Source organism: Actinomadura sp. NPDC048021, assembly GCF_040653135.1.
Classification (GTDB): Bacteria; Actinomycetota; Actinomycetes; order Streptosporangiales; family Streptosporangiaceae; genus Spirillospora; species Spirillospora verrucosospora.
In genome coordinates this window covers 238,618-295,834 of the sequence record NZ_JBEZJQ010000006.1, presented here as the reverse complement: position 1 = coordinate 295,834, position 57,217 = coordinate 238,618, and the positions used below count along the sequence as shown (strand labels likewise).

Below are 57,217 nucleotides of genomic sequence, written 5' to 3'. Positions count from 1 at the left end.
AACAGCGGGGAGTTCACCTGGTCCTATCCCATGCGGGTGCCTCCTGTGCCCGGCGCCGTGACCCCCGAGTTGGGCATCAGCTATTCCTCGGGCAGCATCGACGGCCTGACGTCGAACACTAACGCCCAGTCCTCCTGGGTAGGGGACGGATTCGACCTGTGGCCAGGGTTCATCGAGCGTCGCTACAAAGCCTGCGAAGACGACGATGCGCCGAAGGACGAGTGGGGGAACTCCCCGGGCGACCAGTGCTGGGGTTACGACAACGCCACGATGCAACTGAACGGGCACGGCGGTGAGCTGGTTCCCGACGGTGCAGGGAAATGGCGGCTGAAGAACGACGACGGTACCCGTGTTGAGCAGCTGAACGGTAACGACAGCACGACCGGCAACGGCGACAACGACAACGAGTACTGGAAGGTCACTGCCACCGACGGCACCGCCTACTACTTCGGCAAGCACCGGCTGGACAACTGGGCAAGCGGCAATCCAGAGACCAATTCCACCTGGACCGTCCCGGTGTTCGGTGACGATGCGACCGAGCCCTGCCACAAGGACGCGTTCAAAGATTCGTGGTGCCAGCAGGCGTGGCGATGGAACCTTGACTACGCGGTCGATTCCGACGGCAACGCGGTCACCTACTACTACGACAAGGAGATCAATCACTACGGCCGCAACCTCAAGCCCGAGGACGAGACGCCGTATGTCCGCGGTGGTGTGCTGAACCGGATCGAGTACGGGCTGCGGTCGGACAACCTGTGGGCCAAGGCGCCGGCCCGTGTGGTGTTCAACAGCAAGGAACGGTGCCTGGACACCGACACCAACTGCGACCCCTCCAAGATCGAGACCAATCCGAACCTGTGGCCGGACGTCCCCTACGACCTCAACTGCAAGTCCGGCACCGAGTGCAAGGACTTCAGGGGCACGGTCTCGCCGACCTTCTGGACGCGCAAGCGGCTGGAGTCGGTCAAGACCCAGGTGATCAAGGCGGACGGCACCTGGCGGGACGTCGACTCCTGGACGCTGTCCCACAAGTGGGGCACCGCCGACTACGCGCGGGCACTCCTGGCCACCTCCATCCAGCACACCGGGCACGCCGCCACCACCGCGATCACGTTGCCCAAGGTGACGCTCGACTACGAGGAGCGCTACAACCGCGTCCGGGCCGGTGATACCGGCGGGCTCATGCGCTATCGCCTGGACTACGTCGCCGACGAATCCGGCGGTGAGCTGTCCGTCGCCTACAGCACCGCCCAATGCGCGTCCGACGACCTGCCGACCCCGCAGACCAACACCAAGCGCTGCTTCCCGGTCTACTGGGCCCACGACGGAGACCTCAATCCCAGCCTGGACTGGTTCCACAAGTACGTCGCCACCCATGTGATCGCGCGTGACCGAACCGGCCACAGCGCCGACATGGTCACCAAGTACGTCTACGACGACTCCAAGGGCGGCGCCTGGCATTACGACGATGACGACGGCCTGACACGGGAGAAGTACAAGACCTGGAGTCAATGGCGCGGTTACGACAAGGTCAGCGTGCTGACCGGTTCCGACCTTGTCGACGGCATGGTCGCCCAGACCGACCATTACTTCCTGCGCGGCATGCACGGCGACCGCACCTCCCCGACCGATCCTGACCAGAAGCGCACGGTCACCGTCGACAACGGCGACGGCGGTACTGTCACCGACCACGACGCCTTCGCTGGCCAGGAACTGCGCACGGTGCAGTTGGACAAGCCCGGCGGCCAGGTCCTGCAGTGGGACCAGAATCTTCCCGTGCGGTTCCAGACCGCGTCCAAAACGCGGCCCTGGGGCACGGTGACCGCCAACATCGTGGCCACCGAATACGCCCGGACGTTCACTCCGGCAGGGCCGGGAACCTGGCGCAAGGCCGAGGTGCGCACCAGTTACGACGCCGACACCGGACGGGTCAACTGGGTGTCCGACAACGGAGATCTGGCGGTCGGCGACGATGACCGTTGCACCCGTTACACCTATGCGGACAACATCACCGCCTGGGTACGCGACCAGGTCGCCCAAGAAGAGGTCACCCGCGGCAGTTGCCTATGGAGCGGGCTCGACCGTCGCATCCACGTGTTGGCGGGTACCCGCACTTATTACGACGGCACTACGTCGGCGCCCAAGAGCGCTTTCAAGTCGATCAGCAAGGGCCGGGTCACCTACACCGAGCGGCTGGTGTCGCACGCTGCCGCCGACGGCTCCGACCCGACGTACCAGAAGGTGTCGGCCGTCACCGGTTTCGACGGGTACGGCCGCCCCACCGTGGTGTCGGACGCCCAGGACCACGTCACCACCACCGCCTACACCCAGACTCCCGGCGGAACGGCGCCCGGTCTGACCACCAAGATCACGGTCACCAAGCCGGCCGTGACCAAGGAGGACGGCACCAGCCTGCAGCTCTCCACCAGTGCCACGTTGGACCCTGCCTGGGGCTCGCCGATCGTCAAGCTCGACGAGGCCGGCGGCAAGACCGACGTCTACTACGACGCCCTCGGCCGCACCATCAAGGTATGGCTGCCGAATCGCAGCCGTACCGGTGGAGAGACCGCCAGCGCGGAGTACACCTATCAGATCGCGGAGAATGCACCCGCCGTCGTCGGTACCCGCACCGTCACGAACACCGGTGCCCTGAGCAGCCCGTCCTACGCGATCTTTGACGGGTTCCTCCGGGCCCGCCAGACACAGGAGCCGGGGCAGAACGGCGGCCGGCTCATCACCGACACCCTGTACGACGGTCGGGGCCTGGTCGCCTTCACCTACAACGGCTACTACAACGATCAGGCTGGTCCCACCCCGAGCCTGTTCGGCCCGGAGATGCAGGGCATGGTCCACAGCCAGACCCGGTACAGCTACGACGGTGCAGGCCGCAAGACCCGCGAGGCGCTGCTGGGCGGCGCCGGTGACGGTGCCGAGGTGTACGCGACTGCCTATGCGTACGGCAGCGACACGTTCGGCACCTGGGTGAAGACGACCCCACCCAGCGGAGGGACACCCACCACCACCTACGCCGACTCTCGCGGCCGCACCATCGAGCTACGGCAGCACAACAGCGCCACACCGGACGGCACCGATTACATCTACACCAAGTACGAATACGACCCGGCAGACCGGAAGACCAAAATGGTCGGGCCGGGCGGCAAGACCTGGGAGTACCGCTACGACGTCCGCGGCCGTCAGACCACCACCATCGACCCCGACCGCGGCACCACCACGACGGCCTTCAACGACCTCGACCAGGTCGTGTCCACCACTGATTCGCGTGGTAACGCGGGCAAGGTCTTCCACGAATACGACGCGCTCGGCCGCAAGCTGCGTACTTATGCCGCCAACGGCGACGGCGACAAGGGCGATCTGATCGCCCTGTGGGGATACGACACCGTACGCCCTGGCCAGCTCACCTTCGCCTCCCGCAAGGCGACCGGGGCCGACGGCAACACCTACGAGTACAAGATCCGCACGGATGACTACGACAACCTCAACCGGCCCAAGCGCACCACCCTCACCATCCCCGATGGTGCCGAGGGCACTGGCCTGGATGGCAGCTACCAGTTCAACACCACCTACAACCCGGACGGGACCGTCCAGTCGACGAGCCTGCCCGCGGCAGGTGACCTGCCGGCCGAAGTCCTCACCTACACCTATGACAACGAGAATCTCAAACGGCCGCTAACGCTGACCGGGAACTCGCAGTATGTAACCGGCACGAGCTATAGCAACATCAACCAGGTCCGCGGCTACGTACTGGCGGCCGGGGGCAAAGCAGTAAACGTCGGATACGACTACGACCCCGCAACCCGTCGGCTGATCCACGCCACCGTCAGCCGTGAAGGCATCGACGGGTACGCCCGCGACGCCGGCTACACCTACGACGACGTCGGCAACGTCCGCCAGATCACCGATATCACCGGGCATGCCTCCACCGGAGGCGTCACCACCGATACCCAGTGCTTCCGCTACGACCTCCAGCGACGCCTGACCGACGCGTGGACGCAGAGCACCGCCACCTGCGCGCCGTCCGCCGCCACGGCCGAGATCGGCGGGCCCGCTCCGTACAGGAACGCCTACACCTACAGTCCGGACGGCAACCGCACCACAGAGCAAAGCTGGGGAGCCGGGTCAGACGGCGGCGTCCCGCGCGCAACCCGGACCTACCGCTACGCCGGCGACGCTGGCGTCGACCCCGTCTACAAGGGACACCAGCTCGCCGGCTACTCCCAGGAAGCCGGCGGCACCGGCGGCGTGGAGCAGAAGAACTTCACCTACGCCTATGATGTCGGCGGCAACACCACCCAGCGCACGGACGGCAGCAATACTCTCCAGTTCTCCTGGGACCAGCAGAACGAAATCTCCAAGATCACCGAGACCGGTCAAGGCGACACGACCTTCGTCTACGATGCCAACGGCGATCGTCTCGTCCGTCGCGACAAGACCGGCACCGTTCTGTACCTGCCAGGCATGGAACTCCGGCTCAGTAGTGGTGCCGTCACAGCCACCCGCTATTACACATACGGTGGACAAACCGTCGCCATGCGCACCGGCACCGGCGTTACTCTCCTGGCCGGCGACCACCAGAACACCGCCCAGTTGGCCATTTCCGCCGGTGACCTGGCCAAGCTCAGCCAGCGCCGTTCCACGCCTTTCGGGGAAGTCCGTGGCGCCCCTGTCGGTATCTGGCCCGCCGCCATGGACAAGGGCTTCGTGGGCGGTACCAATGACAACACCGGCCTCATCCATCTGGGGGCTCGCGAGTACGATGCCGCGACCGGGCGGTTCATCTCCGTCGATCCGGTCCTGGACCCGGCCGACCCCCAGCAGTTGAACGGCTACAACTACGCCGACAACAACCCCGTCACGAGCGCCGACCCCTCCGGTCTCTGCCCGCCCGTCCGCTGCGGCAGTGGGGTCATGAACCCCGGCCACAAGACTCCCGCCAAGGGAGGCGGCTGCGGCCTGGACTGCTCTGATAAGCACCCCGCTCCAGGCAAGGGCATCAATAGACCCTGGTATGGCGGTGGCAGCACCCCTGGTAAGACGGACCGCACAGTCGGCCCGTCGGACACCGTATTCGTTCCGCCCGGCATAAACATCAAACGCTTTGAACAACTCTTTCGGCGGCAGTACGAAAAACAGTACGGCAACGCGCTCTTCGCCCCCCAAATGCAGCCGGGGCATGACCTGTGGATCGCCCACTATGCCTGCGCCGAGATGAAAGAATGTCGGGAACAGGGTGATTATCTCGCGCAATTGAATCTGGAGTCGTTCCTTGCCATGGGCGGCATTGAGATGACCGCAGGCGAACTGGCGGGTTTGGCGCCCTCAGCCCAGCAGTTGATCACCAGGCGAAATCTGGCCAAGGCCGCCTGTCAAGGCAATAGCTTCACTCCTGACACCAAAGTGCTGATGGCAGATGGAAGCTGGAAACCCATCGAAGAGGTGAAGATCGGCGAAAAGGTGGTCGCCACCGATCCAGAGACCGGCAGGACACGTGCCGAGCCCGTCGTGGACACGATCGTCGGCAAGGGTGAGAAGAACCTCGTACAGATCACCGTCGATGCCACTGGGCTCCGTCCCTTCTGGCCGGCAGACGAGGGCCTCAAGAAACCCGCCAGCCCGCTGCGCCCCAAGAGCGGCGTCGTCATCGCCACCGACGCCCACCCCTTCTGGGTAGCCGGCAACCTCAACAAGTGGGTTGACGCCACTGACCTCAAGCCGGGCATGTGGCTCCGCATCAGCGCCGGCACCTACGTCCAGGTAACCGCCACCAAGCACTGGACCGCCCAGCGCCAGCGCGTCCACAACCTCACTGTCGCCGACTTCCACACGTACTATGTGCTGGCGGGCAAGACACCCGTCCTCGTGCACAATTCCAACTGCGGGCCAGCGGAGTATTACCGCGGCGCCAAGGGCGGCGGGCCGAGCTTTGCGCCGAGACCGAACGAATACAAGGTGGACCCCGCAACAGGATTCGTTAAGGAAACGCACGGCGTTTCCTTGTTCGATAATCCTGGAAGTATCACGAGTCGTGGTTTCGAGTCACATGGAATTGATCCGGCATCCATGTCTGACACGCTTCGAGTCATTCAACGAGGCAAGGATTTGAGGCATTATGAAATCGTACCTGCGCCAGGAGCAAATCTAACCCCGGCGAGGTACGCTGAGGAGCTATCGAAAATTCGGTGCATGTGCGGTGGAGGCGGATGAACTTGGTGGCGTACGACGTAAGATTTCCCGATTATCTCGATGGCTATGAGGCTGAGACCGAGGCCAAAGGATATCTGGTGGGAGTGGTCGTGAGTGCAGAGAATCGATCCTTCGAACTTGCGGTCTACGACCGGACTCGCCTTGTTCAAGAACTCGATGATGAGCTGGATTCGGATCGCGCGTATTTCGCCGTTCCTAACTTGCTGGTCGTCCGATCGGTAACAAAGGCCGAGATCCGCAAGACCGTCGAAGCCCTGGCGAGAGGAAATTTTCAGGAATTGGTGCCGAATCCGGTAGAATAGCGAACCAGGCGCCAGGTTGCGGAGCGAGCGGACAGTGCACAGGCCCCGGCGTGGTGCAAGCGCATAATGTCGCAATGTCAGCGTGGCATTGTGCCGCGTTGCGTCAATCCGCAAAATAGTTATATCGCCGGAAGTTCCACTAGAGTTTGTTCTGGTGGGGCTTCTGAGCCGTTGACGGCAACGGTGACGGCAACGTCAGCGGACGACGGCTGCGGCTGGGGGGTCGTCGGGGTCGCATGGCCCCGAACTCGCCAGCATCGGCGAAATCACCGAGAGTGCCTAACTGAACAGCGGATCCGGTGATCAAGGAGAGGGCAGGTGACTGACACTGCTGTCGAGGACGAGCCCAGGGGAGCAGCCAGGGCTCGGAGAGGATCCGGTTGCGATCTTCGATGCGCTCCCGCGGTCGCATTGAGACCAGTTCCGGGCCGAGTATGACAAGACCCTTGAACGCCGCCCGCGACCTTGCGCGCTTCAAGCAGGTTCAGATGCTGCTACTCCGCTGGCGCCTGCGAGCCATCGTCTACGCCCGTCCCGGCTACGAAAGGGGCCGTGTATGACGCGCTGCAGGGACGGGAAGACACTTTCGTCCGCTACACCCCGCCGGGCGGGAAGGCCAGGTGTGACGTACCGCTTCGACGGTTTCCACGGCCGTGCGCTGTAGCAGATGAAGGGGTGGCGGTGGTCGCGTGCATGGACGCTCGCCTTAACCCCTACGGGCTGCTCGGCCTGTCGGAGGGGGACGTCCACGTCATCCGGAACGCCGGTGGAGTGGTCACCGCGGACGTGCGCCGCAGCCTGGCCATCAGCCAGCGGCTGCTCGGCACCCGGGAGATCGTGCTGATCCATCACACCGACTGCGGCATGCTCACCTTCACCGACGACGGCTTCAAGGCCACCATCCAGGACGAGGTGGGCCTGAAGCCGGACTGGTCGGCCGAGGCTTTCACTGACCTGGACCAGGACGTCCAGCAGTCCATCGGCAGGATCAAGGCCGACCCGTTCATCCCGCGCACCGGCGAGGTGCGCGGATTCGTGTACGAGGTCGAGACGGGCCGCCTGCGCGAGGTCAAGCCCCGCTGACCCGCGGCGGCCCGCGGGTCAGCGGGGCCGCGCGTCGCTCAGGCCGCTCCGAGCCCGGCCGGGCGGGGCGCCAGCCGGGGGATGAGGTACTCGCCGACGCGGTACGCCTCCTCCAGGTGGGGCCAGCCGGAGAGGATGAACTCCTCGATCCCGAGGTCGGCATACTCCCGGATCCGCTCCGCCACCTCGTCGTACGATCCGACGAGGGCCGTCCCGGCGCCCTCGCGCACCAGTCCGACGCCGGCCCACAGGCCCGGCGCGACCTCAAGGCTCCGCGCGTCCGCTCCCTTCGCCGAACCGCCGTGCAGTGCGGCCATGCGCTGCTGGCCCGTCGAGTCGAAACGGGCGAAGCGCCGCTGCGCGGCCTCGATGCGGGCGGGATCCATGCCGGCGAGCAGGCGTCCGGCCTCCGCCCATGCCTCCGAGGCGGTGTCGCGGGCGATGACGTGCAGGCGGATGCCGAGACGCAGACGCCGGCCCTCGGCGGCGGCGAGCGCTCGCAGGCGGGCGGCGCGGGCGGCGACGGCCGCGGGCGGTTCGCCCCACATCAGGGCGACGTCCGCGTGGCCGGCCGCGACCTGTTCGGCCGCCGGGGACGCGCCGCCGAAGTAGACGTCCGGGACCGGGTCGAGCGGTGCGGTCAGGCCGTCCTCGATCTCGTAGTGCTCGCCGTGGAAGTCGTACCGGCGGCCCGCCCAGGTGCGGCGGAGCACGTCGAGGAACTCGGCGGTACGGGCGTAGCGGGCGTCGTGGTCGAGGAAGTCCCCGTACGACCGCTGCTCGACCGGGTCGCCGCCGGTGACGACGTTCAGCAGCAGGCGGCCGCCGGAGATCTCCTGGAAGGCCCGCGCCTGCTGGGCCAGGAGGGTCGGCAGGGTGAAGCCCGGGCGGAACGCCACGAGCATCTTCAGCCGTTCGGTGTGCTGGGCGACCGCCGCGCAGATGATCCACGGGTCCGGGCAGCCCGCGCCGACCGGGGTGAGGGCCGCCTCGAACCCGGCGTCCTCGGCCGCCCGCGCCACCTGCGTCAGGTAGCGCACGCTGCCCGGCCGCCCCGGCGGGCGGTGCGCGTCGGTGCTCATGATGGCGGTCCGGACCTCGTGGCCGTCGCCGGTCGTGGGCAGGAACCAGTGCAGACGCATGGCGATCCTTCCTGCGGAGAGGGTGGTGGGTTTCAGGCCGCGGCCTCGCGGACGGCGGCGGCGATCTCTTCGCGCAGCGTGAGGAAGTCCTGGTGCGCGTGCGGGTCGTCCTCGCCGGGCAGCGTGGAGGCCTTGTCGAGGACGATCCGTCCGGGGCGCTTGCTGAGGACGATGACGCGGGTGCCGAGGAAAACGGCCTCGTCCACGCTGTGCGTGACGAACAGGACGGTCTTGCCGGTCTGCTGCCAGATGCGGCGCAGTTCCTCCTGCAGCCGTTCCCTGGTGAGGGCGTCCAGCGCGGCGAAGGGCTCGTCCATCAGGAGGATGTCGGGGTCGGGCGCCAGCGCCCGTGCGATGGCCGCGCGTTGCTGCATCCCGCCGGACAGCTCGTACGGCCGCCGCGAGGCCGCGTCGGCGAGGCCGACGAGCCGCAGGAGTTCGTCGGCCCGCTCGTCGCGCCGCGTTCGGGGCGTGCGGGTGGTGCGCAGGCCGAACTCGACGTTGCGGCGCACGCTGAGCCAGGGGAACAGGCGCGGCTGCTGGAAGACGATGCCGCGATCCGGGCCGGGCCCGGTGACCGGCGTGCCGGCCGCGGAGACCTCTCCGGCGGTGGGCTCGGCGAACCCCGCGACCAGCCGCAGGAGGGTGCTCTTTCCGCAGCCGGACGGGCCGACGATGGTCACGAACTCTCCGGCGGGGATGTCGGCGTCGACGTCCCGCAACGCCTGCACCGTGGCGCGGTCGCGCAGGAGCCCGCGCCCGCCGCCGAACACCAGCGAGACGTTCCGGAGGGAGACCGCGGGATCAGCTGGGGAAGGCATCGCCGAGTTCCTTGGTGGCCAGGCCCTTCTGGAAGACGCTCAAGGCCGGGATCGAGGGGAGCTGGTTCTGCGCCTTGAGGAACTGGGCGGCGCTGTGGAGGTTCTGCGCGAACGCGCCGGGCTTGGCAGCCGTGCCCAGGTACTCCGGCCCGGCCTGCTGCGCGCCGTCCAGCAGGATGAGCTGGTCGATCTGGCGCGCGGCCTCGGCGGGGGGCAGGTTGAGCTGGCGTCCGACGGAGGCGGCCGCGCCTGCCTTGTCGCCGCGGATCAGCTTGACCGCCCGGTCCTGCTGCCGCAGCCAGGTGGTCAGGGCCTTCGGGTACCTGTCGGCGAACTCGGTGCGCACCACGGCGAGGTCGGCGGTCACCTGGCCCTTGGCGGCCAGCTCCTTGCTGGTGACGAGGACCTTGCCGGTCTTCTCCAGCGTGCCGAGCACCGGCGTCCACACGTACGCGGCGTCGATGTCGCCGCGCTGCCAGGCGGCCTGGACGTCCTGCGGCTCCAGGTCAATGATCTTGACGTCGGACTCGGCGAGCCCGGCGTCGCGCAGCGCGGCCAGCAGGCTGTAGTGGGAGGTCGAGGAGAACGGCGTGGCGATCTTCTTGCCCCGGAGCGCCGCGACCGACGCGGCCTCGCGCGCCACCAGCGCCTCGTTCTCGCCGATCACGTCGAAGATCCACGGCACCTTGTAGCGGATGTTCAGCGGGGCCGACAGGCCCTTGGTCACCGGGCTGGACCCGGCCAGCCCGATGTCGAGCGAACCGGCGATCATCGCGGTGTTCACGTCCCCGCCGGAGTCGAACCTGGACCAGGTGATCTTGGTGTCGGGCAGCGCCTCCTCCAGCCATCTCCGGTCCTTGACGACCAGGTCCCCGTTCGGGATGAGCTGGTAGCCGATCCGCAGCGTCTTCGGGGTGCCGTCGCCGTTGACGCCGCCGGCGGCCGCCTTGCTCGCGCCGGTGCCGGAGGAGCAGGCGGCAAGCCCGAGGCAGAGCGCGGCGAGGACGAGTCCGTAGGTCTTCTTCAAGGTCGTACCTCTTGCTTCTTCAGGTCTCGCAGGGGGTCAGGACTTGCCGCGCCAGGGGACGAGGCGGCGTTCGGCCAGTTGCAGCAGGGCGTCGATGAGCAGGCCGGAGGCGCCGATGGCCAGCAGCCCGAGCACGACGACGTCGGTCTGGTTGTAGCGCTGGGCGTCGCGGATCATGCCGCCGATGCCGGGCACCCCGTTGACCGTCTCGGCGGCGACGACGGTGGTGTAGGCGACGCCGACGGCGACCCGGACGCCGGTGATGATCTCGGGCAGGGCGGAGGGCAGCACGATGTTCAGCGGGATCTGCCACCGGCGCGCCCCGAGGGACCGGGCGGCGAAGACATAGTCCTCGTGCACCCCCCGCACGGCCTCGGCGGTCGCCACGGCGACCGGTGGCAGGGCGGCGACGAACAGCAGCGTCACCTTGGGCGCCTCGTCGATCCCGAACCAGATGATCAGCAGGCTGAAGTAGGCCAGCGGAGGCAGCGTGCGCACGAACGTCACGAGCGGCCCGAGCAGCGCCCGCACGGTCGGCACCAGGCCGATGACCAGGCCGAGCACGATCCCGCCCGCCACGCCGTACAGGCTTCCCAGCAGGATGCGGCGCAGGCTTACCCCCAGGTGCTCGTACAGCATGTGGCCGCTGTAACCGCGCACCCCGTCGTGCGTGGTGGACGTCTGGACCAGCTGGTGCCAGACCGCGCCGGGCGGCGGGACGAACACCTCCGACCAGAGGTGCGCGGCCGCGACGGCCCACCAGACGGCCAGGAGGGCCAGCACCCCGCCGGCCCTCAGCACCAGGGCTCGCGCCACCTTCCCTGCACCCCACTTTCCAGATCAAATCAGTCGGAAAAGGATGGTATTGGTCGCGTGGTGCCCTGCAAAGAGCCAGTTCCGAGTGATCCTCAGGTACCAGATGCCATGCGGTCCGCCTCCTCGGCGAGCAGCGCGATCCCGGAGTCGATCCGCGCGGGGTCGATCGCGCCGAACCCCAGCTTGATCCAGTGCCTGGGCACCGGCGGGGCGTAGAAGAACGTGTCGCCGGGCTCGATGAGCACGCCGCGCGCCGCGACGCGGGCGGCGAGCTCGCGCGTGTCCAGCCCGTACGGCCCGCCGATCCAGACGCTGACCCCGCCCGCACGCGGACGCATCGCCCAGTCGGGCAGGTGCCGCCGCACGGCGCCGACCGCCTCCTCCCAGCGCAGCCGCAGCGCGTCGCGCAGATGCCGCACACCGCGCCGGTACTCGCCGGAGGCGATCAGCAGGCCCAGGGCGCGCTGCTGGTGCCCGGACGGGTGCCGGACGGTGTAACGGCGCAGGTCCCGCAGGTGCTCGATCAGAGCGGGCGGGCCGTGCACGAACCCCAGCCTCAGGCCCGGAGCCAGGAACTTCGAGAAGCTGCCGAGGTAGACGACCGCGTCGGGGTCGAGCGAGGCGAGCGCCGGGGACGCCCTGCCGACGAAGCGCAGCTCGCTGTCGTAGTCGTCCTCGACCACCACGATGTTCCGCTCGCGGGCGAGCGCGACGAGCCGCTGCCTGCGCCGGCCGCTCATCGTGACGTTCGAGGGGTAGTGATGGGTCGGCGTGGTGACGACCATCCCGACGTCCAGGAGCTGCTCGTCGACGATGAGGCCGCTGTCGTCCACGTCCCCGGCGACCAGCCGCGCCCCGGCGCGGGCGAGGATGTGCCGGGCGTCCGGATAGCCCGGGTTCTCGACCAGGACCCGTGTCCCCGTCTGCACCAGGGCGGTGGCGACCAGGTGCAGCGCCTGCTGGGAACCGATGGTGACCAGGACCCGGTCGGGGGTCGCGGCGACGCCCCGGCCCGCGAGGATCTGCTTGCAGATCATCTCGACCAGCAGCGGATCGTCGGCGTCGATGCCGTCCTGAAGGCTGTGGCGCCGGTGCTCGGGCCGCAGCGCCTCCTTGAGGCAGCGCAGCCACGCGCGCTCGGGGAACGTCTCGGGCGGCAGGTGCCCGGTGACGAACGGATACCGGTAAGCGTCCCAATCCGCCGGCTTGCGGATGTGCGGCAGTTCGGCGCAACCCGGCGGCGGAGCCAGCCGGTCCAGCCAGCGAGGCGCCGCCGGCACCGCCGGACGCGCCGCCGGGCGCACGGCCATCTCGTCGTTGACGACGTGGCCCGACCGCGACCGCGCGATCACGAAGCCGTCGGTGACCAGCTCCTGGTACGCCTGGTTGACGGTATTGCGCGACACGCCCAGCTCGACGGCCAGTTCGCGGGAGGACGGCAGCCGCCCGTCCTCGAACCGCCCGGCGACGATGGCCTCCTCAAGCCCCCGCCGCACCCGCCGATAGAGCGGCTCGTCCACTCCGCCGTCCGCAACCGGAAACAACCCCACACCGCGCCACCCTAAAGCCCCACCCCACGACCCCCGCCGGGGTCCCCGGCGCCCTCCGGCCGTCGCAGGAGCAGCAGGGCATCGCCGCGTCGTGGCCGGTGGGGGACCTGAGGGCCTCGCGGGGAGGCGAGGCCCTCAGGGGTTCGGGTCAGGGACGAAGATCCAGGGCTCCCTTCCTGATGCGGTCGCGAAGTTCAGTGAACTGTCCGGCGGTGACGGCCAGCAGGCCGTGGTCCGGGGCCTTGCTGTCGCGGATGGCGATGGCGCCACCGGGGATCGGAGCCAGTTCGACACAGTTGCTCTCGCCGCCGGAACGGCTGCTCTTGCGAAAGGCGGTGTCCGGTGGCGGGCACTCTGCTGCCTTCTCCACGTGGGGGGACGTCCTCTCTGTCAGTGGGGGCTCTGTCAGGGTGATGCGCTGGGCGACACCGGTGCCGGGCTCGGCGTTTCGGTGGTGGGCGGCGCGGACGGCGGAACCACGGATCGCGTGGGCGATGGTGCGGGGGCCGGGGTCCGCGTCGCGGTGACCGCCGACCCCTTGGTGCGGCGCCGGGGGTGATCCGGCTTGCCGCGTGTGCCTGATCTGCCGACCGGGCGCGATGGCGGGGACGGCGACGGCCGCTCCTTGACGAGGATGTTCGCCATCGTGCAGACCTCCGCCCCGGTGCCCGGGCCGGACGAGTCGTGCCTGACGCCCAATGTGATCTTGTTTGCCGGCGTCGGCACGGCGAAGGTGACGAGGGTGGGTCCGGTCGTCGCCGGTTTCCGCGTGCTGCGCGACGGGCCGGCGGAGACCGTCCATTCACAGGGCTTCCCGGTGTTCAGGGCGCTCACCGTGGCGGTGACCTCCACCGGTCCGGGTTTCGTCATCAGGAGGATTTCGCGGGTGTGGAGAATGGTCTTTCCCATGACGATCCATGTCCCGGCCGCAGGGTCCGCCGCCGTCTGCGGGGAAGGGCTCGCGGGGCGCCTCGTGCCGTCGACGATCGTCCGGCCCGACAGCGACGTCTCGACGGTCCCTTTCCGCGCTCCGGTGGGCCGCATCGAGGGTCTGGACGGTCCCTGTCGCCCCGGCACGGGTTCCCGGGCCGCCATGCCGGGCTTCCCGGCGGGCCCGTCCGCCGGTGAGGCCAGGCCCAGGACGGCGACCGTGCCGATCAGGAGCACGACCACGACGATGACGAGCGCGACCCGCGGACCCACTCCCGAGGGAAGGAGGTGCGGCGGAAGGCCGCGCAGCGCGGCGGCGAGCCGCGTGCGGCGTTCGGCTGCGCGGTGGGCGCGCATCCGGCGCCGGAAGCGCTTCAGAGCCGCGCGCTCTCTGCCGGGGTCGGGCGGGCAGGCCCGCATCTCCTTCGCGGCCATGGCCTTGAGCAGTCGTTCGAAGTCTTGATCCGGTTCTGGATATCCCATCTCATTCCACCTCCGCGTGAGGCCCGTCGCCCTGGATCGCTTCTCTCAATTGCCTGAGCGCCCTCAGATAACGGCTCTTCACGGTTCCATGGGGAACACCGAGCTCCGCGGATATGCCCGACAGGGGCATGTCCTCGTAGAATTTCATTATTACGATCACGAGCAGTTCGCGGGGCAGTCCTCCCATCGCCTGCTGGAGCGTCACCTTGTCGGCGACGCGCGTCGAGGTGTCCGGAACTTTGCCGGCGGCGTCTTTCAGCGCGTTCAAGCTGTGCACGAGGGAGTCGTGGACCCTCCGGTCGTGCTCCTTGCGCTGGAAGTAGTTGACGCACTCGTTGCGGGCCGTCCGCCGGACGTAGGCTTTCGGGTCGCGGCCCTCCTTGACGATCTGCATGAGGGTGCCGCTTCGTTTGCACAACGACTCCGCAACGGTGGACGCGATGTCCTCGGCCTGATGCGCGGTCAGGCCGAGTCCTCTGGCCGCCTTGTCGGCGACGTCCAGGACATGTCGGAAGACGGCATTTTCGTCGACTACCTCCTGTCCACGCCAGTTTCTGCGCAGCATCGCTGGATCTCGTTTCTCCTAAGTGGATGGCAACCACTCGTAAAGAGTGTCGAGGACGGCCGGACGGACGGCGTGCCGCACAAGATCTTTTGCGAAAAGGCACTGCTGCACAGAAATGAGAGCAAAGAGAGGTGAGGCCTCTTTGCCTCGATTAGCCCCTCGGTCCGGGATGGTCCGAGGGTGCAGAGCCGGGCGATCTCTGCTTCCTGTTCAAACCGGACATAACTGTTCGCCAGACGAGGGAAGGGGAGATGTCCGGTTCGGAACTCCGGCGCACGGGCGGGTGGTCACCGCGAATGGACTGGCCCGGGCGGCGCGCCGCCGGGTCGGGGGGGATCGGCCCGCGGAATCTCCAGCAGAATGGTGCTCGCCGGCCTTGGCGCAGGTCAGCGCGAACGCGAGTACCCCCGCGTCATCTCTCCACGCGAGGTCTCGCGGCTCAGGGGCCGACGTCGTCCGCACTGAGGTGGCTACAGCAGTACGGCGAGCGCGATGGGAGCGGCCGTCTGGTATCCGATCCAGCCGGAAGATCACACGTCGGATCGAAGGTCCAGCGGATCACCCCCACACGCGGGGGGACCAGGGCTTCGTGAAGAAGCTGATCAGTGCGGACCCGGCGTCCCCGGCGCTTGGGGACGGGGCCCTTCGGGTTACCTGTGAAGCTTGCGGTGTACTGCCCAGGTGATCGCGGCGCCGGTCGCGATCGCGGTGGTGGCGAGGATCCGGGGGGCCAGGGTTCTCTTCAGGGCCTGCCGCTGGCGGCGTTTGAACGTGGCCGCGTCGTTCTCCCGGGGGAACGGCTCGTCGGGGACAGGTACGCCGAGGAAGGCGCACAGCGGCGCCCATCCGTCCTTGACCTCGAACACCAGCAGCCGGTCTTCGGGCACGTGCGCCTTCACCTCGGCGACGTGCCGCTCGAATCTCTCGGCCATCTCCGCACGGTCGCCGAACGGCCCGCCGATCTCGCGATGCCACGTCGTCCGCTGGACGCGGTCGAGGACCTCCGCTTCGGGGTCGGGCCGGCGCGGGCCTCGCCAGCTCAGCACCCGCACCAGGAGCGGCGGCTTGGCGAGCACGGCGGCCATGGTCTGCGCGGCGCTGTCGTACCAGCGTTGCGGATCGCGGACGTTGAGCACCACCTTGGCGTCCGGGAACGCGTCGACGATGTCGCGCCAGAACGCGGTGGTCGGCGAGCCGACGGCGCAGCCGTAGCCCGCGAACACCTTCCCCCAGTCCACCGTCCCACCGTCCATCGCGGCGGCCCAGTCGGCGGCCCGCTCAGGCTCGGCGTTCAGGACCCGCATGTTGTAGCACGGGCCGTACCCGAGCCGGTCGAGTGCCAAAGCGAGTGAAGTCGTACCAGTTCGGAGCAAACCGACGCCGATGACCTGCACGCGAACTCTCCTCAGGATGAAGTGGATGACGTCTCAGGCCGGTCAGGTCGTACGGCGGGCGACCAGAGTCCCGGGGTCTTCGCCGTTGGCGACGGGGTGGAGGGCGGTTCCGGCCGTCGGGGTGAGCCCGACCGCCGCCAGGTCGGCGATGACGGCGTCCGGCCGATGCAGGTAGTGGGCGCGTTCCACCACTTCGGTCGCCACCACATCGCCCTGGTAGTACGTGCGGTAGACGAACCGCAGGTGCGCCTGGTCGTCGCCGTCGGGCCGCGCCTCGCAGGACATCTCGTACCGGCAGTCGCCGAGGACGGCCTCGTCGGCGACGTGCTCGGGCCAGTCCGGTACGGGTTCTGACAGCACCATGTCCATCGCCACCTCGCCGTCCTCGGCCAGATGTTCGGCGATCGCATCGAAGAGCGCGGGCCGTTCGGGGTGCGGCACGTGCTCCAGCACGCCAGCCAGGTACACGAAGTCGAAGCGGCGGGCCAGGTCGAAGTGGGGCGCCGCGCGGTCGAGCACGGTGACGCGGGGGCGCAGGTGCGGGCGTTCGGCGAGCTTGGCCAGCAGCACCGCGCGCATGGTGGCGGACCGCTCCAGGCACAGGACGGTGGCGGCCCGCTCGGCCACGGCCAGCGTGATCCGGCCGGTGCCCGCGCCGATCTCCAGCGCGTGGCCGCCCCGGGGTGCGCGGTCGGCGAAGAACCGGGGGTCGGGGAGGGCGCCCTCTCCGCGGGAGGCGCGGAAGAGGTCGTAGTAACCGGGCTGGAAGGCGTACGGGTCGGTGCCGAGCGGAGCGACCCGGGCGGGGGAGGACATGCGAGTCACCTGCCTGTCTGGTCGGAAGGGGGAAGCTCGGAAGGGGGGAGCATCGTCAGACGGTCGCGCGCGGCCGACGTCGTCCGACCGTCCTGGACGAACTGCGCGGGGCGTGTCCACTCGCGGAGGGCGCGGCCGGCGCGTTCCCTGATCCGCACCTGGCCGGTGGACTCGATGGCGATGGTGCGTTCCTCGCTCCAGCCGCTGAGGCGGAACTCGCCCAGCCCGAGATGCACCAGGCCGAAGGCGGGCTCGCCGTCGACGGCGAGGACGAGCCGGTCCTCGTGCACGAGGACCGCGGCGTCGCTGTCGGGCCTGGCCTCGACCTCCTCCTCCGACCACTGCGCGAAGTCGCCCGGCAGCCGGAACCGGCAGCACAGCCGGTCGCGGTCGGACGCGGTCAGCGGCACCGGTTCGCGGGCGAACATCACCTCGCTCAGCGGCAGCAGCTCCAGGAACTCGTCCGGCAGCAACCCGACGACCTCGCGGCTGACCAGGCAATCGAGCACCATGTGCACCCGAGCGCGGTCCCCGCCGTTCGCCACGTAGTGCCTTCGGCCGAAGTCGCCGAACCACAACCGTCCCGCCGTCCAGTGCTCGGACACGCCGTCGATGACCACGACGGCGTCCGGGTTGGTGTCGATCGGCACATGCAGCCGCAGGAGCCCGCGTTCGAACCCGTACTTGTAGTCGCGGTGCTCGTGCACGGTCGCGCCCGCGCCCAGGGCGATCAGCCGTACGCCCCGGACCGGCGCCGGCAGGGCGTCGATGACCTGGGCGAGGGCCGGGGCTTCGGCCAGCCACGGGGTGTCGGCGAAGTCGGTCAGGCCCGCGCCGCCCGGGTCGGTCCGCACCGGATCGCCGCCGACGCTGCGCAGCGGCAGGATGCGCCAGTCCACGCCGGACTCCGTGGCGGCGCCGTCCTGGCTGTAGGCGCGCTGGGCGCGCCACTGCCGGTGCCGCAGCCGGTCGAGGTCGGCGCGCAGCGCGTCGGCGTCGAAGCTGAGCCCCATCGGCGAGGACGGCGGGTAGGCGGCGGGCGGGTCCGTCGGCGATTCGATGGCCTGGTGGTGCGTCGTCATGGTCGCTGCTCCTGGGGGGCGGGCAGGTCGGAGACGTCGAGGGCGAAGCGGCCCACGGCCCACGCGATGGCGGGCACGTTCTCGCCGAGAGCCCGGCGGTCGAGGTTGCCGATCGTGTCGCACGGCTGGTGGTAGCAGGGGTCGTACAGCTGCCCGGCCTCCCCGCCGAACCGCGCCGCCTGCGCGGGGGTCTTGACCCCGAGGACGCCGCCGTTCAGGCCGCCGACCGGGATGCCCGCGGCCACGAACGGCTCGTGGTCGGAGCCGACGGCCCGCAGGTCGTGGCTCTCGTAGGGGAGCCCGGCGTGGTCGAAGTAGTCCTTGAAGACCTTCTCCACGACCTGCGAGCCCGCCGGGCCCGGCGGGGTGCCCGGCGGCTGCTCGCTCGCGTCCCCGTCGAGGACGAACCGCACCCCGTTCGGAGCGGCGATCAGCTCGAAGTTGAGGTAGAGCGCGATCTTGGCGCGTTCGGCCGGTGGCAGGGTGCGCACGTAGTAGTTGGAGCCGATGTCGATGAGCTCCTCGGCCCCCCACAGCGCGAACCGGACCTTGTGGCGCACCTTGTCCTGGTGGGGAGCCAGCCGCAGCGCGGTCGCCATCAGCGCGGCGGCCGCGGCGGCGTTGTCGTTGATGCCGGGCGCCTCGGTCACGCTGTCCAGATGGGCGCCGGCCATGACGGTGCGGTCGTCGCCGCCGCGCGTCTCGGCGAACAGGTTGGTGGTGACTCCCGCGACCGCGTGCCCGCGCAGGTCGAGCCGCAGCCGCACCTGGTGCTGCGCGGTTTCCTGGGCGAGCTGTTCGGCCTGCGCCTGCGTGACGCTGGCCACCGGGATGGTGAACGCCTTCGGGTCGAACGCGTGCAGCCGGTAGATGTTGTTCGGACTCGGCGTGGCCAGGTAGATCAGCATCGCCCGCGCGCCGAGCCCGGCGGCGACGCGTTGCTGTGCCGTGTAGCCGCAGGATCCGCGCCGTACGAGCACGATGGACCCGGCCACGGGCAGCCCGTCGTAGTCGGCGGCGGAGCATCCGGCGGCGTCGCCCGCCGTGGCCCGGGGCACGACGAGGTGGGCGTCGAGACCGCCGGGCGGGGTGACGGGCGACCAGCGCATGACCAGCGCGCGCACCTGCCGGGCGGCGGGAGCGGTCACCGCCGCGCTCTCCGCGTCGACCTGATAGTCGGTGTACGGCACCTGCTGCTGGTGGACGCGGTAGCCGGCGGCGGTGAGCACCTTGGCGGCGTAGCGCGCGGAGTCCTCGAACCCCGGCGTGCCGGTGGCGCGCACTCCGCCGTTCCGTGCGGCGATCCGGTCGAGGACACGCAGGTGCCGCCACGCGTCGCTGCCGCGGGTGGACCCCGCCAGCAGCCGCGCCAGCCACGGCTCCCCGGACTCACCGTCCGGACGACCTGCCGCCACGTGGGCGGACGCCGAGGCCGCGGCGGCGTGGGAAACGGCGGACGGTGGAGCGGTCGAAAGGATGGTGGCCGTCATGGTGACGAGGCCGGTCACCAAGGCGGTTTTCGTGCGCACAAACACCCTCATCAGCGCTCCAGAGGAAATCGTGTGATGGCGAGAGACAGAAACCCAGGTTGATATGTGCAGAGCCTCTGAGACCGGCCGCGCAGTGAATTATGAATGCCCGGCATAACGTGGCAGGTTGGAAGCGCGCCCCGCTATGCCGGGCACCCGCCTATGTCACTCAGTGGAGGTAACGCATAGTGCCACCTCCTTTCTGTCACGAGGGATCTGAGGTCGGTCAGCCGAGGCGGACTCTGAGTCGAGCCACGCCTCGCAGCGTGAGGTTCCGGTGGTAGACGGGCTCGCCGGCAAGGCGGATTCCCGGGAACTCGGTCGCGAGCAGGCCGAGGACGACCTGTGCCTGGAGGACCGCCAGCGACTGCCCGAGGCACGAGTGGGCGCCCCGGCCGAACCCCAGATGCGGGTTGGGATGGCGGGCGAAGTCCAGCTCGTCGGGCTCGGCGAACTTGGCCGGATCCCGGTTCGCGGCGGCCAGGAGCAGCGTCACCGCTTCGCCGGGCGCGACGACATGGCCGCCGACGCGCGTCTCCCGTACGCACGCCCGCCCGTCGGCCTGCACCGGCGTCACGTACCGGACCAGTTCCTCCACCGCGAGTGCCGGGTCAGCTTGGGTGAAACGTGCCAAAGTGTCCGGCCCGCTCAGCAGGACGACCAGAGCGTTGCTGAGCAGCCGCCCCGCCGATTCGAACCCGGCGTGCAGGACGGCGCGCAGCGTGTTCAGCAGCACCGGGCGCGCGATCCCGGAGCCGGGCGCCTTGGCCGCCACATGCGCCACCAGCCCGTCCGCCGGTGGATCGTCCAGCCACCGGCCGGTGTATTCGGCCAGCTCGGCGCGGGCTCGCACGGCGGGTTCGGCGGTCTCGGGCCAGATCCCGGCGTCCATGCCGTCCACGACCGTCTGCGACACGGGCAGGAACCACGCGGCGTCGATGGGCGGCACCCCGAGCACCGCGGTGATGGTGTCCAGCGCGAGTGGCGCGGTGAGGTCGGACACGCAGTCGAACTCCCCGGCCGCGCGCAGCCGCTCGGCTCGGGCGCGGACCTGCGCGGCGATGCGCTCGCGCAGCATGCCCGGGTCGAGACCGCGGACCGCGTCCACCATGAAGTGCCGGATGGCCGTGTGCTCGGGCGGGTCGAGTGACTGGATGCTCAGCAACGGCTCCGGTACGGCCTCGCCGATCCGGCGCCAGTCCGAGGCGAACGACTCCGTGTCGCGCAGCACCGCGGCGCAGTCGTCGTACCTGGTCATCACCCACGAGTCGAGGAAGGTGCTGCGGTAGACGGGCGCGCTCTCGCGCAGGCGGCCGAAGAGGGAGTAGGGATCCAGGAGCGCCGCGGGCTCTGCGAGTCCCGCGGCGGGGTCCGCGACCGGCGCCTCCGACATATCGACCTCCTCGCACGGACGGCTACCGGCGAGCGGCCTCATGCCCCGTTCGCCGCATCCCGTAGGGGTGGCCGGGAGGACGACGGCGCTGTCGCTCAGGTGTCCGATTGATCGTCCGACACATGATCTTTACTGATCGTAAATGGGCGCGGCCGAATTGCCGAGCGCCGGATCCGGCCACCGCACGTCCATATCCCCGAACGCGCCGATATGGCATGGTCTTGTAGTTCTGCCTCGCCGCCGAGGAGGTCGCCCGTGAGGGTTCTGCTGACCAATCGTGGGTTCCGGCTCCTGATCATCGGTCAGACCTTGTCGACCCTGGGCGACCGGGCGCTCATCATTGCCTTCGGTATCTGGGTGAAGGAGCTGACCGGCAGCAATGCCGCGGCGGGCGGCGCGTTCTTCTTCGTCGCCCTGCCGTTCCTGTTCGCCCCGTTCGCCGGGGTGCTCATCGACAGGTTCCCGCGGCGCCAGATCTTCATCGTGACCAACCTGGTGATGGCGGGCGTCATGCTGCTCAGCCTGCTGGTGCGCGGCGAGGGCCAGGTCTGGATGCTGTACGCGATCATCCTCTGCTACGGCATCGCCGGCGTGGTCATCACCGCCACCCAGGCCGCCCTCGTCACTGCGATCGTGGACGAGGACGCGCTCCCCGACGCCAATGGCCTCCTGCAGACCTCCGCCGACGGCGTGAAGCTGCTGGCCCCCCTCTTTGGCGCGGCGTTGTTCACGGTGGCGGGCGGCCACGTAGTGGCTCTACTGGACGCGGCCACGTTCCTGGCGGCCGCGGTATGCGTGTGGCTCATCCGGGCGCCTGGCGACCAGCGTCACGTCACCGGCGCACTGGAACTGCGCGAAGAGGTGCTCTCGGGCCTGCACCACATCTACCGGTCCACGCCTCTGCGCACGCTGGTGGGCGCACTGGGCCTGGCCATGCTGGTGACGGGCTTCTCCCAGACTCTCATCTTCTCCATCGTCGACGACGGGCTTCACCGCGCTCCCGCGTTCGTCGGCGTGCTGAGCAGTGTGCAGGGCGCGGGCGCGGTCTGCGCCGGCCTGGCGGCGGGCGCCGCCATCCGCCGCGTCGGCGACCTGCGCACGGTGATGCTGGGCATCGCCCTGGTGACTATCGCGTCCTTGGTCTACCTGGCGCCCGCAATCCCCCCGGTGGCGGTGGGCGCGTTCCTTTTCGGCTTCGGCATGTGCTGGACGACCGTCGGCCTGGTCATGGCGGTGCAGCGGCGAACGCCCGACGCCCTGCGCGGCCGGGCGCTGACCGCGGCGATGGGCGTCATCAGCACCCCGCAGACCGTCTCCATCGCCCTCGGCGCAGCACTGTCGCTCGTCGTCGACTACCGGGTCCTGCTGGTCCTGATGGCCGCGGTCACCGCCGTGTGCGCCGCCTGGCTGGTCCGCGTCCCGGCCGACCCCAAGCCGCAGCCCCCTCCCCACGAAGACCCCGACCCGGCACCCCCGCAACCCGACCCCTCGGTTCCCTCGCCGGGCACTAAGTAGCGCGGCACCGCGGTCATCTGCCCTGTCGCCCGCGTCGCCCGGAGATGGCGTTCGCGCGGGTGAGGGTGTGGCGCGCCCGGCAGGATTCGAACCCGCGACCGTCGGATTAGAAGTCCGATGCTCTGTCCAGCTGAGCTACGGGCGCTCGGCGCCCGGCGGGACGCCGGGACACAGTGTAAGGGTGCACGTCGTCCGGCTCCACATCTATAACGGCCTTACCGCTGGGGCGGGGGTCCTATCTTGGGGTGCTGTGGCGGTGAACATTGAGATGCCGCTCTCCGGTGGGGCCGTGTCGGAGGGTGTGGTGCGGGTCGGGGAGACGGTGCGGCGGCCGCTGAGGGCGCACAGTCCGGCGGTACACGGGCTGCTGCGGCACCTGGAGGACGTGGGGTTCGAGGCGCCGCGGGTGCTGGGGGTCGATGAGCTGGGGCGGGAGGTGCTCAGCTGGGTGCCCGGGGAGGTGCCGCAGCGGCCGTTGGCGGCGTCCGTCGTCTCGGAGGACGTGCTGCGGGACGTGGGGCGGCTGCTGAGGCGGTACCACGACGCGGTCGCGTCGTACGAGGCGCCGGTGGGGGCGCCGTGGGACGCGGAGACGTCCAACGTGGACGGGGAGCCCGAGGTCATCGGGCACTGCGATGTGACGCCGGAGAACGTGGTCTTCCGGGGCGGGCGGCCGGTCGCTCTGATCGACTTCGATCTGGCGCGGCCCACCACGCGGGTGTTCGACGTGGTCACGGCGTTGCGGCACTGGGGGCCGATCGAGGATCCGGCCGATCGGGACGCCGTGCTCTACGGGGTGGACGTGGGGCGCAGGCTGCGGATCTTCTGCGATGCCTACGGGTTGGACCGGGAGCGGCGGCGGGAGGTGCTGCCGGCGGCGCGGGTGCGGTTCGAGCGGTCCTATCGGGCGATGCGGGGGAGGGCGGAACGCGGTGGGGGATGGGCGCGGATCTGGCAGGGAGGCGCCGGGCCCCGGATACGGCGGGCGCAGGACTGGCTGGAGCGGCACTGGGATGAGCTCGATGCGCGTCTCTGGTGAGGGGCTGGTTCTCGGGGTCGCGCTGGACGCTCTCTTCGGGGACCCGAAGCGGTGGCATCCCGTGGCAGGTTTCGGTCGGGTGGCGTCCGGGGTCGAGCGCTGGGTCTATGGGGACTTGCGCTGGCGGGGTGCGGTCTATGTCGGGGCCCTGGTGGGGGGCGCCGGGGTCTTGGGGGTTGCGCTTGAGCGGGCGAGCCGGCGGCCCGTAGTGCACTGTCTTGTTACCGCCGGGGTCACCTGGGCCGTGCTCGGCGGGACGTCGCTGGGGCGTGAAGGGCTCTACATGGCGCGGGTGCTGGAGCGGGGCGACGTGGAGGCGGCCAGGGAGCGGCTTTCCCATCTGTGCGCCCGGGATCCGCGGGGGTTGGATGCTCGCGATCTGAGCCGTGCGGTGGTGGAGTCGGTGGCCGAGAACACGTCGGACGCGTCCATCGCGCCTCTGGTGTGGGGAGCGGTGGCGGGCATTCCGGGGCTGCTCATGTACCGGGCCGTGAACACGCTCGACGCCATGGTCGGGTATCGGAGTCCGAAGTACGAGCGGTTCGGGTGGGCGGCGGCGCGGTTGGACGATGTAGCGAACTGGGTTCCGGCGAGGATCACCGGGGGACTGGTCGCCCTGTGCTCGGGGCGGGAGGCCTGGCGGGTTCTGCGCCGGGACGGGGCGAAGCATCCGAGTCCCAACGCGGGACGGTGCGAGGCCGCTTTCGCCGGGGCGCTCGGGGTGAGGCTGGGCGGCGCCAACGCCTATGGCGGACGGGTCGAGCGGCGGCCCGAGATGGGGGACGGGCGGGCGCCCGAGGTCAGGGACATCCGGAGGGCCGTCCGGCTTTCGGCGGCGGTGACGTTCGCGGCGGCGGCCGTGGTCTGGAGTGTGCGGTGAGCGGGCTTCTGGTGGCGGGGACCACCTCGGACGCGGGGAAGAGCGTCGTCACCGCGGGGCTGTGCCGGTGGCTGGCGCGGCAGGGGGTGAAGGTCGCGCCGTTCAAGGCCCAGAACATGTCGCTGAACTCGATGGTGACGAGCGACGGGGCGGAGATCGGGCGGGCGCAGTACATGCAGGCGCAGGCCGCGGGGGTGGAGCCCGCGGCGCTGATGAATCCGGTGCTGCTCAAGCCGGGAAGCGACCGCAGAAGCCAGGTCGTGGTGCTGGGGAAGCCCGTGGCGGAGGTCGACGCGCTTCAGTACGGGGCGCACAAGGAGCGGCTCAAGGGCGTCGTGCTGGAGTGCCTTGAGGAGTTGCGGGCCAGGTACGACGTGGTGGTGTGCGAGGGGGCCGGGAGTCCCGCCGAGATCAATCTGCGGGGCGGCGACATCGTCAACATGGGGCTGGCCCGGGCCGCGAACCTGCCGGTGGTGGTGGTCGGCGACATCGACCGGGGCGGTGTCTTCGCGTCGCTCTACGGCACGGTCGCCTTGCTGGAGCCCGCCGACCAGGCGCTGATCTCCGGATTCGTCATCAACAAGTTCCGGGGGGCGCGGGAGCTTCTCGCGCCGGGGCTGGAGCAGCTCGCGATGCTCACCGGGCGCCCGACGCTGGGGGTGCTGCCCTGGAGACTGGGCCTGTATCTCGATTCTGAGGACACCCTGGCCTTGGACGCGCCGAGGCCCGACGCGAAAGGGCCTTACGGGAAGGAGACGCTGCGCATCGCCGTCGTCCGGTTCCCGCGCATCTCCAACTTCACGGACATGGACGCCCTGGCCTGCGAGCCCGGCGTCGTCGTCCGGTACGCGGCGAGTGCCGGCGACCTGGCCGAGGCCGACCTGGTGGTGCTTCCGGGGACCCGGGCCACGGTCGCCGATCTGGCGTGGCTCCGCGACCGGGGAATGGCCGACGAGATCCGCAGGAGGGCCGAGGAGGGGCGGCCGGTCCTCGGGATCTGCGGCGGCTACCAGATGCTGGCCGAAGAGATCGTGGACGGTGTCGAGTCAAAGGAGGGGAGAGCGAGAGGGCTCGGTCTCCTTCCTGCGAAGGTCGAGTTCAAGAAGGAGAAGACCCTCGGGCGGCCCACCGGAAGCGCCTACGGGGAGACCGTGAACGCCTACGAGATCCATCACGGCATCGTGAGCGCGGAGGGGGAGCCGTTCCTCGACGGGTGCCGGAAAGGCGCCGTGTGGGGGACGACCTGGCATGGCGCGATGGAGAACGACGGCTTCCGCAGGGCGTTCCTCGCGGACGTCGCCCGGACGGCGGAGAGGCGGTTCGTCCCGGCCCCGGACGTGTCCTTCGGGGCGCTGAGGGAGGCGACCCTGGACGCGCTCGGCGACCTCGTCGAGGAGCACATGGACACCGGGGCCCTGTGGCGGATCATCGAGGGCGGCGCGCCGGGGGGCCTGCCCGTCGTCCCGCCCGGCGGAGCCCCGGCGCCGCCCTCGGCGGGGGTAGGGTGATCCACTCGTGAACACAGGCGCACGCAGGCAGAGCACCAGGAGGAGCACCCCGTGACCGACCCGCGGTCCAAGCTGATCGTCCCGCTGATGAAGGCGCGGGTGCCGGCCGAGGTCCAGCTGGAGTTCCCGCTCCCGGCGGACGAGGAGCCGATCCGCGACCCGTTCGCCGCCGACCTGTACGTCACCTACGCGCTGGAGATCGCCGACGAGGGGGCCCCGTCCGGCCGCCGCTACGAGCACGTGGCGCGCCGGCACTGCGCCGACCTCGGGGTGGCGCAGGGCGAGCTGCGCCGCCACGCGGTGATCAACCTGCGCGACCTTCGTCCCGAGCTGAGCCTCAGCTGGTATCCCGACGCGCGCGCCGTGACGGTGTCGCTGGGCGCGTCCCCGCGAGGCGGGGGCCTGGAGTCGGGCCTGCTCTTGGACGAGGGGTTCCTGGAGAAGCTGGCGCAGGACGTGGAGGGCGACCTCGTCGTCGCGGCGCCCGCGCGGGACGTGTTCGTCGCGTCCGGCACCGGGCACCCGGACGGCATCGACAAGCTCCGCTGGGCGGTCTCGCAGGTGTGGGCCGAGGACCGTGGCGACGACGGCGACGACCCGGTGTGGGACGTGCCCGCGGGGAGCCTCCTCACGCACAACCTCCTGGTCCGCCGCGGCGCCGCCTGGGAAGTCCTCACCGGCTGACCCCCGGGAAAACGGGTGGGCCGCCATGCCCGGAATGCGTACTCTCCGGGGCATGGTGTCGACTCATCAGCTTCTGGCGTTCTCCGCGATGGCACTGGCGATCATCCTGATCCCGGGGCCGTCCGTCCTGTTCGTCGTCGGCCGCGCGCTGGCGCACGGCCGGCGCACCGCGCTCGCGGGCGTGGTCGGCGGGGTGCTCGCCGCCCTGGTGCTGACCGCGGCGGTCGCGGTGGGGATCGGATCGGTCGTGGAGCGTTCCGTCGTCGTGTTCACCGCCCTGAAGATCGTGGGCGCGGTCTACATCGTCTACCTCGGGGTGCAGGCCATCCGGCACCGGCGCTCGCTCCAGGAGGCGATCGCCGGGAGCGAGGCGGAGCGCGGCGGGGGCCGGGCGCTGCTGCAGGGCTTCTTCGTCGGCATCACCAACCCGAAGACGACCGTGTTCTTCGCGGCCGTCCTGCCGCAGTTCGTGGTGCGCGAGAACGGCCACGTCGAGCTCCAGATGATGCTGTTCGGCGCGATCTTCGCGGTGATCGCGCTGTGCTGCGACAGCGTGTGGGGGATCGCGGCGGGGACGGCCCGCGACTGGTTCGCCCGCTCGCCGCGCCGCCTCGCGGCGATCGGCGGCACCGGCGGCCTGATGATGATCGGTCTCGGCGTCACGGTCGCGGCGACGGGCCGCAAGGACTGAGCTAGCCCCCGGGTCCGCGCGCCGCGGCGACGGGAGCGGCGACCGGCGGCCGCCTGCCGAAGCGGCGCCGCAGCGGGTAGGCGAGCGCGACGGCGGCGAGGCTGACCAGGGAGGCGGCCAGCTGGGAGCGCTGCCCGGCCATGAACGCCATCGAGACCAGCACGGCGAGCAGGGCGGCGATGACCAGCCAGGTCAGGTACGGGAACAGCCACATCCGGTAGGTGAGGCTCGCCGGGTCCTCGCGCCGCAGCCGGGACCGCAGCCGCAGCTGCGAGAACAGGATCGCCAGGTAGACGAAGGCCAGCACGACCCCGATCGAGTTCATCAGGAATTTGAAGACCTGGTCGGGGGAGACGTAGGACGCGACGACCGCCGCCCACGCCGCGACCGTCCCGAGCAGGATCGCCCGGACGGGGACGCCGCGCCGGTTCAGCCGCACCAGCCCGGCGGGGGCGTCGCCGTCGCGGGTCAGCACGTACAGCATCCGGGACGAGACGTAGATCGCCGAGTTCAGCACCGACAGGACGGCGGTGAGGATGACCGCCTGCATGAGGGTGCCGGCGGCGGGCACGTCCAGCCGGTCCAGGGCGCTGACGAACGGGCTGGTGAGGATCTTCGCGTCGTTCCACGGCAGGATCGACACGACGAGCAGGATCGACAGCACGTAGAACAGCGCGACGCGCCACAGCACGTTGCTCGTGGCCCGGGCGACCGCCCGGCCCGGCTCCTCGCTCTCCGCGGCGGCGATCGTGACGATCTCCGTCCCGCCGAACGCGAACATCACCGCGACGATGGCGGTGAAGACCGACCCGGCGCCGTTCGGGACGAACCCGCCGTGCCCGGTGAGCACGGCGAGGCCGCCGGGCGAGTCCGGCCAGAGGCCGGTGACGTACAGGACGCCGAGGACGACGAACACCAGGATCGCCGCGACCTTGATCGAGGCGAACCAGAACTCGAACTCGCCGAAGGACCGGACGGAGACGAGGTTCACCGCCGTCATCGCGACCAGCAGCCCGGCGGCCAGCGCCCACTGCGGCAGGCCGGTCCAGCCGGCGAGGATGCCGGCGCCCGCGGTCGCCTCGGCGCCGACGAGGATCACGTAGAGGTACCAGTACAGCCAGCCGATGGTGAAACCCGCGAAGGGGCCGAGCGCCATCCGCGCGTACTCGGCGAGGGACCCGGCGACCGGGCGCGCGACGACCATCTCGCCGAGCGCCCGCAGCACGCACAGCACCAGCAGGCCGGCCGCCGCGTACGACAGGACGGCGGCGGGCCCTGCGGTGCTGATCACGGCGCCGCTGCCGACGAACAGCCCGGCGCCGATCGCGCCGCCGATCGCCAGCATCGTCATGTGGCGGCGGCGCAGCCCGGCGCGCAGTCCGGCGCCGCCACTGCTCTCAGACATCACGACAACAGTAGGTGACCTGCGCGGATGTGTCTGACGAGGGTCAGACCTCGCAGAGCGCGAAGTCGTCGAAGACCGCCTGGGGCCATCCGCTCGCACCCTCGTCGCGGACCACGAGCAGGCCGCTGTTGCCGGGGGCGCTGCTCGGCGGCGTGGCGGCGGACGAGGCGACCGGCTTGCCGTTGACCCACATCGCCAGGTCGACGTTGCCGTCCTCGCGCTTGACGCAGGCGGCCTGGAGGCGGTTCCTCTCGCGCAGCCTGGGTGCGATGCCCGTCGTCACGGTCTGCGCCTGCCGGGTGGCCAGCCTGGCGATGCGCGCGCGCCCGTCCGAGCCGAGGAGGAACGCGTAGCCCGAGCTTCCCAGGCAGTACACCCCCGCCTCGCCGTAGGCGTCCTTCGGCGTGACCTCGACCTCGACGAGCTGGGAGTCGGGGATCCTGCTCACCGGTGCGTCGACGGTCGTGCGCCCGGCCTTCGGCAGGACGTGGATCTCGTACTTCCGGTCGCGGTAGGACGCGTCGAAGACCGGGGTGGCGGCCGTCTTCCAGCCGGAGCCGGCGTCGTTGAAGCCGTCGTCGAAGATCTTCTCCTTGACGTCCGGCGGTTCGTCGCCGAGGACGGCGGCCCCGGTGGGCCCCGAGGCGTCCGGGGAGTCGTCGCCGCCCGGGATGTTGAGGGCCACGATCACGGCGGAGACGGCGAGGACCGCGCCGGTCGCGGCGATGAGCAGGCCCCGGTCGCGGTGCCGGGACCGCTTCCTCGCCGGGGCGGCGGGCGCCCGCATGCCGACCGGGCGCGTCGGCGGCACGGAGTCGACGCTCGTCAGAGGCGCAGGCGTCGGCTCCGGCTCCGGCTCCGGCTCCGGCTCCGGCACCGGTTCCGGTTCGGGCGGCGCGGCGGCTGGCGGAGCCGCGGGCGGCGCGTCCTCGCCGGTCAGCGCCTGGATCAGCTGCTTCACCGTCGGGCGGTCGGCGGGCTCCTTGGCCAGCGCCCGGGCCACCAGATCGCGGACGGCCGGATCGAGGCCCTCCAGGTCGGGGTCGGCGGCCGTCACCCGGCTGATGACCTCCGGGAGCGTCCCGCCGCCGAACGGGGCGCGGCCCGTGCCCGCGTAGGCGACGACGCAGCCCCAGGAGAACACGTCGGCGGCGGGCGTGACCTCCCGCCCGTGCATCAGCTCGGGCGCGATGTAGGCGGGCGTGCCGACGAACTGACCGGTCCGGGTCGGGCCCTCGGTGGCGTCCAGCGCGCGGGCGATGCCGAAGTCGATCACGCGCGGCCCGGTCGGGGACAGCAGCACGTTGGACGGCTTGAGGTCGCGGTGCACGATCCCGGCGCCGTGGATGGCGCCGAGCGCCGTCGCGACGTTGACCGCGAGGGCCTCCAGGTCGCCGCCGCGCAGGGGGCCGTCCGCCTTGACGGCCTCCTCGACGGACGGCCCGTTGACGTACTCGGTCACCACGTACAGCGGGTCGCCGTCGAGCCGGGCGTCCAGGACGGCGGCCGTGCAGAACCGGCTGACCTGCCGCGCGGCCGTCACCTCGCTGCGGAACCGCTCGTGGAACGCCTCGTCGTCGGCCAGTTCCGTGTTGATGACCTTGACCGCGACCCGCCGTCCCGACGCGTCCTCGCCGAGGTAGACGGTGCCCATGCCGCCCCGGCCGAGGCGGGCGGTGAGCACGTACGGGCCGAGCAGCCGCGGGTCTCGGTCACGGAGGGGCGCCTGCATGACTCGACTCCCGGGGTGGAGAGGGGCTGTGATTCAGTCTGTCGTACGGTCGGTCTCTTTGACGCCCGATCATGGGGCATCAGTTCACCGGACAGCGGGAGGAAATGTGGACGTGACGGCGGACGTGCTCGGCCCCGGGTACGAGGCGATCGAGCTGCCGATGGGCCGCGACGCCGAGGGCGAGGTCGTGGCGACGCTCGTGCGGCGCCGGGGCGGCGGCGACCCGTCCCGGCGGGCGGTGCTCTACCTGCACGGGTTCGTCGACTACTTCTTCCAGCGGCACCTCGCCGACTTCTACGTCGAGCTCGGCTTCGACTTCTACGCGCTCGACCTGCGCAAGTACGGGCGCTCGCTGCGGCCGCACCAGACCCCGAACTACGTCGAGAGCCTGTCGGACTACTTCCCGGAGATCGACGAGGCGGTGCGGATCATCCGGGACGTGGACGGGCACGACACGCTCCTGCTGAACGGCCACTCGACCGGCGGCCTGGTCGCGGCCCTGTGGGCCGACAGGGCCAGGGGCAAGGGCCTGATCGACGGCGTGTTCCTCAACAGCCCGTTCCTGGACCTCGCCGAGCCGCTGGTGATGCGCAAGGCCGGCGCGGGCCTGGCGCGTGCGCTGCGTCCCCGGTTCCCGAAGGCGAAGCTGCCCGCGGGGGTGTCCGACCGGTACCCGCGCAGCATCCACCGCGACCACGAGGGCGAGTGGGAGTTCGACCTGGCCTGGAAGCCGCTCGCCGGGTTCCCGGTGCGGGCGGCGTGGCTGGCGGCCGTGCGGCGGGGGCAGCTGCGCCTGCACCGCGGCCTGGACGTCGACGTCCCGGTCCTGGTGATGGCGTCGACGCGCAGCGTCCGCCCGACCCGCGGGGTGCTGGACGTGACGGGCGCCGACGCCGTCCTGGACGTCGAGCACATGGCGAAGTGGGCGCCGCGGATCGGGCGGCACGTCACGCTCGTGCGGATCGAGGGCGGCCTGCACGACCTGGTGCTGTCCGCCGAACCGGCCCGCTCGCAGGTCTTCGCGGAGCTGACCCGGTGGACGAACGGCTACCTGCCGGGCCGGCCGGCCCCGGCCTAGCCGAGGATCTCCGACAGGTCGAAGTCGTCGAAGTCGACGATGATCTGCTGCGCGGCGTTTCCGCCCCGCTCGACCTGCAGGCCGGCCTTGCCGTTGCCGAGCGGCTGGTCGGTGTCGGTCGCGTCGATGACCCGGTGGCCGTTCACCCAGAGCCGCAGCCGCACCTGCTTGCCGTCGTCGCCGCTCTCGCAGGCGATCTGGAGCTTGTTCGACTCGCCCTCGGAGAGGCCGGCGACCGAGTCGGGGCTGTCGAGCTCCTTGGTGCCGCGGTCCTTGGTGAGCTTGCGGAGCACCGCGCCCTTGCCGTCGTTGCGGACGAGGAACATGTACTCGCTCGCACCGTCCTCGGTCATGCGGCAGGTGAGGCCGTACATGCCGTCGGGGGAACCCTGGGCGACCCTGGTGGTGACGGTGGCCAGCATCGGGTCGGGGGCGAAGTCGTCCTTGGGCACGTCGCGCCTCACCCCGCCGGTCGAGCCCTGGGACTCCAGCCGGTAGCCGCCGTTCACGTAGCCGTACTGGCCGCTGAAGGTGCCCCAGCCGGAGCCGTCGTCGGAGAAGTCGTCGCTGAACGTCGTGGCGACGTTGCCGGGCGGGCCGTCCGGGCGCAGCACGAGGAACCCGACGACGGCGAGCAGGACGAGGGCGGCAGCGACGGCGCCGCCGATGACCAGCGGACGCCGGGACGCGCCGCCCGACCGGGGGACGGCGGGCCGCGCGTCCTGGCGGGTGGCGCCGGGGGCCGCGGGCGGCGGGGTCGGCTGCTGGAAGGCGGCCGGCGCCGTGCGGGCCTGGGCGGTCGGGTCGCTCGCCGGTCCGTGCCAGCTCGCCTGGACGGTCTCGGCGAGCCTCGCCGGGTCGGCCTGGCCGTTGCCGACGAGCCGTCCGAGCAGGTCCTGGACGGTCGGCCGCCGCCGCGGGTCCTTGTCGAGCGCGGCGGCGACGACGTCGCGCAGGCCGGGGTCGAGCCCGTCGAGCCTCGGCTCCTCGTGGACGACGCGGTAGAAGATCTCCGGAACGGTGGTGCCCGCGAACGGGGGGCGCCCCGTCCCGGCGTAGGCGACCACGCAGCCCCACGAGAACACGTCGGAGGCGGGCGAGACCTGCTCGCCGCGCAGCAGCTCGGGCGGCAGGTAGTTCGGGGTCCCGACGAACTGGCCGGTGCGGGTGGGGCCGTCGGGGGCGTCGAGGGCGCGGGCGATGCCGAAGTCGATGACGCGGGGGCCGGTGGAGGACAGCAGGACGTTGGCGGGCTTGAGGTCGCGGTGCACGATCCCGGCGCCGTGGATGGCGGCGAGCGCGGTGGCGACGCCGACCGCGAGGCCCTCCAGGTCGGAGCCGGGCAGTGGCCCGCGCTCGGCGACGGCGCTCTCCAGGCTCGGGCCCTCGATGTACTCGGTGACGACGTACAGGGGGTCGGTGTCGAGCTCGGCGTCCATCACGGGCGCGGTGCAGAACCGGCGGACCTGCCGCGCGGCGGTCACCTCGCGGCGGAACCGCTCCCGGAACGTGCCCTCACCGGCGAGCTCCCGGTTGATCATTTTTACGGCGACGCGGCGGCCGGCGCGGTCCTCGCCGAGGTAGACCGTCCCCATGCCGCCCCGGCCGAGCCGCCCCACCAGCGTGTAGGGGCCGAGCTCGGCGGGGTCGCCGGGGCGCAGGGTCTCCCCGTTCTCTCCTGCGTGCGTGGTCATCGTGATCCTGAGGGGGATTCGGGAGTCTTTGTCGTAGAACCCTAGCGGTCCACGGTTATTCGGACGCGCGGAGTCGTCGGCACGTTCAGTTCGTGCGGCGGGCGCGGGGAAGCGTGCGGAACGGCGGGAGCTTCTCGCCGGTGAGCCCGAGCGCGTACGCCACGACCCGGCTGGACCAGCGCTGGCAGCCGACGGCCAGCGCGTACAGGGCGCGGGGGTACCGGCCGGTGAACGGGATGACCAGCCAGCTGAGCGGCATGACGACCACGAGGGCCGCGTACATGATCAGCATCACAACCAGGTGCGGGACCACCAGCAGGCCCCTGAGCAGGGTGAGCCAGCGCCGCGGGCCGCGCCAGGCGGCCGGGAACGGCAGGTCGACGAGGACCGTCTCCGCGTCCGGGCCGGGCTCGCGCGCCGCCGCGACCGCGGGGGCGGCGGCCTCCGGCGCGGGCCTCGGAGCCGGGACCTCGACGGCCGCGGGGCGCGCGCCGTCCGGCTCGGAGGCGGGCTCCGCGGCCGGATCCGGCCCCCGCCACGACGCCGAGATCGTCTCCACGGCCTGGGTGAGGTCGGCCTTCTCCTGCCCGACGAGCAGGGTCAGCAGCCGCCGCGCCGTCGGGCGGTCGCGCGGGTCCTTGCCGAGCGCGGCGGCGACGACCTCGCGCAGCCGCGGGTCGAGGCCGGCGAGGTCGGGCTCCTCGTGCTCGATGCGGCGGAACGTCTCGGCGACGGTCCCGCTCTGGAACGGGGGGCGCCCGGTCCCGGCGTAGGCGACGACGCAGCCCCACGCGAACACGTCCGACGCCTGCTCGACCGGTTCTCCCCGCAGCACCTCGGGCGCGATGTAGGACGGCGTCCCGACGAACTGGCCGGTGCGGGTGGGGCCGTCGGGGGCGTCGAGGGCGCGGGCGATGCCGAAGTCGATGACGCGGGGGCCGGTGGAGGACAGCAGGACGTTGGCGGGCTTGAGGTCGCGGTGCACGATCCCGGCGCCGTGGATGGCGGCGAGCGCGGTGGCGACGCCGACCGCGAGGCCCTCCAGGTCGGAGCCGGGCAGGGGGCCCCTGTCCCCGACGGCCTTCTCCAGGCTCGGCCCGTCGATGTACTCGGTGACGATGTACGGCGGGTCCTGGTCGAGCTCGGCGTCGATCACGGGCGCGGTGCAGAACCGGTGGACGCGCCGCGCCGCGGTCACCTCGCGGCGGAACCGGGCGAGGAACGCCGGCTCCCCGGCCAGCTCCCGGTTGACGACCTTCACCGCGACCCGCCGGCCGTCGGGCTCGGCGGCCAGGTAGACCGTCCCCATGCCGCCGCGGCCGAGCCGCCCGAGCAGGCGGTACGGGCCGAGGACGCGGGGTTCGTCGTGCTCCAGCGGTCCGGCGGCGTACGTCGTCATGGGGGGCGGCGCTCCTTGAGAGATCGTTCGTCCGGGGGCCAGCCTAGGGGAGGCCGCGGCGCCGGGCGGGACCTCAGGGGATCAGCAGGAGCTTGCCGGTGCTGCGCCTCGCCTCGAGGTCGGCGTGCGCCGCGGCGGCCTCGGCGAGGTCGTAGCGGCGGCCGACGTGGACCTTCACGGCACCGGACTCCACCCACGCGTAGACGTCGGCGGCGCGCTCCAGCAGCTCCGCGCGCTCCTCGACGTAGTGGGCGAGGGACGGCCGGGTCAGGAACACCGATCCGGCCCGGTTGAGGCGCTGGGGGTCGAACGGCGGGACCGGGCCGCCCGCCGCGCCGTACAGGGCCAGGGTGCCGCGCCGCCGGAGGCTCTCCAGGCTCCCGTCGAAGGTGGGCGCCCCGACGCCGTCGTACACGACGGCGACGCCCTCGCCTCCGGTGAGCTCCCGCACCCGCTCGGGGAACCCGTCGTAGCCCATCGTGGCGTCCGCGCCCGCGTCCTTCGCCAGGCTCTCCTTCTCCGGGGTGGACGCCGTCGCGATCACCCGGGCGCCGAGGGAGACGGCCGCCTGCGTGAGCAGCAGCCCCATCCCGCCCGCCCCCGCGTGCACGAGGACGGTGTCGCCCTCCCGGACCGGATACGTCGACCTCGTCAGGTAGTGCGCGGTCATGCCCTGCAGCAGCGACGCCGCCGCGTCCTCCAGGCCCACCCCGCCGGGGACGGGGACGACCTTGTCCGCGGGGACCACGGCCTTCTCCGCGTAGCCGCCCTGCACGTTCGCCCACGCGACGCGGTCGCCCGCCGAGAACTCACGGACGCCCTCGCCGACCGCCGCGACCGTCCCGGCCGCCTCGACGCCGGGCGTGTAGGGGGTCTCCTGCGGGTAGGCGCCCGTCCGGTAGTACACGTCGATGAAGTTGACCCCGGCCGCCGCGACGTCGATCAGCACCTCGCCCGGCCCGGGCACCGGGTCGGGGCGCTCGGACGCCTCCAGGACCTCGGGGCCGCCGGTGCGGGTGATGACGATCGCGCGCATGTCGTTCTCCTGACGGGTCGGTTCGCGTGGACGCTCCCGGAGAACCCCGGCGCCCCCGCGGGCTATTCCGCCGGCGGGACGGTCACACCCAGTCGCGCATGGTCCGGCTGACGAGCGTCACGGCCTCCTCCACGCGCGCCGCGACCGTCCCGGCGTCCCAGATGTCCTGGCGGGCGCAGTCCTCGAAGGCGACCTTGGTCGCGGCCAGGTAGAACGACACGACGATCCGCGGCCGCAGGTCCCGCTCCATGTCGACGCCCTCGCGGCGCGCGATCTCGGTGGCGAGCGCCTCCGCCGACGCGGAGTAGCGCGCCATCTGCGCCGCCATCAGCGACGGCGTCGCCTCGATCACCTGCCGGACGCGGCGGAACCGGGCGCCGTCGGCCGGGTCGCTCTCGGCGATCGTCCGCAGGACGACGCGCAGCGACTCGAACAGCGCGGTGAACGGCCGCTCCTCGGGCGGGCGGGCCGCGAGGGCCTCCTCCAGCACCTGGTCGTGCTCGGTGAGGAAGCTCGTGACCACGTCCTCCTTGGTGCCGAAGTAGCGGAAGAAGGTGCGCTGCGACACCTCCACCGCCGCCACGATCTCGTCGATGGTGGTCGCCTCGTAGCCCTGGGCGAGGAACAGGTCCAGGGCCGCGTCGATGAGCGCGAGGCGGGTCCGCTGCTTCTTGCGCTCGCGCAGCCCGGCCAGAGCGCGGCCCTGCTCCGGACCGTGCCCCTGGGCGCGGGGGTGTGTGTGGCCTGACGGGTCGCCGGCGGGGACGGCGCTCATCGGCTCGCTCCTTCTTCTTTGGCTGACGCGGGCGGCGCCCGCCTCACAGAGGCTTCTATCACGGACGGAGCCTCCGTATGCGGGCCAGGTTCCGGGGACCGGAAACCACCTGCGCGGTGATTGGCCCGTATCCGGACGGCGCGTTACACCGCTTCTGCGGACCATCCCCTAGCGGCCGGGGTACACCCGTCCCCACTCTTGGGATTCTCCCCGCACGGCGGCCGGATCGGAGTCATGCTGAGGAGCGGTCACCAACCGTCGCCGGATGGTAGCTCAAGGTCATGCCGGCGGCTCGGACCAGCTGAGGCGGCTGATGTGTCTGTAGTCGGTGGGCGGGAGATCGCCGAGATGCGCCGGCGTCACCTCGCGGCGCTCGCGCGCGAGGTCGAGGCCCGGGGCCTGTCCTGGCGGTTCGCCGGGCCCGGGGAGTCCCTGCTGGCCGTCTACGCGCCGGGCACGGGGCGCCACGTGATCGTCCTCGCCACGCCGTGCGGCGACGGCTGGTACTACCTGTGGCCCTCCGGCGGCATGGCCGACGCGGCCCGGCCCGGCGAGGTCGCCGACCATGTCCGCGCCCTTCTCGGCTGACCCCGCCTTGCTCCCCGGGCCCGGGGTTCCCTAGACTCCATACCGAACGTCTGTTCGAGAACGAGGTCCGCATGCTCCTTCCCCCGTGCGGCGAGCGCGAGGGGGAGGCAGATGACGCGCGTGTTCGGCGATCCGGTGGACGTCTGGGTGAGCGACGGCCGTCCGGTCCGGTTCGTCTGGCGTGGCCGGCTCTACACCGTCCGGCGGGTGCTGGAGCACTGGGTCACGACCCGCGACTGGTGGCGGGAGCGGCATCCGGACGGTGAGGCCGCCGGCGAGCGGGAGTTCTGGCGGATCGAGGCGACCCCGGACCGGGAGATCGGCGTCTACGAGCTGCGTTATGACGTCGCCGCCGACAGTTGGTTGCTATCCCGGGTATGGGACTGACGTGCATATTCATGTCGCTTCGTCCTATTCGCTCCGGTTCGGCGTCGCGCCGCCCGCGGCGCTGGCGGAGCGCGCGGCGGTCCTCGGCATGGAGACGCTGGCGCTGACCGACCGCGACGGCCTGTACGGCGCCGTCCGGCACGTCCGGGCGTGCGCCGACGCGGGGATCGGCGCCGTCGTCGGCGCCGATCTCAGGGTCGCCTCCACCGGGGAGGAGCGCGTGGTCGTCCTCGCCGAGGGCCGCGCCGGGTGGCGGTCGCTGTGCCGGCTGGTGACGGCGGCGCACGCGGCGGGCGACCGCGGCCGCCCGCTGGTGACCAGGGAGATGGTCGCCGCGCACGCCGAGGGCCTCATCGTCCTGCTCGGCCCGGCCTCGGACGTCGGCCGGGCCCTCACCGGGCGCCGCCCGGACGTGGCGGCGGCCCGGCTCGCGGCGTGGCGCGCCGCGGCCGAGACCATGATCGAGATCGTCGACCACCGCGACAGGGGCGACGGGCCCCGGGCGGCGCGGATGCTCGCGCTCGCCCGCGAGGCCGGGGCGCCCGCCGTCCTGGGCAACGCCGTCCGCTACCTGGACCCGTCCGACCACCCGGTCGCGCAGGTCCTGGACGTGACGCGCCGCCTGGTCCCGCTCGACCGGCGGCACCTGGACGACCGCACCGGCCAGGCGTACCTGAAGTCGATCCCCGAGATGCGCCGGGTCGCGGAGCGGAGCTGCGGCCCGGACGAGGCCGACGCGCTGCTCGCGGCCACCCGGCGGCTGTCGGAGCGCTGCGTCCTCGATCCCGGCCGCGACCTCGGCACGGACGAGGTCCACCTGCCGGCCGTCGAGGGCGACCCGCACGCCCGGCTCGCCGCCCGGTGCGCGGAGGGGATGGCGCGGCGCGGGCTCGCCGGGTCGCGCGAGGCGGCGGCCCGGCTCGACCAGGAGCTCGGCGTGATCGGGCGCAAGGGCCTGGCGCCGTACTTCCTCACCGTCGCCGACGCCGCCGCGCTGATCAGGGCGCGCGGCATCCGCTGCGCGATCCGCGGCTCGGGCGCGGGCAGCCTGGTCAACTACCTGGTCGGCATCGGCGACCTGGACCCGCTGCGGCACGACCTGGTGATGGAGCGGTTCCTCGCCGACAGCCGCGAGGGCCTGCCCGACATCGACCTGGACGTGGAGTCGGCCCGCCGGCTGGAGGCCTACCAGGCGCTGTTCGACCGGTTCGGCGCCGACGCCACGGCGTGCGTGTCGATGATGGAGACCTACCGTGCGCGCAGCGCGCTGCGCGACGTCGGCAACGCCGTCGGGCTCCCGCCGCACGAGATCGACGCGATCGCCAAGGCGTTCCCGCGGATCCGGGCGAACCAGATCCGCGCGGCCCTGGACGACCTGCCCGAGCTCCGGCAGAGCAACCTGGCGGCGGGCCGCCTGGAGGTGCTGTTCCGGATCGCCGAGCGCCTGGACGGGCTGCCCCGCCACATCGCCATGCACCCGTGCGGCGTCCTGCTGTCGAACCCGGGCCTGCGGGACCGGGTTCCGGTCGAGCGCGCCGCCGTGGGGTTCCCGATGAGCCAGTTCGACAAGGACGACGTCGAGGCGATGGGGCTGCTCAAGCTCGACGTGATCGGCGTCCGGATGCAGTCGGCGATGGCGCACGCGGTGGCGGAGGTCGCCCGGGTGACGGGGGAGGAGATCGCGCTGGAGGACGTCCCGCGCGACGACCCCGAGACGTACGCGCTGGTGCGCACGTCCCGGACGCTCGGCTGCTTCCAGATCGAGTCGCCCGGCCAGCGGGAGCTGATCGGACGGCTCCAGCCCCGCGACCTGGACGACCTGGTCATCGACATCTCGCTGTTCCGCCCCGGCCCGGTCAACTCCGACATGGTGACGCCGTTCCTGGAGGCCCGCGCCGGGAAGCGGGAGCCCGGCTACCCGCATCCCGACCTCGAACCCGCGCTGCGGGAGAGCCTCGGCGTGGTCGTCTTCCACGAGCAGGTGCTGCGCGTCATCGACGTGATGACCGGCTGCGGCCTGTCCAGGGCGGAGGCGGCGCGGCGGAGCCTGAACCACGAGCGGGGCCAGGCCGTGGTCGGCGCCTGGTTCCGCGAGCGGGCGCTGGCGCGCGGGTACGACGGGGCGACGGTCGAGCGCGTGTGGCGGATGCTGACCGCGTTCGGCGCGTTCGGCTTCTGCAAGGCCCACGCCGCGTCGTTCGCGCTGCCCACCTACCAGTCGGCCTGGCTGAAGCGGCACCACACGGCCGCCTTCTACGCCGGCGTCCTCACCCACGACCCCGGCATGTACCCCAAGCGGGTCATCCTCGACGACGCCCGGCACTTCGGCGTCCCGATCCTTCCGCTGGACGTCAACCGCTCGGAGGCCGACTGGCGCGCCGAACCCGTCCCGGCGGGCGGCCGGGCCGGGATCCGGGTGGCGCTGAGCGAGGTCAGGGGCATCTCCGACGCCGAGATCGGCAGGATCGCCGAGGCCCGGCCGTACCGGTCGCTGACCGACTTCTGGCGCCGCGCCCGGGTGTCGCGCCCGATCGCCGAGCGGCTGGTCCTGGCGGGCGCGTTCGACGCCCTCCACGAGGGCGTCCCGCGCCGCGACCTGCTGTGCCGCGTCGGCGCCCTCGACCGGGTCACCGCCCGTCCCGCGCCCGTCCCGGAGGGCCAGCTCCCCCTCGGCCGCGAGGACGGCGACGAGATTCCGGCGGGTGCGGAGACGGGGCCGGAGGAGGAGATCCCGGCGGGCGGGCTGCCGCCGATGACGCCCGCCGAGGTGGTCGAGGCGGAGCTCGACATCCTCGGCATGGACGTGAGCCGGCACGTCATGACCTTCTACGCCGGGCTGCTCGCCGGGCTCGGCGTCGTCAGCGCCGCCGACCTGCCGGGGCGTCCGGACAAGAGCGAGGTCCTGGTCGCCGGGGTCAAGGTGGCGACGCAGACCCCGGCGGTCAGGTCGGGGCAGCGCGTCATCTTCGCCACGCTGGACGACGCGACCGGCCCGGTCGACCTCACGTTCTTCGAGTCGGTGCAGGACAGGTGCGCCGCCACCGTGTTCGGCTCCTGGCTGCTCGTCGCCCGGGGGCGGCTCCGCCGCGCCGGAGAGCGCGCCGTCTCGATCACCGCGAACGCCTGCTGGGACCTGAACGCCCTGCACGAGGAGTGGCGCCGCGGCGGCCCCGACGCCGTCCGCGCGGCCATGGCGGGCCCGTCCGGCCGGAGCCGCCCGGTGGGCCGCCGCGTCGTCCAGCCCACGGGGTTCGCGATGTCGCCGTACTCCGACATCGGGCACGCGGGGCCGGCCATCAAGCGCCCTCCGAGAACTCCGCTCTGGCACACCAGCCAGGGAAGTTCCGGCCCCCCGCCCGCCTGACCCGCGCGGCCCGGTCCGGGCGGGTCACCGGGTGATCTGGATCCGGGTGATCTGGAAGACGGTCGCCATGCACAGGGCGGCGGCGAGGGCCTGGAAGGCGGCCGCCGCGACGCCGACGTGCACGTCGAGGCGGGCGTCGGCGAGCGTCTCGACGCTGCCGTGCGTGAACACGCGCCCGAGGACCAGGCCGAGCAGGGCGCAGCCCCACCAGCCCCCGACGACGAGCCCGGCGGCCTGGCGCTCGGCCGTCCGGTACCGGCCGCTGTTCACCCACACCTCGTAGACCATCCGGGGCGGCAGCCACAGGTTGACGACCGGGAGGAACCAGCCGAGCAGCACCCAGGCGCGGTGGTGGCGGTGCGGCCCGGGGGACTGGTGGAACGCCCGCCACAGCCAGGTCAGGTACAGCAGGCCGGTGACCCCGGCCATGATCGCGCCGATCGTGAACACGTCCCCGTAGGGGGCGAGGGCCTTGCCGGTGGCGGCGGCGTCATAGCTGTCGTGGGTCGCGCCGTGCAGCGGCTGCGCCAGCCTGAGCAGGCTGATCCCCGAGCCGAGGGCCACGAACGCGTTGAAGCCGAGCAGCATGAACACCGCCACGCCGACGGCCCGGAAGTCGCGGCGCCGCGCCCACGCGCCGCAGGCCGGGCACCGGTCGACCTCGGTCGGGATGATGTCGCCGCACAGCGCACACGGCATGATCCACCTCCCCAGGGCCTTTGCTGTTGGCTGTTTTGGATACTACGTACGTTTGACCGGCGCGGCCCAACGGGAGTTCGGGCCCTTACAAGATCGTCACATGGGGAGCACGAGCCGGGTGACCGCGCACGTCGCGGCCGCGGTGACGGCCGCCCAGGCGGCGAGGCGCCCGAGGCCACCTGTGGACAGCAGCCGCTCGGGACGGAACCGGGTCACCGCCAGCAGCGCCCACCACTCGGCGGCCAGCGCGATGCTCGCGTACAGCGACCCGAGACCGATCAGCGAGAAGAGCAGGACGGTCCCCGCCGGGGTCACGGTGTGCGCGAACAGGGCGGGCCCCCTCGACGGTCCGCGCATGCCGCGCCGCAGGGCCAGCAGGACGGCGCCCCAGCCCGCGGCGCACAGCACCCACACGACCAGGACCGTCACGGGCAGTCCGTTCATTGACTCCGGTGCCAGTGCCGAGCCTCCCCCGTCTTCCGCGCTTTCCCCGTCTGCGTTCCCCTGCCGGGCCCGTCAGGTCATCAGGCCCGACTCCCAGGCCCACGCCGCCGTCGCGACCCGGTTCCGCGTCTCCAGCTTGCGGTTGACGCTGCCGAGGTGCGTCTTGACCGTGGAGAGCGACACGTACAGCTCCGCGGCGATCTCCTCGTTCGTCCGGCCGCGCGCCACGAGCCGGACCACGTCCAGCTCCCGCTCGGTGAGCGGCTCGCGCGGCTGGACGGGGCGCGCGGGCCGCCTGGCCAGGTGCTCCAGCAGCCGGACGGTGATGGACGGCGACACCAGCGACCCGCCGTTCGCCGCCGCGCGGACGGCCTCCACCAGCAGCGCGGGCCCGCTGTCCTTCAGCAGGAACCCGACCGCGCCGCCGCGCAGCGCCCCGTAGACGTACTCGTCCATGTCGAACGTCGTGACGATCACGATGCGGGGCGGGTCGGGGACGCCCGGGCCGGCGAGGGCGCGGGTCGCCTCCAGCCCGTCCATCCGCGGCATCCGGATGTCGAACAGGCACACCTGCGGGCGCAGGCGGCGGGCCAGCGCGACGGCCTCGGCGCCGTCGGCGGCCTCCCCGACGACCTGCATGTCGGGCTGCGAGTCGACGATCATCCGGAACCCGGTCCGGACCATCTCCTGGTCGTCGGCGATCAGTACGCGGATGGTCACCTTGCCGATTGTGTCAGCATCCCCGGTCATCCGTCCGATACGGGGAGGCGTGCGACGACCTCCCACCCGCCCTCGGGGCGCGGGCCCGCGTGCAGCCGCCCGCCGAGCGCGCCGACCCGCTCGCCCAGCCCGGTGAGCCCGAACCCGCCGGACGGCAGCCGCCGGCCGCCGCGCCCCCGCCCGTCGTCCCGCACGGCGATCTCGACGTCGGCTCCGACCCGCGCCAGCGTGACCCGCACGGACGCGGCGTCGGCGGCGTGCTTGCGGACGTTGGTCAGCGCCTCCTGGACGACGCGGTGCGCCGACGCCGCGACCTCCGGCGGCAGCGTGCCGAGGCCGGGCTCCAGCGTGAGCGCGGCGGGCGGGTGGGCGAACCCCTCGACGAGATCCCTGAGCCGTTCGAGGTCGCCGACGGGACGGGTGCTGGAGCCGCCGTCCGGGAGGGCGTCCCCGTCCGGGGCGTTGACGTTCTGGGCGTCGCGCAGCAGCCCGACCATGCGCCGCATCGACGTGAGCGCCTCGGTGCCGGCCTTCTCGATCTCGCCGAGCATCCGGTCGAGCTGCTCCTGCGTCTGCGCGGCGCCCGACCGGGCCGTGAACCGCGCCGCCTGCGCCTGGACGACGATGCCGGTCACGTGGTGGGCGACGAAGTCGTGCAGGTCGCGGGCCAGCTCCAGCCGCTCGTCCCGGCGCGCCGAGGCCAGCGACCTGGCCCGCCGCGCGTCCAGCGCCCGCAGGTAGAGGCCGACGCCGAGCGCGACCGCCACGGTGATGCCGAGCGGCGCGGTGAACAGGGCCGCCGCGATCAGCGACCAGCGCAGCGGGGTCGCCAGGACCGCCGCGGCGAGCAGCACCGCGACCGGGACGAGCCGGTCGCGGCGGGCCTTCCACACCACCCGCGCGAGGATGATCAGCAGGCCGCCGATCTCCGCGAACAGGCTCGGGGCGCCGGCCGCGGGCCGCACCACCGCGCCGAGGCAGAGGGTGCTGAGCACCGACAGCGCCCCCGCCCCGGCCGCCCACACCAGGAGGCCGCGACCGGAGACCGCCGCGACGTTGGCCACCAGCGCGACGAACACCATCCACAGGGCGGAGGGGTCCCGGAACGCGGCGGCCGTGCACCCCAGCAGGTACAGGGACGCGAACCCGGCGTACGCCGCGCGCACCAGGCAGCCGCCCACCGAATGGATGCGGTCCAGACGTGCCCCAACGTCGCTCACGTTCAAGCAGCGTACGACCCGATGCGGATCCCCGGATCGGCCATTCGGCCGATCCGGCGCCCCCGGTACCGGCTTCGCGTCCGATGCGGCGGGGCGGCGGCGCGGCGCAGGCTGGGGGCATGTACCTGATCTACGTTCCCCTCGCCGCCGTGTTCGCCGCGTTCGTGGTCTACGGCGGCGTCGTGATGCCCGCCATGGAGATCGCCGAGTCCGTCCGCGACCGCCGCCGCACCCGCCCGCCCGACAACGTCCTGGATCTGCGCCCGGCCGGCGGGCCGTCCGCGGCGGGAGAGCGGGAGGAGGCGGCGTGAGCGAGCCCGTCCTGTCCGGCCGCGGGCTGGTGAAGCGGTTCGGGACGGCCGTCGCGCTGGACGGCGTCGACCTGGCCGCGGGCCGCGCCGAGGCCGTCGCGATCATGGGCCCGTCCGGGTCGGGCAAGTCGACGCTGCTGCACTGCCTCGCCGGGATCCTGAAGCCGGACGCGGGGGAGGTGCACCTGCTCGGCCGGCGGATCGACACGCTCGGCGAGCGCCCCCGCAGCGCGCTGCGCCGGAGCCGGTTCGGCTTCGTGTTCCAGTTCGGGCAGCTGCTCCCCGAGCTGCCCGCGGTGGAGAACGTCGCGCTGCCGCTGATGCTGAACGGGACGCCGAGGCGGGAGGCGGTGCGGGCGGCGCGGGACTGGTTCGGGCCGCTCGGGCTGGACGGGCTGGAGCACCGGCGCCCGGGCGAGCTGTCGGGCGGCCAGGCGCAGCGCGTCGCGATCGCCCGCGCGCTCGTGCCCCTCCCGGCCGTCGTGTTCGCCGACGAGCCGACCGGCGCGCTCGACCAGGCGACCGGCCACGAGACCATGCGGCTGCTCGTGGACGCCACCAAGCACAACGGCGCGTCCCTGGTCGTCGTCACCCACGACCCTTCGGTGGCGGCCTGGTGCGACCGCGTCGTGGAGGTCCGCGACGGCCGCGTCCGGCCGCCCCTGGAGAGGACGGCCTGATGCGCACGGCGGTGGAACTCTCCTGGCGCCTGCTGCGGGGCGGCGGCCGGAACGACATGCTGGGATCGCTCCTGACCCTCGCCGCCGTGGCCGTCTCGACGGGGCTCCTGCTGTTCGCGGTGGGCGCCGACCACGCGTTCCTCCAGCGCGCGCACGCCGACGCCTGGCGGCATCCGGGGAGGCCGGCCGCGAACCCCTCCATGATCGAGGCGCTGTCGACCGACTACGTCCGGGGCCGGCCGATCACGGTCGTCGACCTGGCCGCGCTGGAGGGCGACGCCCCCGTCCCGCCCGGCATGCCCCGCTTCCCGGAGCCGGGCGAGGTGTGGACGTCGCCCGCCCTGGGCCGCCTGATGCGGGACCTGCCCACCGACCGGCTCGCCCAGCGGTTCCCGTCCCGGGCGGGGACCCTCGGACGCGACGCGCTCGTCCATCCCGGAGAGCTCGTCGCGGTGGTCGGGCGCGCCCCGGCCGATCCCGCCATGACCGCCCGCCGGGGCGCCGCCGACCACCTCGGGACGACCGGCGGCCCGTCGCGCGTCGACCGGTTCGCGACCGGCGCGTCCTGGTCGGCGGGCGTCTACCTGCTGCTGGCGGGCCTGGCGTCGGTGCTGATGGTCGTTCCGCTGCTGGTGTTCGGCGGCGCCGCGGCCCGGCTCACCGTGGCCCGCCGCGACGGCAGGCTCGCGGCGCTGCGGCTGGTCGGCGCCACTCCCGGCCAGGTCGTCGCGATCACCGCGACCGAGGCCGTGCTGACGGCCGCCGCGGGCGCGGCGGCCGGGCTCGTGCTCTACGCGGCGGCGGTCCCGCCGCTCACCCGGGTCACGATCGCGGGCGGCGGCTGGTTCGCCGGTGAGCTGTGGCCGAGCCCGCCCGTCCTCGTGGGCCTGCTCCTGGCGGTGCCCGTGCTCGTCGGCGCCAGCGCCGTCGCCGGCCTGCGCCGCGTGGTCGTCAGCCCACTCGGCGTCGCGCGCCGCGAGACCCCGCCCGGCATGCGGGCCGTCCGGATCGTCGCGCTGCTCGCCGTCGTGACCGCGTTCGGGGCGGTGGGCGGCGGCCTGGTCGACATGGGCCGGGCGGGCGTGATCGTCCTGATGGTCTTCCTCGTCCTGGCCTTCCTCGCGATCAACTTCGCGGGCCCGTGGGTGGTGGCGATCATCGGCCGCGTGGCGGTAGGGACGGCGCGCGGCCCGGCCCGGCTGCTGGCCGGGCGCCGCCTCGTGGACGACCCGCGCTCGGCCTGGCGGACGGTCGCCGGCGTCGCGCTGACCGGCTTCGTCGCCGGGTTCCTCGCCCTGCTGAACGCGCACCCGTCCGCCGGTGAGCCGCGGGACGAGCTGAGACTGGCCGTCCCGTACGAGCGGTCCGCCGCCGTCGCCGAACGGGCGGAGGGCAGGCTCGCCGGTCTCGACGCGGGAGTGTCGGTGCGCCGGATCGAGACCGGGAACGTCCCGCCCGCCCCCGGCGCCCGCGCCGCCGCGACCGGCGTCGTGACGGTCACCGTCCGCGGCGGGCCCGCCGCGGTCGACCGGGCCCGCACGGCGCTGACCGGGCTCGTCCCGGGCAGGGTCGCCACGACGCCGGCCGACGACGAGGTGACCGGCGACTTCCTGGTGGCCGACCTGCGCACCGGCGCGCTGGTCGTCCTCGCCGTCTCGTTCCTGGTGGGGATCACCAGCGCGGGGATCACCGGGGCGTCCGCCGTCCTGGACCGCAGGCGGACGTACGCGATGCTGCGCCTGGCGGGCACGCCCCTGTCCGTCCTGGACCGGGCGCGCCGCCAGGAGACGCTGATCCCGCTCGCCGTGATGGGCGGCGGCTCGCTGCTGACCGGCATCCTCTTCGGGCTGCCGTTCGCCCAGGGGGTCGGGCTCTCCGGCCTGGCCGGGCTCGCGGGGTTCGTCGTCCTCGGCTTCGGCGGCGTCCTCGGCGCGAGCGTGCTGAGCCGTCCGCTGTTGCGCTCCGTGACCGCCGTCCCTTCCCCGCGCCCCGACTAGATCGAATAAGGGTTCGAGAATGTCAGACCCTCCGCGTAGCGTTGACCTTGTGATTCGGAAGACATCGGGAACAGATGTCGAACCAGATCGCTTTCAACGACGTACCTAGGGGTATGTGACAGACGGTGGCGCTCGCACAGGCGCGGCCCCACCGGGCGAAGGAAGGGGCGTTGGCAGTGAGCGCAGCGACCGGCACGTTCCATCTCACCCAGCCGCGGCTTGACGGGCCCGCCGAGCGGACCGTCGTGGAGCCGTGGCTCACCGAGCTCTCCCATGCGACGCTGAACGGCTACGCCGAGACCGCGCCCCCGCTCGCGGCGGTCGAGGCCCTGCCGATGCGTCCGCAGCCCCTGCCCGTCCGCCGCGTCGCCGTGGCAGCCTGACGCACACCCACCCGGAAAGGGATCGGGGCCGATGCCCCGATCCCTTTTCTCATGCCTCCGCGTCTCGCATGTTGATACATATTTCTCAAATTCTGAGAAGCGGTCGTACGGTGGAGGGACGCCGGACACAGAGAGGTGATCCCCTATGACCGCGAAGGCGACCTACACCCATGGCCACCACGAGAGCGTCCTGAGCGCGCACCAGTGGCGCACGGTCGAGAACTCCGCCGCCTACCTGATCGAGCACCTGAGCCCCGGGCTGTCGGTCCTGGACGTCGGCTGCGGGCCGGGCACCATCACCGCGGGGATCGCCGAACGCGTCGCGCCGGGCCGCGTGGTCGCCGCCGACTCGGCCGAGACCGTGCTGGACGAGGCCCGCAGGAACACCGCCTCGCTGGACAACGTCGAGTTCGCGGTGGCCGACGTCCACGCCCTGGAGCATCCCGACGGCACGTTCGACGTCGTCCACGCGCACCAGGTCCTGCAGCACGTCGGCGATCCCGTCCAGGCGCTGCGGGAGATGCGCCGCGTGGCGAAGCCCGGGGGGATCGTCGCCGTGCGCGAGGCCGACTTCGGCACCATGGCCTGGTACCCGGACCCGCCGGGCATGGACGCCTGGCTGCCGATCTACTACAAGGTCGCGCGCGGCAACGGCGGCGAGCCCGACGCCGGCCGCCGCCTCGTCTCCTGGGCGCGCGCCGCCGGATTCACCGACGTCACCGCGTCCGCGTCGGCCTGGTGCTACGCCACCCCGCAGGAGCGCGAATGGTGGAGCGAGTCCTGGGGCGGCCGCCTGGTCAGGTCGTCCGTCGCCGAGCACGCCGTCGCCGGAGGCCACGCCACCCGCGCCGAGCTCCAGCGCGTCTACGAGGGCTGGAAGGCGTGGGCGGCGGCCGAGGACGGCTGGTACTCCGTCACCCACGGCGAGATCGTCTGCCGCGCCTGAGCGGCCGCGCCGCGCGGCGTCAGAACGGGCCGGTGAGGTCGCCGAGCTTGTCGGTCAGCGCCAGGTTGTGGGAGTAGTCGACCGGGACGGCGATGACGGAGACCGCGTCCTCGGCGAGGGCCTTGCGCAGCGTGGGCAGCAGCTCGGCGGCCGACTCGACGCGGTAGCCGCGGGCGCCGAAGCTCTCGGCGTACCGGACGAAGTCGGGGTTGCCGAACCTGATGTTGGAGCTGCGCCCGAGGTCGAGGTCCATCTTCCACTCGATCAGCCCGTAGGCGGAGTCGTCCCAGATCAGGACGGTGATGGGGATGTTCTCGCGGACGGCCGTCTCCAGCTCCTGGGAGTTCATCAGGAACGCGCCGTCCCCCGTCGCCGCCAGGACCCTGCGGTCCGGGTGCGCGAGCTTGGCGGCGATCGCGCCGGGGACGGAGAAGCCCATCGAGGACAGGCCGTTGGAGACCAGCAGCGTGTTCGGCTCGTAGGTCGGATACATGCGGGCCATCCACATCTTCACCGCGCCGGTGTCGGCCAGGACGATGTCGCCGCGGCGCATCGCGGCGCGGACGTCGGCGACGATGCGGCGGGGGGAGAGCGGGTAGCCGTCCTCGGTCGCGCCCTCGGCCAGCTCCTCCTGGAGCATCCGACGGATCTTCTGGCCCGTCGCGTTCACGTCGAAGCGGCGGTGGACCGAGTCGGCGAGGGCGCGCAGCGACCGGGACACGTCCCCCTGGATGCCGACCTCGACCGGGTAGTGGTCGTCCACCTCGGCGGGCGACTGGTGGATGTGGATGATCTTCTTGTCCGCGTTCGGGTTGACCTTGACGGGGTCGAACTCCTGCAGCTCGTAGCCGACGGCGATCAGCACGTCCGCCTCGTCGAAGCCGAAGTTGACGTGGTCGTGGCGCATGAAGCCGACCGCGCCGAGGGCGTTGCGGTGGTCGTCGGGGAAGACGCCCTTGCCGTTGAAGGTGGTGGCGACCGGCAGGCCGAGGCGCTCGGAGAAGTACACGAGGGCGTCGCTCGCGCGGGCCCGGGTGGCGCCGTGGCCCGCCAGCACGATCGGCTGCCGCGCGAGCGCGATCACGTCGGCGGCGCGGGCGATCTGGGCCGCGGACGGCTCCTGCGGGCGCACGACGTTCACCGGCAGCGGCCCGAGGTCGGCGGAGACCTCGGCCGACTCGACGTCCTCCGGGATCGCCAGGTAGACGGCGCCGGGGCGCTCGGTCTGCGCCGTCTTGAACGCCTTGCGCACCATCTCGGGCAGCGCCTCCGCCCGCGGGGCCAGCTCCGACCACTTGGTGATCGGGCGGAACAGGGACACCAGGTCGACGATCTGGTGCGACTCCTTGTAGATCCGGTCCAGGCCGACCTGGGCGGAGATCGCGACGACGGGCGTGCTGTTGGTGGTGGCGTCCGCGACGCCGAGCTGGAGGTTGATCGCTCCCGGGCCGAGCGTGGCGGAGGCCACGCCCGCCTTCCCGGTGAGGCGGCCGTAGATCTCCGCCATGAACGCGGCGCCCTGCTCGTGCCGGACGAGGACGTAGCGGATCGGCGAGTCGTTCAGCGCGTCGACGAAATGGATGTTCTCCTCACCCGGGATGCCGAAGACGTACTCGACGCCCTCCGCCTCCAGGGTCCTGACGAGAAGCCGGGCGGCGTCCTGCGTGGACATCGTGCGTCCCATCTCCAGTCTGCGTCTTTCCTGGGTGCCTACCGTGCAGCACCCGGGTCCCTACCTCCATTCCGCGCGATGATGTGTCGTCGGTCTCTCAGGAGTCGGCCATCTCCTTGACGGCGCGCAGCGTCGGCTCGTCCCTCACCCCGGCGATCAGCAGGGTGGTGACCGGGCTGTCGCGCCACAGCCGCAGCCTCTCCTTGATCCGCCCGAGCGGGCCGAGGAGCGAGATCGCGTCGGCCAGCGCGTCCGGGACGGCCTTGATCGCCTCGTCCCGGCGGCCGCTCAGGAACAGCTCCTGGACGCGTGCCGCCTCCTCCGCGTAGCCGAGCCGGCCGATCAGGTCGAGGTGGAAGTTGCGGTCCTTGGCGCCCATCCCGCCGATGTAGAAGGCGAGCGGGATCTTGGCGAACTCCAGCGCGGACGCCAGGTCGTCGGTGACGATCGTGGTGACGGTCGCGGCGATCTCGAAGCCCTCCGGGCGCCCGGCCAGCGACCCGCCGAAGACGGGCTCGATCTGCTCGGGGTCGACGAACAGCGGCAGCCAGCCCTGCGCGACCTCGGCCGACAGCGCGACGTTCTTCGGGCCCTCCGCGCCCAGGTAGACGGGGATCTCCGGGCGCACGGGGTGGGCGATCGACTTCAGCGGCTTGCCGAGGCCCGACCCGCCGGGGTACGGCAGCGGGTAGTGCGGGCCCTCGCTGGTCACCGGCTCCTCGCGGCGCCACACCTGCCGGACGATGTCGAGGTACTCGCGGGTGCGGGCGAGCGGCTTCGGGAACGGCTGCCCGTACCAGCCCTCCACGACCTGGGGGCCGGACGCGCCGAGGCCGAGGATCACGCGCCCGCCCGACAGTGCGTCCAGGGTGAGCGCGTGCATCGCGGTGGCCGCGGGGGTCCGCGCCGACATCTGGACGACGGCCGTGCCCAGCTTGATCCGGGACGTGCGGGCGCCGTACCAGGCCAGCGTGGTGAACGCGTCCGAGCCGTACGCCTCGGCGGTGAACACCGAGTCGTAGCCGCAGCGCTCGGCGGCCAGGACCGTCTCGGTCTGGTCGTCGGGGTCGCGCTGCCAGTAGCCGACGTTGATGCCGAGCTTGAGTTCCGCGGTCACGTTGCACCCTCCGGTAGTCGACGCACCGGCGATACTAGAACACGTTCTATTTTCTCGGAAGGGGTGCCGGGGAGGGTGTGGGACCGGGGGAGGTACGGCGACGGGGCCGCGGCGAACCTCGCCGCGGCCCCGTCGACCGGTCGCTAGCTCTCCTTGATCCCGTCCAGCAGGCCCCGCCAGGCGGCCGGCGTCAGCACGAGGGCCGGCCCGGAGGGGTCTTTCGAGTCGCGCACCGCGCGCAGGTCGCTGGACAGGGCCGCCATCTCGACGCACTGGTCTCCGCTTCCGCTGCGGGACGACTTGCGCCAGACGGCCAGGGTGAGTTCGCGCTGGAGGTGGGTCACAGGCTGCTCCTTGCTGCCTTGGCTATGAGGTGCGCGGACTCCTCGGGGGACAGGGCTCGCTTCGCGATGCGTTCGAAGCGATCCCTATGTTTTGCTATTTCCTCGGCGCTCTCGAGGTAAACGTCGCCCATAGTGCCCTCGACGTAGGCGATATCGGGGTCTGCCGGGTCCGGATACGACAATATGGTGAAACGTCCGTCCAAGCCCGCATGCGCCGCTGCTGTGTAGGGGAGTACCTGGATGGTCACGGATGGGCGGATCTCCGCGGCGGTGGCGAGGACGTTCAGCTGGGCCCGCATCACCTCCTCGCCGCCGATCGGGCGGTGCAGCACCGCCTCATCGAAGATCACCTCCAGGCGCGGCGCGTCGGCGCGGTCCAGCAGCGCCTGGCGGATCTTGCGGGCGGCGATGCGGCGCTCGATCTCCTCGTCCGAGGGCAGCAGCCGGCCCGCGGTGATCACCGCGCGGGAGTAGTCCTCGGTCTGCAGCAGGCCGTGCACGAGCTGCGGGTCCCAGGTGCGGATGTGGGAGGCCTCGTCCTCCAGCGCGACATAGCTGCCGGCGAAGACGTCCTGGTAGGCGGTCCACCAGCCGCGCTGCCCGGCCTGCCGGGCCAGGGTGATGAGCGCGTCGCGGTCCGGGCTCGGCACGCCGTAGAGGTCGAGGATGTCGGCGATGTCGCCGGGTTTGGGGCGGGTCTGGCTGGTTTCCAGGCGGGAGACGGTGGCTCTCGACCAGTCGAGCCGGTCCGCCACTTCCTGCAGTGTCAGGCCCTGCTCCTCGCGCAGCTTGCGGAGCTCCCTGGCGAGTCGTCGGCCACGGACGGTGGGGCGGTAGGTCATGGGAGTGGAGTCTTTATCACTCCCGGCGCCCGTCACAACGCGATTGACGAACCCGGCAGGAAGGTCAGAGCAATTCCGGGAAGGGTGTTGCGTTTGTGAGAATCTCAGGAGACTCTTGGATCCGTGATCGGTCGTCAACCGAGAGTGACGACCGGTCGCCCCGCCCGCCCTTCGCATTCGCACCAGTACCGCGGGAGGAACCGTGAAGACCACGCCAGCCGATCTGACGGCGGAGACCATGGCCCACGCCATGGCGGGCCGCGACCCGGCCCGGCGCGACGGCGTGCCCGGCTGGGTGTGGGCCCTGCCGGGCGGCCCCGGAGGCGCCGGGTACGCCCGCCGCGTCCTGCGCGACGCCCTCGCCTCCCTCGGCGTCCCGCCCGCCGGGGCGGACGACGCCCGGCTCATGGTGAGCGAGCTGGCCACCAACGCCCACCAGCACGCCGGCGAGCACGGCCCGCACGAGCTGTGGCTCTACATGGGCGACGGGACGGCGGGCGAACTGCGGTGCGCCGTCTTCGACACCTACGGCGACGTCGGCCTGCCCGGGTACTCCTGGACGTCCGGCGACTGCGGGCGCGGGCTCAGCATCGTCCACGAGCTGTCCCTCGGACGCTGGGGCCTGCGGCGGACCCTCTCCCGCCTCGGGCCGCCCGTCCGCGGCAAGGCCGTCTGGTTCGCCGTCCCGGGGACCGTCGAGACGCCTCGCGGCTAGCCCGCGCCGGCCCGCGGCCGGTCCTCCCGGGGCTTCTCCAGGGCGGGGCCGATGTCGCTGACCAGCGCGAGCAGCGACCGGGTGAGCAGCGTGCGCACCTGGTCGCGGTCGAGGGTCTTCTCCTGGAGCCACTGGCGCGTCGCCGCGTCCGCGAGCCCGGAGTAGGCGCGCAGCACGGCCCGCAGCGTCTCGGTCGGCTCGGCCACGCGCAGCACGGCCAGCATGTGCTCGACCGTCTCGTCCCGGAACCGGTTGACGATGCGCAGGAGTTCGGGGTCCTGCCCGAACCCCTCGGCGTCGAGCGCGGCGAACCACGTGGTCGCGTTGCGCTCGGCGGTGTCGAGGAACAGGTTGACGAGCAGGTCGACCGCCTCGGGCAGCGCCAGCCGCTCGTCCGGCGGCGGGGCCTGCATCGCGGCCGAGGCCGTCAGCCCCTGGACGACCTTGAGGAACAGCTCCCGCTTCGTCCCGAAGTAGTAGTGGATCAGGCCGCGCTGCACGCCGGTCTCCCGCGCGATCGCGGCCGTGGACACCTCGGCGTACGGCAGCTCGGTGAACATCCGCCGCGCGACGTCCAGGATCTGGGCGCGCCGCTCGTCCGGGGACAGGCGCTGGTAGCTCACCGCGACAGCCTATTCTGTGGGCGGCCGGCGCCGTGCGGCCGCGACCGATCCGCCGCTCGTCGGCGTGCCGTGGCGCCGCGCCGGCGGCGCCTCCGGGAGGCTCGTCGCCGACGACCAGGAGGGACGGCACAGGTGACCGCTGCGGAGAAGACGCTCGTGATGTACGGGGACGGCGCGCGGGAGGCCGCGCGCCGGATGCTGCCGAACCTGCCGGACCGGTGCTTCGGCCCGATCGCCGCCGACCGGCTGCGGGAGGCGGTCGAGGACGGGCTCGCACAGGTCGTCCTGGTCGCCCGCATGGAGGACCAGGCCGCCTTCCTCGGCGGCGCCGCGGGCCTGCTGGAATCGATCACGCTGGACATGGACTGCGGTCCCGCCCTGGCCGGCCGGGTGGCGCAGGCCCCGGCCGTCCGGGACGTCTACGGGCTGTGGGACGCCGCGGGCAAGCTCGGCCCCTGCGGCCGCGAGCTGTGCCGCAGGACGGCCGGGGGCCTCGAACGCCTCGCCGCCGAGGCGTCGGGGGCCGCGGCCAGCCCGGTCGCGGCCCAGGTGGTGCTCCTGGACGCGGCGGGGGAGCGCATGGTCGGCATGTACGGGCGGATGGCCCGATAGCGATGCTGACGGTCGTCGGCCGCGACGGAACGCCCCTCTCGGAAGAAGCCAAGGCGGCCCTGGAAAGTGCCACGCTGGTCATAGGAGCCCCAGCTCACCTGGACGGGCTGCCCATGGCGACGGACGCGCGCACGGTCGCCACCACGGAGTTCGCCGAGGCACTGGAAGGCGTCGATGTCTCCAAGGAGGACGTCGTCCTCGTCGTGAACGGCGACCCCGGCTACTTCGGAGTCGTCCGCGAACTGCTCGAACAGGGCCACGCGCCAGAGACGTTCCCCGCGACGACCCTGGTGGCGCGTGCTTTCGCCCAAGCAGGACTGCCCTGGGACGACGCTCTGGTCGTCTCCGCCAAGGACGGGCACCTGAGACAGGCCGTCAACGCATGCCGCGCCCACCCGAAAGTGGCCGTCCTGACGGAGCCGGGGGCAGGACCGTCCGAACTGGCGCGGGCGCTGTTCCCCGTCACGCCGCGCTCGTTCGTGGTCTGCGAAGACCTGGGCGGGCCCAAGGAGCGGATCGTCTACGTCCGCCCAGCGGAGGCGACCACCCGCCCATGGAACGACCCCGAGGTCGTGCTCGTCCTGGACAACCGCCACGCGCTGGGAGAAGCGAGCTGGGTGTCCGGGCCCGTGCCCGCCCCCGCCGGATGGGCGCTCCCGGCGGAGGCCTTCGGCGACGGACCCGGCCCGCGCCCCGAGGTGCGCGCCTTCGTCCTGGCCAAGCTCGGCCCGAGGGTGGGCGACATGGTGTGGGACGTGGAGTCCGGCGACGGCTCGGTCGGCATCGAGTGCGCCCGCTTCGGCGCCGCCGTCGTCGCCGTCGACCGCGACCACTCCGCGTGCGCCCGGGTGCGGGAGAACGTCCGCCTGCACGGGGTCAAGGTCGCGATGGCGTCGGGCGACGTCCGGTCCAGCGCCGAGCACCTTCCGCGGCCCGACGCCGTCTTCCTCGGCCGCGGCGGGCCGGAGGCCGTGCGGGTCTGCGCGGGGCTCCGGCCGTCCCGGATCGTCGTGCTCGCCACGGCCGGCGAGGCTCAGGCCATACTGGACGAACTGGGCGGGCAGGGCTTCGCCGCCGACGCCGTCCGGCTCCAGGCCGCCCCGCTGACCCCGCGGGGCGAGGCCCCGGAGCCAGTGATCGTCGTCTGGGGCGAGCGCGACGCCCGCACCCCCGCGGAGCGGCCGTCCCGGACGGGCCGCCCCGTCGAGACCATCCCCGCGTTGCCCGGAGTTGTGGAGGAGCGCAGTTGACCGTCCGCCGGCCCCACCCGATCGAGGTGCGCTCGTATGAGGTCCTCCGGTCCCGCGTCGACCTGTCCCCGATGCCGCCGCTGTGGCGGGCGGTGGCCGAGCGGGTCATCCACGCCACCGCCGACCTGGAGTACGCGGTGGACCTGGTGACCACCGAGGAGTCCCTCGCCCAGGGCTGGGCCGCGCTGCGCGCCGGGGCGCCGATCGTCACCGACGAGGGCATGGCCGCCGCCGGGATCAGCGCCCGCGAGGCGGTCTGCCACGCCGCCGACCCGGCCGCCGCCCGGATGGCGCGCGCCGCCGGCATCACCCGGTCGGCCGCGGCCGTCCGGCTGTCGTACTCGGAGGTGGGGCCGGGGGCGGTCTGGGTGGTCGGCTCCGCGCCCGAGGCCGTCTTCGAGATCATCGCCCGCCGGGTGAGCCCCGCCCTGGTGATCGGGATGCCGGTCGGATTCGTCGGCGCCTGCGAGGCCAAGGAGGCCCTGCGCGCGAGCGGGCTGCCGCAGCTCAGCAACGTCTCGGAGAAGGGCGGGTCGGCGGTCGCGGCCGCCGCCGTCAACGCGCTGCTCTACCACGAGGCGGAGCGGCCGTGACCGGGCCCGCCGAGATCGACCTGCGCCACCACGGCGACACCGAGGTCGGCGACGGCCTCGCCGACTTCGCCGTGAACGTCCGCACCGGCACGCCCCCCGCGTGGCTGGCCGAGCGGATCCGCGCGTCCGTCGACGACCTCGCCGCCTACCCCGACCCCCGCCCGGCCCGCAAGGCGGTCGCCGCACGGCACGGCAGGTCCGTCGAGGAGGTGCTGCTCACCGCCGGGGCCGCGGAGGCGTTCGTGCTGCTCGCGCGGGTGCTCACCCCGCGCCGCGCCGTGGTGGTGCACCCCCAGTTCACCGAGCCGGAGGCGGCGCTGCGGGCCGCCGGGCACGAGGTGGAGCGGGTGATCCTGGAGGGCGACTTCACCCTCGGCCCGCGGGCGGTCCCGGACGGCGCCGACCTCGTCGTGATCGGCAATCCGACCAACCCGACCTCGGTCCTGCACCCGGCCGCCGCGCTCGCCGCCCTGGCCGCCCCCGGACGGACGGTCGTGGTCGACGAGGCGTTCATGGACTGCGTCCCGGGAGAACCGGAGAGCCTCGCCGCCCGGCTGCCCCCCGGAGTGGTGGTGATCCGCTCCCTGACCAAGACGTGGGGGCTCGCGGGGCTCCGCGCCGGGTACGTCCTGGCCGACCCCCACCTGATCGGACGGCTGGCGGAGGCGCAGCCGCTGTGGGCGGTGTCCACGCCCGCGCTCGCCGCCGTCGAGGCGTGCTCCACCCCCGAGGCCGTCGCCGAGGGCGAGGCGTGGGCCGTCGAGCTCGCCGCCGAACGCGACCGGCTGGCCGCGGAGCTGTCGGCACGGGGCCTGTACGTCGTGCCGGAAGCGCGCGCGTCGTTCGTGTGCGTCCGCCTGCCGGATGCCCTTGGCATCAGGGCCCTGCTCAGGCAGCGCGGCTACGCCGTCAGGCGCGGAGACACCTTCCCAGGGCTCGGCCCAGACTGGCTGCGGATCGCCGTGCGCGACCGTCCGTCCGACGACCGGCTCCTGGACGTGCTCGGCGAGCTGGGCATCTGACCCCCCGAAAGGACACCATGAACCTGATCGAGGAGACCGTCGCCTCCATCGCCCCCCTGGACGAGACGGCCGTACGGGACGCCCGCGACCTGCAGGC

General features: G+C 72.1%; 52 protein-coding genes and 1 tRNA gene (2 of these 53 running past the window's edge). 24 read left to right on the top strand and 29 right to left on the bottom strand.

Features of this window, described 5'->3' with window-relative positions:
• From AB0C87_RS13070 to AB0C87_RS13060, 3 genes are all read left to right on the top strand, one after another.
• On the top strand, positions 1–6,222 hold the 3' portion of the coding sequence (locus tag AB0C87_RS13070) for a polymorphic toxin-type HINT domain-containing protein (RefSeq protein ID WP_360577533.1). 831 nt of this gene lie to the left of the window's left edge; only the last 6,222 of its 7,053 coding nucleotides appear in the window; the start codon falls outside the window, past its left edge; the stop codon is at positions 6,220–6,222.
• The gene (locus AB0C87_RS13065) at positions 6,219–6,524 is read left to right on the top strand and encodes a hypothetical protein (RefSeq protein ID WP_360577531.1); all 306 of its coding nucleotides are present in this window, start codon (positions 6,219–6,221) and stop codon (positions 6,522–6,524) included. The genes AB0C87_RS13070 and AB0C87_RS13065 overlap by 4 nt, the downstream gene beginning before the upstream one ends.
• A gap of 552 nt (positions 6,525–7,076) precedes the next feature.
• Positions 7,077–7,607: a carbonic anhydrase gene (locus AB0C87_RS13060; RefSeq protein ID WP_360577529.1), complete on the top strand. Its 531-nt coding sequence runs from the start codon at positions 7,077–7,079 to the stop codon at positions 7,605–7,607.
• A gap of 38 nt (positions 7,608–7,645) precedes the next feature.
• Here AB0C87_RS13060 and AB0C87_RS13055 read toward each other — a convergent pair whose 3' ends face one another.
• The 13 genes from AB0C87_RS13055 to AB0C87_RS12995 form a co-directional block, all read right to left on the bottom strand.
• A complete protein-coding gene (locus AB0C87_RS13055; RefSeq protein ID WP_360577528.1) occupies positions 7,646–8,749 on the bottom strand; it encodes an LLM class flavin-dependent oxidoreductase in 1,104 nt (367 codons plus the stop codon).
• 32 nt (positions 8,750–8,781) lie between these two features.
• Positions 8,782–9,570: an ATP-binding cassette domain-containing protein gene (locus tag AB0C87_RS13050; RefSeq protein WP_353830983.1), complete on the bottom strand. Its 789-nt coding sequence runs from the start codon at positions 9,568–9,570 to the stop codon at positions 8,782–8,784.
• Positions 9,554–10,597, bottom strand: coding sequence for a glycine betaine ABC transporter substrate-binding protein (locus tag AB0C87_RS13045; RefSeq protein ID WP_353830982.1), 1,044 nt, complete (start codon positions 10,595–10,597; stop codon positions 9,554–9,556). Before AB0C87_RS13045 ends, AB0C87_RS13050 begins: the two co-directional genes overlap by 17 nt.
• A gap of 36 nt (positions 10,598–10,633) precedes the next feature.
• A complete protein-coding gene (locus AB0C87_RS13040) occupies positions 10,634–11,413 on the bottom strand; it encodes an ABC transporter permease (RefSeq protein WP_345175869.1) in 780 nt (259 codons plus the stop codon).
• A gap of 92 nt (positions 11,414–11,505) precedes the next feature.
• A complete protein-coding gene (locus tag AB0C87_RS13035) occupies positions 11,506–12,933 on the bottom strand; it encodes a PLP-dependent aminotransferase family protein (RefSeq protein WP_345175867.1) in 1,428 nt (475 codons plus the stop codon).
• A 178-nt stretch (positions 12,934–13,111) separates the two neighbouring features.
• The gene (locus AB0C87_RS13030) at positions 13,112–13,333 is read right to left on the bottom strand and encodes a DUF397 domain-containing protein (RefSeq protein ID WP_360577525.1); all 222 of its coding nucleotides are present in this window, start codon (positions 13,331–13,333) and stop codon (positions 13,112–13,114) included.
• A 35-nt stretch (positions 13,334–13,368) separates the two neighbouring features.
• On the bottom strand, positions 13,369–14,376 hold the full coding sequence (locus AB0C87_RS13025; RefSeq protein WP_360577522.1) for a hypothetical protein: 1,008 nt from the start codon (positions 14,374–14,376) through the stop codon (positions 13,369–13,371).
• A gap of 1 nt (position 14,377) precedes the next feature.
• Positions 14,378–14,941, bottom strand: a complete 564-nt coding sequence (locus AB0C87_RS13020; protein WP_360577520.1) for a sigma-70 family RNA polymerase sigma factor — start codon at positions 14,939–14,941, stop codon at positions 14,378–14,380.
• A gap of 650 nt (positions 14,942–15,591) precedes the next feature.
• Positions 15,592–16,335 carry a sulfotransferase family protein gene (locus tag AB0C87_RS13015; protein ID WP_345175858.1) on the bottom strand — a complete coding sequence of 248 codons (744 nt, stop codon included), beginning with the start codon at positions 16,333–16,335 and terminating at the stop codon, positions 15,592–15,594.
• 42 nt (positions 16,336–16,377) lie between these two features.
• Positions 16,378–17,151: a class I SAM-dependent methyltransferase gene (locus tag AB0C87_RS13010; protein WP_345175856.1), complete on the bottom strand. Its 774-nt coding sequence runs from the start codon at positions 17,149–17,151 to the stop codon at positions 16,378–16,380.
• A 5-nt stretch (positions 17,152–17,156) separates the two neighbouring features.
• Complete coding sequence (locus tag AB0C87_RS13005) at positions 17,157–18,233, bottom strand: aspartyl/asparaginyl beta-hydroxylase domain-containing protein (protein ID WP_360577518.1); 1,077 nt, start codon at positions 18,231–18,233, stop codon at positions 17,157–17,159.
• Complete coding sequence (locus AB0C87_RS13000) at positions 18,230–19,762, bottom strand: M28 family peptidase (RefSeq protein ID WP_360577516.1); 1,533 nt, start codon at positions 19,760–19,762, stop codon at positions 18,230–18,232. The genes AB0C87_RS13005 and AB0C87_RS13000 overlap by 4 nt, the downstream gene beginning before the upstream one ends.
• A gap of 226 nt (positions 19,763–19,988) precedes the next feature.
• Positions 19,989–21,155, bottom strand: coding sequence for a cytochrome P450 (locus AB0C87_RS12995; RefSeq protein ID WP_360577514.1), 1,167 nt, complete (start codon positions 21,153–21,155; stop codon positions 19,989–19,991).
• A gap of 255 nt (positions 21,156–21,410) precedes the next feature.
• Here AB0C87_RS12995 and AB0C87_RS12990 point away from each other — a divergent pair, with 255 nt between their 5' ends.
• Positions 21,411–22,670, top strand: coding sequence for an MFS transporter (locus AB0C87_RS12990; protein WP_360577512.1), 1,260 nt, complete (start codon positions 21,411–21,413; stop codon positions 22,668–22,670).
• A 68-nt stretch (positions 22,671–22,738) separates the two neighbouring features.
• Here the strand turns inward: AB0C87_RS12990 and AB0C87_RS12985 are convergent.
• Positions 22,739–22,815: transfer RNA gene (locus AB0C87_RS12985), tRNA-Arg, on the bottom strand.
• Positions 22,816–22,920: 105 nt separating this feature from the next.
• Here AB0C87_RS12985 and AB0C87_RS12980 point away from each other — a divergent pair.
• Genes AB0C87_RS12980 through AB0C87_RS12960 form a run of 5 tightly spaced genes read left to right on the top strand, consistent with a single transcriptional unit; the run spans position 22,921 to position 27,472 of the window.
• The gene (locus AB0C87_RS12980; protein WP_360577510.1) at positions 22,921–23,709 is read left to right on the top strand and encodes a phosphotransferase; all 789 of its coding nucleotides are present in this window, start codon (positions 22,921–22,923) and stop codon (positions 23,707–23,709) included.
• Complete coding sequence (locus AB0C87_RS12975) at positions 23,684–24,589, top strand: cobalamin biosynthesis protein (RefSeq protein WP_360577509.1); 906 nt, start codon at positions 23,684–23,686, stop codon at positions 24,587–24,589. The genes AB0C87_RS12980 and AB0C87_RS12975 overlap by 26 nt, the downstream gene beginning before the upstream one ends.
• Positions 24,586–26,097, top strand: a complete 1,512-nt coding sequence (locus tag AB0C87_RS12970; protein WP_360577507.1) for a cobyric acid synthase — start codon at positions 24,586–24,588, stop codon at positions 26,095–26,097. Before AB0C87_RS12975 ends, AB0C87_RS12970 begins: the two co-directional genes overlap by 4 nt.
• A 51-nt stretch (positions 26,098–26,148) precedes the next feature.
• A complete protein-coding gene (locus AB0C87_RS12965; RefSeq protein ID WP_345175839.1) occupies positions 26,149–26,781 on the top strand; it encodes a DUF1444 family protein in 633 nt (210 codons plus the stop codon).
• A 52-nt stretch (positions 26,782–26,833) separates the two neighbouring features.
• Positions 26,834–27,472, top strand: a complete 639-nt coding sequence (locus tag AB0C87_RS12960; protein ID WP_345175837.1) for a LysE family translocator — start codon at positions 26,834–26,836, stop codon at positions 27,470–27,472.
• 1 nt (position 27,473) lies between these two features.
• Here the strand turns inward: AB0C87_RS12960 and AB0C87_RS12955 are convergent, their stop codons facing one another.
• Positions 27,474–28,877, bottom strand: coding sequence for an amino acid permease (locus tag AB0C87_RS12955; protein ID WP_345175835.1), 1,404 nt, complete (start codon positions 28,875–28,877; stop codon positions 27,474–27,476).
• A 43-nt stretch (positions 28,878–28,920) separates the two neighbouring features.
• Positions 28,921–30,609 carry a serine/threonine-protein kinase gene (locus AB0C87_RS12950; RefSeq protein WP_360577505.1) on the bottom strand — a complete coding sequence of 563 codons (1,689 nt, stop codon included), beginning with the start codon at positions 30,607–30,609 and terminating at the stop codon, positions 28,921–28,923.
• Between the two features lie 112 nt (positions 30,610–30,721).
• On the opposite strand from AB0C87_RS12950, the gene AB0C87_RS12945 reads away from it, so the two are divergent.
• Positions 30,722–31,687, top strand: a complete 966-nt coding sequence (locus AB0C87_RS12945) for an alpha/beta hydrolase (protein WP_360577503.1) — start codon at positions 30,722–30,724, stop codon at positions 31,685–31,687.
• Here AB0C87_RS12945 and AB0C87_RS12940 read toward each other — a convergent pair.
• The 4 genes from AB0C87_RS12940 to AB0C87_RS12925 form a co-directional block, all read right to left on the bottom strand.
• On the bottom strand, positions 31,684–33,381 hold the full coding sequence (locus AB0C87_RS12940; protein WP_345175830.1) for a serine/threonine-protein kinase: 1,698 nt from the start codon (positions 33,379–33,381) through the stop codon (positions 31,684–31,686). The genes AB0C87_RS12945 and AB0C87_RS12940 overlap by 4 nt on opposite strands.
• Before the next feature lie 85 nt (positions 33,382–33,466).
• On the bottom strand, positions 33,467–34,780 hold the full coding sequence (locus tag AB0C87_RS12935; RefSeq protein WP_345175828.1) for a DUF4389 domain-containing protein: 1,314 nt from the start codon (positions 34,778–34,780) through the stop codon (positions 33,467–33,469).
• 73 nt (positions 34,781–34,853) lie between these two features.
• Positions 34,854–35,816 (bottom strand): quinone oxidoreductase, encoded by a 963-nt coding sequence (locus tag AB0C87_RS12930; protein WP_345175825.1) that lies wholly within the window; start codon positions 35,814–35,816, stop codon positions 34,854–34,856.
• 82 nt (positions 35,817–35,898) lie between these two features.
• Positions 35,899–36,591: a TetR family transcriptional regulator gene (locus AB0C87_RS12925; RefSeq protein ID WP_345175824.1), complete on the bottom strand. Its 693-nt coding sequence runs from the start codon at positions 36,589–36,591 to the stop codon at positions 35,899–35,901.
• Positions 36,592–36,906: 315 nt separating this feature from the next.
• Here AB0C87_RS12925 and AB0C87_RS12920 point away from each other — a divergent pair, with 315 nt between their 5' ends.
• The 3 genes from AB0C87_RS12920 to AB0C87_RS12910 all read left to right on the top strand — a co-directional run bounded on the left by AB0C87_RS12920 (position 36,907) and on the right by AB0C87_RS12910 (position 40,930).
• Positions 36,907–37,179: a hypothetical protein gene (locus AB0C87_RS12920; protein ID WP_353830967.1), complete on the top strand. Its 273-nt coding sequence runs from the start codon at positions 36,907–36,909 to the stop codon at positions 37,177–37,179.
• A gap of 111 nt (positions 37,180–37,290) precedes the next feature.
• On the top strand, positions 37,291–37,566 hold the full coding sequence (locus AB0C87_RS12915) for a DUF6504 family protein (RefSeq protein WP_345175822.1): 276 nt from the start codon (positions 37,291–37,293) through the stop codon (positions 37,564–37,566).
• A gap of 1 nt (position 37,567) precedes the next feature.
• Entirely contained in the window at positions 37,568–40,930 is a 3,363-nt protein-coding gene (locus tag AB0C87_RS12910) for a DNA polymerase III subunit alpha (RefSeq protein ID WP_360577501.1), read from the top strand.
• A gap of 24 nt (positions 40,931–40,954) precedes the next feature.
• Here AB0C87_RS12910 and AB0C87_RS12905 read toward each other — a convergent pair whose 3' ends face one another.
• The 4 genes from AB0C87_RS12905 to AB0C87_RS12890 form a co-directional block, all read right to left on the bottom strand.
• Positions 40,955–41,629: a DUF4328 domain-containing protein gene (locus AB0C87_RS12905; RefSeq protein ID WP_345175819.1), complete on the bottom strand. Its 675-nt coding sequence runs from the start codon at positions 41,627–41,629 to the stop codon at positions 40,955–40,957.
• Between the two features lie 96 nt (positions 41,630–41,725).
• Positions 41,726–42,073: a hypothetical protein gene (locus tag AB0C87_RS12900; RefSeq protein WP_353830965.1), complete on the bottom strand. Its 348-nt coding sequence runs from the start codon at positions 42,071–42,073 to the stop codon at positions 41,726–41,728.
• Between the two features lie 72 nt (positions 42,074–42,145).
• A complete protein-coding gene (locus tag AB0C87_RS12895; protein ID WP_360358376.1) occupies positions 42,146–42,793 on the bottom strand; it encodes a response regulator transcription factor in 648 nt (215 codons plus the stop codon).
• 26 nt (positions 42,794–42,819) lie between these two features.
• A complete protein-coding gene (locus tag AB0C87_RS12890) occupies positions 42,820–44,013 on the bottom strand; it encodes a histidine kinase (RefSeq protein ID WP_345175815.1) in 1,194 nt (397 codons plus the stop codon).
• Between the two features lie 119 nt (positions 44,014–44,132).
• On the opposite strand from AB0C87_RS12890, the gene AB0C87_RS12885 reads away from it, so the two are divergent.
• The 5 genes from AB0C87_RS12885 to AB0C87_RS12865 all read left to right on the top strand — a co-directional run bounded on the left by AB0C87_RS12885 (position 44,133) and on the right by AB0C87_RS12865 (position 48,330).
• Positions 44,133–44,324, top strand: coding sequence for a hypothetical protein (locus tag AB0C87_RS12885; protein ID WP_345175814.1), 192 nt, complete (start codon positions 44,133–44,135; stop codon positions 44,322–44,324).
• Positions 44,321–45,004: an ABC transporter ATP-binding protein gene (locus tag AB0C87_RS12880; RefSeq protein ID WP_345175812.1), complete on the top strand. Its 684-nt coding sequence runs from the start codon at positions 44,321–44,323 to the stop codon at positions 45,002–45,004. Before AB0C87_RS12885 ends, AB0C87_RS12880 begins: the two co-directional genes overlap by 4 nt.
• A complete protein-coding gene (locus AB0C87_RS12875; RefSeq protein WP_360577498.1) occupies positions 45,004–47,001 on the top strand; it encodes an FtsX-like permease family protein in 1,998 nt (665 codons plus the stop codon). Before AB0C87_RS12880 ends, AB0C87_RS12875 begins: the two co-directional genes overlap by 1 nt.
• Before the next feature lie 176 nt (positions 47,002–47,177).
• On the top strand, positions 47,178–47,384 hold the full coding sequence (locus AB0C87_RS12870; protein WP_345175807.1) for a hypothetical protein: 207 nt from the start codon (positions 47,178–47,180) through the stop codon (positions 47,382–47,384).
• A 145-nt stretch (positions 47,385–47,529) separates the two neighbouring features.
• Entirely contained in the window at positions 47,530–48,330 is an 801-nt protein-coding gene (locus AB0C87_RS12865; RefSeq protein ID WP_360577496.1) for a methyltransferase domain-containing protein, read from the top strand.
• Positions 48,331–48,349: 19 nt separating this feature from the next.
• On the opposite strand, the gene AB0C87_RS12860 is transcribed toward AB0C87_RS12865, so the two are convergent.
• The 4 genes from AB0C87_RS12860 to AB0C87_RS12845 all read right to left on the bottom strand — a co-directional run bounded on the left by AB0C87_RS12860 (position 48,350) and on the right by AB0C87_RS12845 (position 52,305).
• Positions 48,350–50,002, bottom strand: coding sequence for an acetolactate synthase large subunit (locus AB0C87_RS12860; RefSeq protein ID WP_360577494.1), 1,653 nt, complete (start codon positions 50,000–50,002; stop codon positions 48,350–48,352).
• Positions 50,003–50,099: 97 nt separating this feature from the next.
• On the bottom strand, positions 50,100–51,119 hold the full coding sequence (locus AB0C87_RS12855; protein ID WP_345175801.1) for an LLM class F420-dependent oxidoreductase: 1,020 nt from the start codon (positions 51,117–51,119) through the stop codon (positions 50,100–50,102).
• A 143-nt stretch (positions 51,120–51,262) separates the two neighbouring features.
• The gene (locus AB0C87_RS12850; RefSeq protein ID WP_089309643.1) at positions 51,263–51,463 is read right to left on the bottom strand and encodes a DUF397 domain-containing protein; all 201 of its coding nucleotides are present in this window, start codon (positions 51,461–51,463) and stop codon (positions 51,263–51,265) included.
• Complete coding sequence (locus AB0C87_RS12845; protein WP_345175797.1) at positions 51,460–52,305, bottom strand: helix-turn-helix transcriptional regulator; 846 nt, start codon at positions 52,303–52,305, stop codon at positions 51,460–51,462. Before AB0C87_RS12845 ends, AB0C87_RS12850 begins: the two co-directional genes overlap by 4 nt.
• A gap of 202 nt (positions 52,306–52,507) precedes the next feature.
• On the opposite strand from AB0C87_RS12845, the gene AB0C87_RS12840 reads away from it, so the two are divergent.
• Complete coding sequence (locus AB0C87_RS12840; RefSeq protein ID WP_360577492.1) at positions 52,508–53,020, top strand: ATP-binding protein; 513 nt, start codon at positions 52,508–52,510, stop codon at positions 53,018–53,020.
• Here the strand turns inward: AB0C87_RS12840 and AB0C87_RS12835 are convergent.
• A complete protein-coding gene (locus tag AB0C87_RS12835) occupies positions 53,017–53,643 on the bottom strand; it encodes a helix-turn-helix domain-containing protein (RefSeq protein WP_345175792.1) in 627 nt (208 codons plus the stop codon). The two genes, AB0C87_RS12840 and AB0C87_RS12835, sit on opposite strands and share 4 nt — an antisense overlap.
• Positions 53,644–53,775: 132 nt before the next feature.
• Here AB0C87_RS12835 and AB0C87_RS12830 point away from each other — a divergent pair, with 132 nt between their 5' ends.
• The 5 genes in view from AB0C87_RS12830 to cobT are tightly spaced (at most 17 nt apart) and all read left to right on the top strand, a layout consistent with a single transcriptional unit that may run on beyond the window.
• A complete protein-coding gene (locus AB0C87_RS12830) occupies positions 53,776–54,255 on the top strand; it encodes a hypothetical protein (RefSeq protein ID WP_360577490.1) in 480 nt (159 codons plus the stop codon).
• Between the two features lie 2 nt (positions 54,256–54,257).
• Positions 54,258–55,505 carry a precorrin-6y C5,15-methyltransferase (decarboxylating) subunit CbiE gene (cbiE, locus tag AB0C87_RS12825; RefSeq protein ID WP_345175788.1) on the top strand — a complete coding sequence of 416 codons (1,248 nt, stop codon included), beginning with the start codon at positions 54,258–54,260 and terminating at the stop codon, positions 55,503–55,505.
• Complete coding sequence (locus AB0C87_RS12820) at positions 55,502–56,098, top strand: precorrin-8X methylmutase (protein ID WP_345175786.1); 597 nt, start codon at positions 55,502–55,504, stop codon at positions 56,096–56,098. Before cbiE ends, AB0C87_RS12820 begins: the two co-directional genes overlap by 4 nt.
• A complete protein-coding gene (gene cobC / locus AB0C87_RS12815; protein WP_360577488.1) occupies positions 56,095–57,120 on the top strand; it encodes an Rv2231c family pyridoxal phosphate-dependent protein CobC in 1,026 nt (341 codons plus the stop codon). The genes AB0C87_RS12820 and cobC overlap by 4 nt, the downstream gene beginning before the upstream one ends.
• Positions 57,121–57,137: 17 nt before the next feature.
• Positions 57,138–57,217 carry the start of a nicotinate-nucleotide--dimethylbenzimidazole phosphoribosyltransferase gene (gene cobT, locus AB0C87_RS12810; RefSeq protein WP_360577486.1) on the top strand. 1,000 nt of this gene lie beyond the right edge of the window, so the window shows 80 of its 1,080 coding nt (coding positions 1–80); its start codon is at positions 57,138–57,140; its stop codon lies beyond the right edge, outside the window.

What these genes read in the sequence shown, in the direction of transcription:
- AB0C87_RS13055 (WP_360577528.1), bottom strand. Translation starts at nt 8,749, where the DNA reads ATGCGTCTGCACTGGTTCCTGCCCACGACCGGCGACGGCCACGAGGTC.
- AB0C87_RS12860 (WP_360577494.1), bottom strand. Translation starts at nt 50,002, where the DNA reads ATGTCCACGCAGGACGCCGCCCGGCTTCTCGTCAGGACCCTGGAGGCG.
- AB0C87_RS12940 (WP_345175830.1), bottom strand. Translation starts at nt 33,381, where the DNA reads ATGACCACGCACGCAGGAGAGAACGGGGAGACCCTGCGCCCCGGCGAC.
- AB0C87_RS12925 (WP_345175824.1), bottom strand. Translation starts at nt 36,591, where the DNA reads ATGAGCGCCGTCCCCGCCGGCGACCCGTCAGGCCACACACACCCCCGC.
- AB0C87_RS12975 (WP_360577509.1), top strand. Translation starts at nt 23,684, where the DNA reads ATGAGCTCGATGCGCGTCTCTGGTGAGGGGCTGGTTCTCGGGGTCGCG.
- AB0C87_RS12905 (WP_345175819.1), bottom strand. Translation starts at nt 41,629, where the DNA reads ATGCCGTGTGCGCTGTGCGGCGACATCATCCCGACCGAGGTCGACCGG.
- AB0C87_RS12875 (WP_360577498.1), top strand. Translation starts at nt 45,004, where the DNA reads ATGCGCACGGCGGTGGAACTCTCCTGGCGCCTGCTGCGGGGCGGCGGC.
- AB0C87_RS12885 (WP_345175814.1), top strand. Translation starts at nt 44,133, where the DNA reads ATGTACCTGATCTACGTTCCCCTCGCCGCCGTGTTCGCCGCGTTCGTG.
- AB0C87_RS12955 (WP_345175835.1), bottom strand. Translation starts at nt 28,877, where the DNA reads ATGTCTGAGAGCAGTGGCGGCGCCGGACTGCGCGCCGGGCTGCGCCGC.
- AB0C87_RS13010 (WP_345175856.1), bottom strand. Translation starts at nt 17,151, where the DNA reads ATGTCCTCCCCCGCCCGGGTCGCTCCGCTCGGCACCGACCCGTACGCC.
- AB0C87_RS12935 (WP_345175828.1), bottom strand. Translation starts at nt 34,780, where the DNA reads ATGACGACGTACGCCGCCGGACCGCTGGAGCACGACGAACCCCGCGTC.
- AB0C87_RS12845 (WP_345175797.1), bottom strand. Translation starts at nt 52,305, where the DNA reads ATGACCTACCGCCCCACCGTCCGTGGCCGACGACTCGCCAGGGAGCTC.
- AB0C87_RS13005 (WP_360577518.1), bottom strand. Translation starts at nt 18,233, where the DNA reads ATGACGACGCACCACCAGGCCATCGAATCGCCGACGGACCCGCCCGCC.
- AB0C87_RS13025 (WP_360577522.1), bottom strand. Translation starts at nt 14,376, where the DNA reads ATGGGATATCCAGAACCGGATCAAGACTTCGAACGACTGCTCAAGGCC.
- AB0C87_RS12950 (WP_360577505.1), bottom strand. Translation starts at nt 30,609, where the DNA reads ATGCAGGCGCCCCTCCGTGACCGAGACCCGCGGCTGCTCGGCCCGTAC.
- AB0C87_RS12865 (WP_360577496.1), top strand. Translation starts at nt 47,530, where the DNA reads ATGACCGCGAAGGCGACCTACACCCATGGCCACCACGAGAGCGTCCTG.
- AB0C87_RS13020 (WP_360577520.1), bottom strand. Translation starts at nt 14,941, where the DNA reads ATGCTGCGCAGAAACTGGCGTGGACAGGAGGTAGTCGACGAAAATGCC.
- AB0C87_RS12995 (WP_360577514.1), bottom strand. Translation starts at nt 21,155, where the DNA reads ATGTCGGAGGCGCCGGTCGCGGACCCCGCCGCGGGACTCGCAGAGCCC.
- cbiE (WP_345175788.1), top strand. Translation starts at nt 54,258, where the DNA reads ATGCTGACGGTCGTCGGCCGCGACGGAACGCCCCTCTCGGAAGAAGCC.
- AB0C87_RS12900 (WP_353830965.1), bottom strand. Translation starts at nt 42,073, where the DNA reads ATGAACGGACTGCCCGTGACGGTCCTGGTCGTGTGGGTGCTGTGCGCC.
- AB0C87_RS12915 (WP_345175822.1), top strand. Translation starts at nt 37,291, where the DNA reads ATGACGCGCGTGTTCGGCGATCCGGTGGACGTCTGGGTGAGCGACGGC.
- AB0C87_RS13050 (WP_353830983.1), bottom strand. Translation starts at nt 9,570, where the DNA reads ATGCCTTCCCCAGCTGATCCCGCGGTCTCCCTCCGGAACGTCTCGCTG.
- AB0C87_RS13065 (WP_360577531.1), top strand. Translation starts at nt 6,219, where the DNA reads ATGAACTTGGTGGCGTACGACGTAAGATTTCCCGATTATCTCGATGGC.
- AB0C87_RS12960 (WP_345175837.1), top strand. Translation starts at nt 26,834, where the DNA reads ATGGTGTCGACTCATCAGCTTCTGGCGTTCTCCGCGATGGCACTGGCG.
- AB0C87_RS12930 (WP_345175825.1), bottom strand. Translation starts at nt 35,816, where the DNA reads ATGCGCGCGATCGTCATCACCCGCACCGGCGGCCCCGAGGTCCTGGAG.